The 54739-nt window shown below is 53.1% G+C and carries 52 protein-coding genes; 49 read left to right on the top strand and 3 right to left on the bottom strand.

Going from position 1 to position 54739, the window contains the following annotated elements; translation table 11 throughout:
- Positions 1 to 656 precede the first annotated feature (656 nt).
- The gene (locus J2Z18_RS10880) at positions 657 to 1382 is read right to left on the bottom strand and encodes a Crp/Fnr family transcriptional regulator (RefSeq protein ID WP_007129684.1); all 726 of its coding nucleotides are present in this window, start codon (positions 1380 to 1382) and stop codon (positions 657 to 659) included.
- Between the two features lie 383 nt (positions 1383 to 1765).
- Here J2Z18_RS10880 and adhE point away from each other — a divergent pair, with 383 nt between their 5' ends.
- The 20 genes from adhE to J2Z18_RS10780 all read left to right on the top strand — a co-directional run bounded on the left by adhE (position 1766) and on the right by J2Z18_RS10780 (position 29186).
- Entirely contained in the window at positions 1766 to 4399 is a 2634-nt protein-coding gene (adhE, locus tag J2Z18_RS10875) for a bifunctional acetaldehyde-CoA/alcohol dehydrogenase (RefSeq protein ID WP_007129685.1), read from the top strand.
- 387 nt (positions 4400 to 4786) lie between these two features.
- Positions 4787 to 7033 carry a formate C-acetyltransferase gene (gene pflB / locus J2Z18_RS10870; protein WP_007129686.1) on the top strand — a complete coding sequence of 749 codons (2247 nt, stop codon included), beginning with the start codon at positions 4787 to 4789 and terminating at the stop codon, positions 7031 to 7033.
- Positions 7034 to 7139: 106 nt separating this feature from the next.
- Positions 7140 to 7859, top strand: coding sequence for a pyruvate formate-lyase-activating protein (pflA, locus tag J2Z18_RS10865; RefSeq protein ID WP_007129687.1), 720 nt, complete (start codon positions 7140 to 7142; stop codon positions 7857 to 7859).
- 217 nt (positions 7860 to 8076) lie between these two features.
- Complete coding sequence (locus J2Z18_RS10860) at positions 8077 to 9429, top strand: ABC transporter substrate-binding protein (RefSeq protein ID WP_028403702.1); 1353 nt, start codon at positions 8077 to 8079, stop codon at positions 9427 to 9429.
- 82 nt (positions 9430 to 9511) lie between these two features.
- Complete coding sequence (locus J2Z18_RS10855) at positions 9512 to 10396, top strand: carbohydrate ABC transporter permease (protein ID WP_007129689.1); 885 nt, start codon at positions 9512 to 9514, stop codon at positions 10394 to 10396.
- The gene (locus tag J2Z18_RS10850) at positions 10397 to 11224 is read left to right on the top strand and encodes a carbohydrate ABC transporter permease (RefSeq protein ID WP_210094695.1); all 828 of its coding nucleotides are present in this window, start codon (positions 10397 to 10399) and stop codon (positions 11222 to 11224) included.
- 21 nt (positions 11225 to 11245) lie between these two features.
- A complete protein-coding gene (locus J2Z18_RS10845) occupies positions 11246 to 13105 on the top strand; it encodes a cache domain-containing sensor histidine kinase (protein ID WP_210094694.1) in 1860 nt (619 codons plus the stop codon).
- On the top strand, positions 13080 to 13865 hold the full coding sequence (locus tag J2Z18_RS10840) for a response regulator transcription factor (protein ID WP_007129692.1): 786 nt from the start codon (positions 13080 to 13082) through the stop codon (positions 13863 to 13865). The genes J2Z18_RS10845 and J2Z18_RS10840 overlap by 26 nt, the downstream gene beginning before the upstream one ends.
- A gap of 97 nt (positions 13866 to 13962) precedes the next feature.
- Positions 13963 to 15603 (top strand): glycoside hydrolase family 3 protein, encoded by a 1641-nt coding sequence (locus tag J2Z18_RS10835; protein ID WP_028403700.1) that lies wholly within the window; start codon positions 13963 to 13965, stop codon positions 15601 to 15603.
- 172 nt (positions 15604 to 15775) lie between these two features.
- Positions 15776 to 18595 (top strand): stalk domain-containing protein, encoded by a 2820-nt coding sequence (locus J2Z18_RS10830; protein WP_028403699.1) that lies wholly within the window; start codon positions 15776 to 15778, stop codon positions 18593 to 18595.
- Positions 18596 to 18866: 271 nt separating this feature from the next.
- Entirely contained in the window at positions 18867 to 19334 is a 468-nt protein-coding gene (locus J2Z18_RS10825; RefSeq protein ID WP_007129695.1) for a Fur family transcriptional regulator, read from the top strand.
- Positions 19331 to 19582, top strand: a complete 252-nt coding sequence (gene yidD / locus J2Z18_RS10820; RefSeq protein WP_007129696.1) for a membrane protein insertion efficiency factor YidD — start codon at positions 19331 to 19333, stop codon at positions 19580 to 19582. The genes J2Z18_RS10825 and yidD overlap by 4 nt, the downstream gene beginning before the upstream one ends.
- A gap of 634 nt (positions 19583 to 20216) precedes the next feature.
- Positions 20217 to 22205: a methionine--tRNA ligase gene (gene metG / locus J2Z18_RS10815; protein WP_210094693.1), complete on the top strand. Its 1989-nt coding sequence runs from the start codon at positions 20217 to 20219 to the stop codon at positions 22203 to 22205.
- Positions 22206 to 22401: 196 nt separating this feature from the next.
- On the top strand, positions 22402 to 23475 hold the full coding sequence (locus J2Z18_RS10810; protein WP_210094692.1) for a metal ABC transporter solute-binding protein, Zn/Mn family: 1074 nt from the start codon (positions 22402 to 22404) through the stop codon (positions 23473 to 23475).
- 104 nt (positions 23476 to 23579) lie between these two features.
- Positions 23580 to 24329, top strand: coding sequence for a metal ABC transporter ATP-binding protein (locus J2Z18_RS10805; protein WP_007129699.1), 750 nt, complete (start codon positions 23580 to 23582; stop codon positions 24327 to 24329).
- 20 nt (positions 24330 to 24349) lie between these two features.
- Positions 24350 to 25180: a metal ABC transporter permease gene (locus J2Z18_RS10800; protein ID WP_186311071.1), complete on the top strand. Its 831-nt coding sequence runs from the start codon at positions 24350 to 24352 to the stop codon at positions 25178 to 25180.
- Between the two features lie 16 nt (positions 25181 to 25196).
- Positions 25197 to 25910 carry a cytochrome c biogenesis CcdA family protein gene (locus J2Z18_RS10795; RefSeq protein ID WP_007129701.1) on the top strand — a complete coding sequence of 238 codons (714 nt, stop codon included), beginning with the start codon at positions 25197 to 25199 and terminating at the stop codon, positions 25908 to 25910.
- A gap of 166 nt (positions 25911 to 26076) precedes the next feature.
- A complete protein-coding gene (mntR, locus tag J2Z18_RS10790) occupies positions 26077 to 26502 on the top strand; it encodes a transcriptional regulator MntR (RefSeq protein ID WP_007129702.1) in 426 nt (141 codons plus the stop codon).
- Between the two features lie 116 nt (positions 26503 to 26618).
- The gene (locus J2Z18_RS10785; RefSeq protein ID WP_007129703.1) at positions 26619 to 28175 is read left to right on the top strand and encodes a family 10 glycosylhydrolase; all 1557 of its coding nucleotides are present in this window, start codon (positions 26619 to 26621) and stop codon (positions 28173 to 28175) included.
- An 84-nt stretch (positions 28176 to 28259) separates the two neighbouring features.
- Positions 28260 to 29186, top strand: a complete 927-nt coding sequence (locus J2Z18_RS10780) for a patatin-like phospholipase family protein (RefSeq protein ID WP_210094691.1) — start codon at positions 28260 to 28262, stop codon at positions 29184 to 29186.
- Positions 29187 to 29249: 63 nt separating this feature from the next.
- Here the strand turns inward: J2Z18_RS10780 and J2Z18_RS10775 are convergent, their stop codons facing one another.
- Both J2Z18_RS10775 and J2Z18_RS10770 read right to left on the bottom strand, forming a co-directional pair.
- On the bottom strand, positions 29250 to 29582 hold the full coding sequence (locus J2Z18_RS10775; protein WP_007129705.1) for a potassium/proton antiporter family protein: 333 nt from the start codon (positions 29580 to 29582) through the stop codon (positions 29250 to 29252).
- Positions 29583 to 29589: 7 nt separating this feature from the next.
- Entirely contained in the window at positions 29590 to 30582 is a 993-nt protein-coding gene (locus J2Z18_RS10770) for a DUF1385 domain-containing protein (protein ID WP_007129706.1), read from the bottom strand.
- A 155-nt stretch (positions 30583 to 30737) separates the two neighbouring features.
- Here J2Z18_RS10770 and J2Z18_RS10765 point away from each other — a divergent pair, with 155 nt between their 5' ends.
- From J2Z18_RS10765 to recN, 29 genes are all read left to right on the top strand, one after another.
- Positions 30738 to 31235, top strand: coding sequence for a YqhR family membrane protein (locus J2Z18_RS10765; RefSeq protein WP_007129707.1), 498 nt, complete (start codon positions 30738 to 30740; stop codon positions 31233 to 31235).
- A gap of 77 nt (positions 31236 to 31312) precedes the next feature.
- Complete coding sequence (aroQ, locus tag J2Z18_RS10760) at positions 31313 to 31759, top strand: type II 3-dehydroquinate dehydratase (RefSeq protein ID WP_007129708.1); 447 nt, start codon at positions 31313 to 31315, stop codon at positions 31757 to 31759.
- Between the two features lie 52 nt (positions 31760 to 31811).
- Positions 31812 to 32882, top strand: coding sequence for a M24 family metallopeptidase (locus J2Z18_RS10755; RefSeq protein ID WP_007129709.1), 1071 nt, complete (start codon positions 31812 to 31814; stop codon positions 32880 to 32882).
- Positions 32883 to 32942: 60 nt separating this feature from the next.
- On the top strand, positions 32943 to 33500 hold the full coding sequence (gene efp, locus J2Z18_RS10750) for an elongation factor P (protein WP_007129710.1): 558 nt from the start codon (positions 32943 to 32945) through the stop codon (positions 33498 to 33500).
- Between the two features lie 250 nt (positions 33501 to 33750).
- Entirely contained in the window at positions 33751 to 35004 is a 1254-nt protein-coding gene (locus tag J2Z18_RS10745) for an aspartate kinase (RefSeq protein ID WP_028403693.1), read from the top strand.
- Between the two features lie 175 nt (positions 35005 to 35179).
- Positions 35180 to 35446 carry a YqhV family protein gene (locus J2Z18_RS10740; RefSeq protein ID WP_007129712.1) on the top strand — a complete coding sequence of 89 codons (267 nt, stop codon included), beginning with the start codon at positions 35180 to 35182 and terminating at the stop codon, positions 35444 to 35446.
- A 103-nt stretch (positions 35447 to 35549) separates the two neighbouring features.
- Positions 35550 to 36548, top strand: coding sequence for a stage III sporulation protein AA (spoIIIAA, locus tag J2Z18_RS10735; protein WP_007129713.1), 999 nt, complete (start codon positions 35550 to 35552; stop codon positions 36546 to 36548).
- A complete protein-coding gene (gene spoIIIAB, locus J2Z18_RS10730) occupies positions 36541 to 37059 on the top strand; it encodes a stage III sporulation protein SpoIIIAB (RefSeq protein WP_007129714.1) in 519 nt (172 codons plus the stop codon). Before spoIIIAA ends, spoIIIAB begins: the two co-directional genes overlap by 8 nt.
- A 15-nt stretch (positions 37060 to 37074) precedes the next feature.
- Positions 37075 to 37278 (top strand): stage III sporulation protein AC, encoded by a 204-nt coding sequence (spoIIIAC, locus tag J2Z18_RS10725; RefSeq protein ID WP_007129715.1) that lies wholly within the window; start codon positions 37075 to 37077, stop codon positions 37276 to 37278.
- A gap of 10 nt (positions 37279 to 37288) precedes the next feature.
- Positions 37289 to 37678 carry a stage III sporulation protein AD gene (gene spoIIIAD, locus J2Z18_RS10720; protein WP_007129716.1) on the top strand — a complete coding sequence of 130 codons (390 nt, stop codon included), beginning with the start codon at positions 37289 to 37291 and terminating at the stop codon, positions 37676 to 37678.
- Positions 37679 to 37745: 67 nt separating this feature from the next.
- Positions 37746 to 38906 (top strand): stage III sporulation protein AE, encoded by a 1161-nt coding sequence (gene spoIIIAE / locus J2Z18_RS10715; protein WP_050954025.1) that lies wholly within the window; start codon positions 37746 to 37748, stop codon positions 38904 to 38906.
- A gap of 37 nt (positions 38907 to 38943) precedes the next feature.
- Positions 38944 to 39669: a stage III sporulation protein AF gene (spoIIIAF, locus tag J2Z18_RS10710; RefSeq protein WP_007129718.1), complete on the top strand. Its 726-nt coding sequence runs from the start codon at positions 38944 to 38946 to the stop codon at positions 39667 to 39669.
- Between the two features lie 14 nt (positions 39670 to 39683).
- Positions 39684 to 40322, top strand: a complete 639-nt coding sequence (gene spoIIIAG, locus J2Z18_RS10705) for a stage III sporulation protein AG (protein ID WP_007129719.1) — start codon at positions 39684 to 39686, stop codon at positions 40320 to 40322.
- A gap of 79 nt (positions 40323 to 40401) precedes the next feature.
- Positions 40402 to 41265: a SpoIIIAH-like family protein gene (locus tag J2Z18_RS10700; protein WP_007129720.1), complete on the top strand. Its 864-nt coding sequence runs from the start codon at positions 40402 to 40404 to the stop codon at positions 41263 to 41265.
- 170 nt (positions 41266 to 41435) lie between these two features.
- Positions 41436 to 41936, top strand: coding sequence for an acetyl-CoA carboxylase biotin carboxyl carrier protein (gene accB, locus J2Z18_RS10695; protein ID WP_007129721.1), 501 nt, complete (start codon positions 41436 to 41438; stop codon positions 41934 to 41936).
- 55 nt (positions 41937 to 41991) lie between these two features.
- Positions 41992 to 43335 carry an acetyl-CoA carboxylase biotin carboxylase subunit gene (gene accC / locus J2Z18_RS10690; RefSeq protein WP_007129722.1) on the top strand — a complete coding sequence of 448 codons (1344 nt, stop codon included), beginning with the start codon at positions 41992 to 41994 and terminating at the stop codon, positions 43333 to 43335.
- A 120-nt stretch (positions 43336 to 43455) separates the two neighbouring features.
- Positions 43456 to 43872, top strand: a complete 417-nt coding sequence (locus J2Z18_RS10685; protein WP_007129723.1) for an Asp23/Gls24 family envelope stress response protein — start codon at positions 43456 to 43458, stop codon at positions 43870 to 43872.
- Between the two features lie 70 nt (positions 43873 to 43942).
- Positions 43943 to 44482, top strand: coding sequence for an alkaline shock response membrane anchor protein AmaP (gene amaP, locus J2Z18_RS10680; protein ID WP_007129724.1), 540 nt, complete (start codon positions 43943 to 43945; stop codon positions 44480 to 44482).
- Positions 44483 to 44497: 15 nt separating this feature from the next.
- Entirely contained in the window at positions 44498 to 44731 is a 234-nt protein-coding gene (locus J2Z18_RS10675) for a DUF2273 domain-containing protein (RefSeq protein WP_210094690.1), read from the top strand.
- Positions 44732 to 45013: 282 nt separating this feature from the next.
- Entirely contained in the window at positions 45014 to 45472 is a 459-nt protein-coding gene (nusB, locus tag J2Z18_RS10670) for a transcription antitermination factor NusB (protein WP_007129726.1), read from the top strand.
- Positions 45473 to 45526: 54 nt separating this feature from the next.
- A complete protein-coding gene (folD, locus tag J2Z18_RS10665; RefSeq protein ID WP_007129727.1) occupies positions 45527 to 46387 on the top strand; it encodes a bifunctional methylenetetrahydrofolate dehydrogenase/methenyltetrahydrofolate cyclohydrolase FolD in 861 nt (286 codons plus the stop codon).
- Between the two features lies 1 nt (position 46388).
- Positions 46389 to 47756, top strand: coding sequence for an exodeoxyribonuclease VII large subunit (gene xseA, locus J2Z18_RS10660; RefSeq protein ID WP_007129728.1), 1368 nt, complete (start codon positions 46389 to 46391; stop codon positions 47754 to 47756).
- A complete protein-coding gene (gene xseB / locus J2Z18_RS10655) occupies positions 47740 to 48018 on the top strand; it encodes an exodeoxyribonuclease VII small subunit (protein WP_050954023.1) in 279 nt (92 codons plus the stop codon). Before xseA ends, xseB begins: the two co-directional genes overlap by 17 nt.
- A 22-nt stretch (positions 48019 to 48040) precedes the next feature.
- Positions 48041 to 48916, top strand: coding sequence for a polyprenyl synthetase family protein (locus J2Z18_RS10650; RefSeq protein WP_186311077.1), 876 nt, complete (start codon positions 48041 to 48043; stop codon positions 48914 to 48916).
- 124 nt (positions 48917 to 49040) lie between these two features.
- The gene (dxs, locus tag J2Z18_RS10645) at positions 49041 to 50948 is read left to right on the top strand and encodes a 1-deoxy-D-xylulose-5-phosphate synthase (RefSeq protein ID WP_007129731.1); all 1908 of its coding nucleotides are present in this window, start codon (positions 49041 to 49043) and stop codon (positions 50946 to 50948) included.
- 19 nt (positions 50949 to 50967) lie between these two features.
- Positions 50968 to 51834 carry a TlyA family RNA methyltransferase gene (locus tag J2Z18_RS10640; RefSeq protein WP_007129732.1) on the top strand — a complete coding sequence of 289 codons (867 nt, stop codon included), beginning with the start codon at positions 50968 to 50970 and terminating at the stop codon, positions 51832 to 51834.
- 69 nt (positions 51835 to 51903) lie between these two features.
- The gene (locus J2Z18_RS10635; RefSeq protein ID WP_007129733.1) at positions 51904 to 52395 is read left to right on the top strand and encodes a hypothetical protein; all 492 of its coding nucleotides are present in this window, start codon (positions 51904 to 51906) and stop codon (positions 52393 to 52395) included.
- Between the two features lie 22 nt (positions 52396 to 52417).
- Entirely contained in the window at positions 52418 to 52867 is a 450-nt protein-coding gene (gene ahrC / locus J2Z18_RS10630) for a transcriptional regulator AhrC/ArgR (protein ID WP_007129734.1), read from the top strand.
- A 53-nt stretch (positions 52868 to 52920) separates the two neighbouring features.
- Positions 52921 to 54660, top strand: coding sequence for a DNA repair protein RecN (gene recN / locus J2Z18_RS10625; protein ID WP_007129735.1), 1740 nt, complete (start codon positions 52921 to 52923; stop codon positions 54658 to 54660).
- Positions 54661 to 54739 lie beyond the last annotated feature (79 nt).

The raw sequence follows: 54739 nt of genomic DNA, 5'->3' as shown, positions 1-54739 counted from the left end.
GTGCCTGGATTAATGTTCAACTCATCGGCGATCTGCTCCAGCGTCTTCGACTGTTCTTGTACGTACTTTACGGTTTCACGCTTAAATGTCTCGTTGTAATGTTGTCTATTGCCACTCATTTTTTTTGACACCCTCTCGTCTGCTTTGTTTCATTATCGTTTTATCACTAAGGGGTGTCCACTTTTTATTCTAGCTGCAAAAAGGGACTTGTGAAGGCGCAATGCGCGCCACAGAAGCAAACAAGTCCCGAAAAGGGACTTGTAGTGGCGCAATGCGCGCCAGAGAAGCAAACAAGTCCCCAAAAGGGACTTGTAGCGGTGGAATGCGCGCCAGAGGAGCAAACAAGTCCCCAAAAGGGACTTGTAGTGGCGCAATGCGCGCCAGAGGAGCAAACAAGTCCCCAAAAGGGACTTGTAGTGGCGCAATGCGCCAGAGAAGCAAACAAGTCCCCAAAAGGGACTTGTAGTGGCGCAATGCGCGCCAGAGGAGCAAACAAGTCCCCAAAAGGGACTTGTAGTGGCGCAATGAGCGCCAGATGAGCAAACAAGTCCCCAAAAGGGACTTGTAGTGGCGCAATGCGCGCCAGAGGAGCAAACAAGTCCCTAAAAGGGACTTGTGAAGGCGCAGCGCATGCCACGCAGGGTGACCAAGTCACCCTAGATCCGGCAGATTTCCTTCGGACACAGCTCGCAGTGGCAGATTTCCTGCAGCATCGACAAGTCTTTAATGACGATCAGCCCGCCTGCATACTCGATCGCTTCTTTTTTGCGGAGATCGCTTAGCATGCGGTTGACACTCTCGCGCGTGGCTCCGATCATGTTCGATAGGTCCGTATGGGTAATTTTTTTGTTGATCAAGGTGCTTCCGTCAGCCTGCTCCTGCCCGTACGTATTGCCAAGACGGATCAGCGTCGAGCACAGCGCCCCTGGTTTGCCGTACATCATCAGATCCCGAAATTTGGTCTGGGTAATCCGGTGGTGGACGCCCATCCACTTCATGAAATCAATCGCGAAGTCGCAATGCTGGCAAACCAGCAGCTCCAGATCCTTGTTCTCGATGACGCCGACCACGCTGCTTTCCAGCACTTCAGCCGAGTAGCTGTGGTTGCTGCTGATGAATGGATCGGCATGCCCGATCAGATCACCCGGATGATACATATATAGAATAAGCTCTTTGCCTTCATCGGTCGTTTTCGTTAATTTGATCCGTCCCTGCTTTACATAGTAAAGCTTGTCGGCCAAGTCGCCTTCCCAGAACAAATGCGAGCCTTCAGGGAGGGCGCGTTCCTTCATGGTAACCAGCAGACGGTTTCGATTTTGTTCCGAGAAGCACTGGATATTCCCTAAGCTTTCTAGTTCTAAAACGTTGTCTACAGTATTCATGTCGGTATCTCCTAACATCTTTAAATTTGATCAGTTCAATCTTGAATGATTTGTTACCTCCATTATAACGTGAAAAAAATCACTTGAAAGGGTATTTGGGAGGAAAATAGTGGCGAATTTTCAAACTTTGTGATCTAGTTCACGTATAGGGAGGATCCTCTTAACCTTTTCTCGGCCTTGCGCCACTCCGGTCGCGACAGATATCGGATAGCCAATTCCGAAGAGGATGTCATGAATCATAAAAATATATAGCCGAACCAATATTATGTGAAATAATTCACATAATATTATGAGACGCTATGTTACGATCGAACCGTAGACAACAGAAACCAATAAACAACCGCGAAAGCAACCAAACAGAAAATCATGGGAGGATGAGAGAGATGGCTGTAAGCAAAGCATCTGGAGAAACCAAAGCATCCGCAGAAACCAAAGTCAAAGAACAAACGGCTGAACAATACGTACAGGGCTTAATCGACCGGGCGAACCGGGCTCAAGCGCAGTTTATGGAGCTGGACCAAGAACAGGTCGACCGAATCGTGCATGCGATGGCGATGGCCGGGCTCGAGAAGCATATGCAGCTGGCAAAAATGGCGGTCGAAGAAACCGGACGCGGCGTATACGAAGATAAGATCATCAAAAACCTGTTTGCAACAGAGTACATCCATAACAATATTAAATACGACAAAACGGTGGGCGTGATAGAGGATAACCCGTACGACCAGTTCCAAAAGATCGCCGAGCCGATCGGGATCATCATGGGGATCACCCCCGTAACGAACCCTACCTCAACCACCATCTTCAAAGCACTGATTTCGATCAAGACGCGCAACCCGATCATTTTCGGATTCCATCCGTCGGCACAGGCTTGCAGCCGGGAGGCTGCTGCCATTTTGCTGGAGGCCGCGCGTAAGCATGGAGCCCCGGCGGATTGCATTCAATGGATTGAGGAGCCGTCCATGGAGAAGACCAATGCTTTAATGCATCATCCGGACGTGGCGTGCATATTGGCAACCGGCGGTTCCGCCATGGTAAAAGCGGCTTACAGCTGCGGCAAGCCGGCACTCGGCGTCGGTCCGGGAAACGTGCCGTGCTTTATCGAGAAGTCGGCGGATCTCGACCAGGCCGTGAATGACCTGATTTTATCGAAGACGTTCGACAACGGGATGATTTGCGCGTCGGAGCAGGCTGTCATTATCGAGGAGCCCGTGTTTGAGCAAGTGAAGAAGAAAATGATGGCGGCCGGCTGCTATTTTATGAACAAGGAAGAAACCGTGAAGCTGTCGGCTAAGGCCATGATATCCGACAAATGCGCGGTCAATTCTGCGATCGTCGGTCAGCCGGCGGTTAAGATTGCCGAGCAATGCGGCCTTGATGTCCCGGCAGGCACCAAGATTCTGGTAGCCGAGCTGGACGGCGTCGGGCCGGGCTATCCCCTGTCCGCGGAGAAGCTGAGCCCTGTGCTGGCGTGCTACCGTGTCAAAAACGCGCAGGAAGGCATCAAACGTTCGGAGGAAATGGTCGCCTTCGGAGGGATGGGACATACGTCCGTCATTCATTCGCATAATGAGGATGTGATCCGGGCGTTCTCGAGCCGCATGAAAACCTGCCGCATTCTGGTGAACCAGCCGTCCTCGCAGGGCGGAATCGGGGATATCTACAATACGAATCTTCCATCCCTGACGCTGGGGTGCGGATCGTATGGCCGCAACGCAACCTCTTCCAACGTAACGGCCGTTAATCTGATCAACGTGAAAAGGGTGAACCGCAGAACCGTGAATATGCAGTGGTTTAAAGTCCCGGATAAAATATACTTCGAAAAAGGCTCCACCCAGTATCTTGCCAAAATGCCGGGCATATCGCGCATTGCCATTATCACCGACCCGATGATGGTGAAGCTCGGGTACGTGGAGCGGGTTGAGCATTACTTGCGGCAGCGAAGAGCGCCCGTAGCGATCGAGGTGTTCTCGGAGGTCGAACCGGATCCTTCAACGACTACGGTTGAACGGGGAACCGAAATGCTGAACAGGTTCCAGCCGGACTGCATCATTGCTCTCGGCGGCGGTTCGCCGATGGATGCGGCGAAAGCGATGTGGCTGTTCTATGAGCACCCGGATGCCGATTTCAAAGATCTGAAGCAGAAATTTATGGATATCCGCAAACGGGTGTATAAGTATCCGAAGCTTGGCCAGAAAGCGAAGTTCGTTGCCATTCCCACCACATCGGGCACAGGCTCGGAGGTCACGAGCTTCGCCGTAATCACGGATAAAGTTTCCGGGCACACCAAATACCCGCTAGCCGATTACGAGCTGACGCCGGATGTGGCGATCATTGATCCGGAATTTGTCTACACGCTGCCGAAGACCGCCGTCGCCGACACCGGCATGGACGTGCTGACGCATGCCATCGAAGCCTATGTCTCGATCATGGCGAACGATTATACGGATGGGCTTGCCATCAAGGCCATTCAGCTCGTATTCCAGTATCTGGAGCAATCGGCGCTTACCGGCGACAAGCTGGCCCGGGAAAAAATGCATAATGCCTCGACGCTGGCCGGCATGGCCTTCGCCAATGCGTTCCTGGGCATCAACCACAGCCTTGCGCATAAATGGGGCGGTCAGTACCATACCGCACATGGCCGGACGAATGCGATCCTTATGCCGCACGTCATCCGCTACAATGCGAAGAAGCCGACAAAATTCGCCGCTTGGCCGAAATATACCCATTTTGTGGCTGATCAGCGGTATGCCGAGATCGCTCGGATTCTCGGTCTGCCGGCTAGGACGACGGAGGAGGGCGTCAATAGTCTGATCCTTGCGATTCGGGAATTGAATGCCAAGCTCGGCATCGAAGAATCGTTCCAGCAGCTTGGCATTGATCCACAGGATTTCGAGAATCGCGTCGACGAGCTAGCCGACCGTGCGTTTGAGGACCAGTGTACGACGAGCAATCCGAAGCTGCCGCTCGTGTCGGAGCTTGCGGATGTATATCGCAACGCGTTCTATGGACGGTTTTAACCATACGAGACGAAGGGTAAGTAAACCCTAGAGGGATGGATGCAGCCTTCTGCCGGCCACGTCAGCCGATAGCAGAAGGCTGCATATTTGTTTCCAACCCCGGCCTGCAAATTCGGGTGATAAAAGTCACGAAAAGCTGCATCCTTGTGACTTATATCACAGATGTAAAGATCCACCAGGGTTACAATAAGGGTGTACAAAATAAGCGAGATGAATCTCGGATCTTTACAAATGCAGCTTGCGGGCAAAAGACGGAACCGGCGCGCCTCAATTAGTGAAATAAATCACATTTAAGGGTTTGAATCTGAAAGCCAGAGACTTCCCGCGGTGCGGAGGGTTCCCGCCGTATTGCCGCAGGCCGCAGCTTAAAACTAGGAGGGATTCGAAATGTCGGTGATGGAGCAGTATGCAGGCTGGAGAGGTTTTAAGTCAGGGAAATGGAATAGGAGAGTCGACGTCAACGATTTTATTGCCAGAAACATAACGCCTTATGAGGGGAACGAGGAGTTTCTTGCCGGGCCGACGGATAACACAAAGGCTCTCTGGGACATCGTATCCGATTTAACCCGCAGGGAACGTGAGGCCGGAGGGGTGCTGGACGTTGATGTGAATACGCCGTCGACGATCACCTCCCATCAGCCGGGATATTTGGACAAAGAGAAGGAGAAGATCGTCGGACTTCAGACCGATGAGCCGTTCAAGCGCTCGATTCAGCCGTTCGGCGGCATCCGGATGATGATTGACGCATGTAATGCGTACGGCTTTGAAATGCCGCAGGGCATCGTGGATATGTTTACCCATATCCGCAAAACCCATAACCAGGGTGTGTTCGATGCATACACTTCCGAAATGCGGGCAGCGCGCAAAGCCGGAATCATCACCGGCCTTCCGGATGCTTACGGACGCGGACGCATTATTGGGGACTACCGCCGAGTGGCCTTGTACGGAGTCGACGCGCTTGTGCAGGATAAGCTTAGGGAGCTGGCCGAGCTTGAAGTGGACGCGATGGATGAGCCGGTTATCCGTCTGCGCGAAGAGCTGTCGGAGCAGATCCGGGCGCTGAAAGAGCTGAAGGAAATGGCGGCCATGCACGGTTATGACATCTCCAAACCGGCCAATACGGCGAAGGAAGCGTTCCAGTGGCTGTATTTCGGCTATCTGGCGGCGATCAAGGAACAGAACGGGGCCGCGATGTCGCTTGGCAGGGTATCTTCCTTCCTTGATATTTACATCGAGCGCGATCTCGCCGAGGGCAAGCTGACGGAAGAGACGGCTCAGGAGCTGGTGGACCATTTTGTCATGAAGCTGCGTATCGTAAAATTCCTGCGTACGCCGGACTACAACGAACTGTTCAGCGGAGATCCGACTTGGGTGACGGAATCGATCGGCGGCATGTCCGTAAACGGCGTTACCCGCGTGACGAAGAACAGCTTCCGCTTCCTGCATACCCTGTATAATCTGGGACCTGCTCCGGAACCGAACCTGACTGTCCTATGGTCCGAGAAGCTGCCGGAAGCCTTCAAGAAATATTGCGCCAAGGTTTCGATCGAAACCAGCTCGATCCAATACGAGAACGATGATCTGATGCGCCCGATTTACGGGGATGACTACGGGATCGCCTGCTGCGTTTCGGCGATGCGAATCGGCAAGCAAATGCAATTCTTCGGCGCAAGGGCGAACTTGGCCAAAGCGCTGCTATATGCCATTAACGGCGGCAAGGACGAGAAGAGCGGCGCCCAGGTCGGCCCGGAATATCCGGCGATCACGGCCGAGGTTCTCAGCTACGACGAGGTCATGAAGCGGTTCAAGCCGATGATGGAATGGCTGGCGAAGCTTTATATGAATACGCTGAACGTCATCCACTATATGCATGACAAATACAGCTATGAACGGATCGAGATGGCGCTGCATGACCGGGATATTTTACGGACGATGGCATGCGGGATCGCCGGCCTGTCCGTAGCGGCGGATTCGCTGAGCGCCATCAAGCACGCGAAGGTTAAGCCGATTCGAAATGAGCAGGGGATTGCCGTGGATTTCGAGATCGAGGGGGACTTCCCTTGCTACGGCAACAACGATGACCGGGTGGACAGCATCGCGGTGGAGCTGGTGGAATCGTTTATGAGCATGATCCGCAAGCACAAAGCATACCGGGATGCCATGCCGACGCAGTCGGTGCTGACCATTACGTCGAACGTCGTCTACGGGAAGAAAACGGGAACGACGCCGGACGGTCGCAAAGCGGGCGAACCGTTCGCGCCAGGGGCGAATCCGATGCACGGCCGCGACAAGAAGGGAGCGCTCGCCTCGCTGACGTCGGTTGCAAAGCTCCCGTACGAGGACAGCCTCGACGGTATCTCGAATACGTTCTCGATCGTGCCGAAGGCGCTGGGCAAGGACGCCGATACCCGCATTCGCAATCTCGTAGCGATGCTGGACGGATACTTTGGCGATGACGCCCACCACTTGAACGTCAACGTATTCGACAGAGAGCAGCTGATCGACGCGATGGAGCATCCGGAGAACTACCCGCAGCTGACGGTGCGCGTATCCGGATATGCGGTCAACTTCGTCAAGCTTACCCGCGAGCAGCAGCTGGATGTCATCAACCGGACCTTCCACGGTTCGATGTGATGATAGGCGATAAAGGCATAATACGAAACTTGGCCGGTAGAGCCGGAATACGAGCAGCGGGAGAAAGTCCCGGATGACTAAGCGGATACAGAAAGGATGATGCCCCATGCTGAAAGGCCATGTACACTCCATAGAAACGTTCGGAACGGTGGACGGTCCGGGTATCCGCTTCGTGCTCTTCATGCAGGGCTGCCTGTTAAAATGCCAATACTGCCATAACCCGGACACGTGGGGGTTGCACGAAGGTCAGGAGATGACGGTGGAGGAGGTATGCCGGGAGATCGAGCCGTATTTAAGCTATTACCGCGGTTCAGGCGGAGGGCTGACGGTTTCCGGCGGGGAGCCGACGCTGCAATACCCGTTCGTGGCCGAATTGTTCAAGGAAGTGAAGAAACGCTGGAACTTGCATACGGCCTTGGACAGTAACGGGTACAACGAACCGGATAAAATTGCGGAGCTGCTGGATTATACAGACCTTGTGCTGCTGGACCTTAAGCATATTCGCGACGACAAGCATATCGCGCTTACAGGCAAATCCAATGAGCGCACGCTGAAGATGGCCAGATGGTTGTCGGACCACGGAAAAAAGATGTGGATCAGGCATGTATTCGTTCCGGGCATCCACGACGAAGAGGAAGATCTTGCCGATCTGGGGCAGTTTATACGCACGCTTAAGGGCGTGGATAAATTCGAAATCCTGCCGTATCACCAAATGGGCGTGTACAAGTGGAAGGAGCTTGGGATGGCCTATCCGCTGGAAGGCGTGCCTTCGCCGACAGAGGAGGAAGTGGCGCGCGCATACCGGTTGATTGGAGAAGTTATCTGAGGTACTGCTTAGTACGGTATCCCTTTATAGCAGAATTAATGCCACATAATGTGTTAAGATAAATGACAGTGACCTTTCCTGAATATGGAAGGGTCACTGTTTTTTGTGGAAGATTTTATCCCTAAGATAGAATAATGTCGACCTATCGGAGAATGGAATCGCTTTCTATAATGAAGATGTAACAAAAACAAACAAACCTTTTGGAGGGTCAAAGACAATGAAGAAAAAGGGTCTGGCATTACTCATGTCGCTTCTATTCGTCTCGTCTGCGCTGTTGTCCGCTTGCGGAGGCAAGGGAGCCGAGAAGCCGTCAGGCGGTACGGGCGGTGCAGCGGGCAACGAACCGTTTGAGATTACGATCCGCCACACGCAAGTGGGCGAATCCAAGAAATTCCGTCTTGCGCTGCTGAACGACGTCGTCAGCAAAACCGAGGCGGCGGTGCCTGGCCTGAAGATCAAGCTGGATGCCGTCGACTCGGAGGTGAACCGCAAAGAGAAGCTTAGAGGCGAGATGGCCGCCGGCAAGCCGCCGGAAGTGTTCGATGTGTTCGGAAGCCCGGACGCAGGCGTATATGCAAAGGAAGGGCTGATGCTCGATCTGACGCCAATCCTTGACGAGCTTGGCATTAAAGACAAATTTACGACGCTGGATCCTTTCACCCACGACGGCAAAATCTACGGATTGCCAATCGGCGGCTCCATCGAAGGTATTTTCTATAACAAAGAATATTTCGAGCAGAAAGGCCTCTCCGTTCCGAAATCGCTGGCCGAGCTGGAGCAAATCGCGGAAGCGATCAAGGCGGACGGCAAAATCCCGTTTGCGCAATCCTCGAAGGACGCATGGATTCCGCTGATGACTACCAACAACCTGTGGAGCTACTACGCAGGACCGGAAGTGACGTACGGCTTCAAGACCGGCGAAACGAAGTGGACCGATCCGAAAGTGGTCGAAGGCGTGAAGAAGCATCAGGAATGGGTGGAGAAAGGTTATTTCAAGAAGGGCGAGCTCGGATTCGAGTATGCGGACATGAGAAACCAGATTCTCTCCGGCGAAGCTATCATGATGATGGACGGCTCATGGGCCAACTCGGTATTCCGTGATCCGGAGCAGGCTGGCGATATGGTCGGCAAGATCGGTTATTTCAACCTGCCGCCTGTAAATGCGGGCGACCCTGTCGTCGTCATGCAGGATGCGAATAACGGTTACGGCTTCTCGGCCGAAGTGGCCAATGATCCGCGTAAGCTGCAGGCCGTCAAGGAATTTATCAAGAACATGTGGACCGATGAAATGCAGCTGCGCGGTCTGAAGGAAGACGGTGTGCTTCCGGCAATGAAGATGGATCTGGAAACGATGAACTCGACGTCCGACGATCCGCTTATGCAGGATATTTTCAAAGGGGTCAGCGAGATCGGCAAATCCTTCCCTGCCTTTGACGCGCTCGTGCAGGCTGACGTGAACACCGCGCTGAGCATGGGCATCCAGCAGGTAATCGGCGGCGAGCTTGACGCTCAGAAGATGCTGGAGAACGTTCAAGCGGCGCAAGAAGCAGCCAACGCTACGGAGGAATAATCAAGTGGGCGAGTCAAGGCACTACCCGCTGTCATGGGGGTGCCTTTTCGCCTAAACGACAGACATCAATACGGAGGTTACTATGAATAAAGCGCTGAGAAATCCTCTGATCTACATCTTGTTCGTCCTGCCGGCATTCATCCTGTTCCTGGCTTTTTTCATTTACCCGATCTATACGGCGATTGACAACAGCTTTACGAGCTGGAACGGCATTTCCAAGGACGTGAAGTATATTGGATTCGATAACTATGCTACGGCCATGTCGGACGTCGCGTTCTGGAAATCGGTTAAGAACAATGTCTATTTCATTCTTTTCTCATGTTTGGTCCAGGTTCCGCTGATCGTCATCTTCTCGCTCCTTATCGCCAATGTGAAGCGGTTGAAAGGACTGTACAAAACCGCCGTATTCGCTCCGTCGATCATGTCGACGGCCGTCATCGGCATTCTGTGGGGCTTCATTTATAATCCGGACTTCGGCTTGATGAATCAACTCCTCGGGCTGTTTGGCGTGGAGCCGATCTACTGGCTGTCCGACAAAAACTGGGCGATGCTCTCGATCTTGATCACTAACGCTTGGCAATGGACCGGCTTCTACATTGTGATGGTGCTGGCCGCAATCATCTCCATTCCCAAGGAGCTGGATGAGGCGGCGGCAATCGACGGGGCCACCGGCTGGCAGCGAGCCATGAAAATTACGCTCCCTTTGGTAATGCCGATCATCTCCGTTGTCATCATGCTGTCGATCGCCGGGGCGATGAAAGCAGCCGATATTATCCTGGTAATGACCAAGGGCGGGCCGGCCGGCTCGACGGACGTCATGGCAACCTATATGATCCGTTATGCCATTACGAGCTTTAAGCACGGCTTCGGCAATTCGATTGCCGTTCTGATCTTCGTCTTTACGATGATCATTACCGCGCTCTATCAGGTACTGATCGCACGCCGCAACGAAAGGATTGAATACTAAATGAGAGCGATGAAGAAACTGATCCCGCATATTTTCCTGATGGCTTACCTGCTCGTCATTTTGTATCCGTTCCTGTTCGTACTGTTCTCGTCGGTAAAGACGGATAACCAGTCGATCGCGGCCAATCCGTTCGGGCTGCCCGACACCTTCGTGCTCGACAATTATGTCAATGCTTGGGTGAACGCGAAGATCAGCACTTATTTCTGGAACAGCTTGTATATCGGCGTGCTGTCCGCATGCTTGTCGATCCTGTTCGCGGCGATGCTGGCCTTTGCCATTACGCGTATGCGTTACAACCGGATCAGCGCCATCCTCTTCCAGTGCATCCTGCTGGGCATGCTTATTCCGAACAACTCCTTGATGCTGCCGATCTATGGCATCATGCGTCAATTGGACATTCTGAATACGCATATGGCGCTCATTCTGCCTTACGTGGCGAATGCGATTCCCTTCTCCGTAATCATTCTTGCTGCCTTCATGCGCTCGCTGCCCGGAGAAATCGAGGAAGCCGCCGTCATCGATGGATTGAGGTCTGGGGGCTTGTTTGCTAGAATTATCTTGCCTCTGACCGTTCCGGCTATCGTAACCGTGTTTATCATTAATTTCTTGGGGAATTGGAACGAATTTTTGCTTGCTAACTATTTCTTGTCCAATGACGAGTTGCGAACACTTCCAGTCAGGATGGTCGGTTTCAGGGACGCTTACAATATGAACTACGCCCAAATGTCGGCGGGGATCGTGTTCAGTGTTCTGCCGGTTCTGATCATCTATGCGATTCTTCAAGAGAAGATCATTGAAGGGGTCACCGCGGGAAGCGTGAAGGGGTAATACGAAAGCGGGAGCATGCGTATGAATCTGCGGAACAAATTGTTTACGGCTTTTTTGGGACTCATTATCATTCCGTTGTTTTTGCTGGGCCTATTTACTTTTTTTATTACCTATAACTCGATTGAGGAAAAATACAGCCAGCAAGCCGAATATTCGCTTAAGGCGATCAGCTACAGCATTCTGAATGTATTCAAGGAGATGGAATACGTCACGGACAACGGGATTGCCACCTCCGTGTTCGCAATGGCGCTGAATGCGAAGGATCCGAACGATCAGAACCTGATTAAGGAGTCCAATGCGGAGCAGCTTAAATTGAATGACCGGCAGCGCAGCTTCCGAAATCTACTATATAACCACCCTGCGATCAGCTATGCCTTTTTGTATCATTTCAACCGGGAGTCGCCCCCGATTCCGATCTTCAGCAAAGAGAATTTCCGAACGCTTCCATATGACCAGTTTAAGAGCAGCCCGTTATATGATGAAGTGGTGGCGCTGAATGGAAGACCCATGTGGCTAGCCCCGCATGAATTTCAGGAGCTGACAGGCGAAGAGCCGGTATTTACCCAGATTCGGCTGATCAAAGATGTGACGACGCTGCGCAAGCTCGGCATATTGGTCGTCCAGATCAAGAAGTGGGAGTTCGAGGAAATCTTTCGCAATTTAACGATACCTAACAATCTGCAAAACACCTCGTTCATGCTCGTGAATAATGAAGGACTGGTTCTGTTTGATCCGGAGAACAGCATGGACGGACAAAATATCAAGCAATACATGAAGCATAAGGTCGAGTTCAAGCAAGGCTACCAGAGCTTTAAGGCCAAGTTCAACGGGAAGGAGCACATCGTTTCCATTTACCACCTGAATGATTACGGCTGGAATCTGGTCTCCTTCACCGATTGGAACTCGTTGTCCCAGGAAGTAACGTCGTTTGCCAAGTGGTTCTTCGTGATTATGGGCGTCTGCCTTGTCACCGCAATCGTCTTTAACCGGCTGTTCATGAACCGGATTACCGGGACAATTGCCGTCATTGTCCGGTTTATGCGCCGGGTCGAGGACGGAGACCTGAATGCGAGAGTCGAGGAGAAGGGCGAGGATGAGCTTCTGCTGCTCTCCAAAGGCTTTAACAATCTGATGAACCGGATCAACGATCTGTTCGTGCAGGTGAAGAAGGAGCAGCGGCAGAAGACGGAAGCGGAGATGCGGGTGCTGCAGGCGCAGATCAAGCCGCATTTCCTGTTCAACACCCTGGAGTCCATCAATGTGCTTGCCATCCAAAACGAAGGCCGCAAAGTGAGCGAGATGGTATACCGGCTGGCGAGCATCCTGCGCATCAGCATACAAGGCAAGGAAGAAATTACTTTGGAGGAAGAGATCAAGCATCTGCAGAGCTATCTGGAGATCCAGAAGTTCAGGTTCGAGGATGTGTTCGACTATGAAATCGACATTCCGAAGGAGCTGATGCACAGCCGCATCCTCAAGCTGACGCTGCAGCCGCTGGTGGAGAACAGCATCCAGCACGGATTTGAAGGAATCTCGTACAAGGGACTCATCCGGATATCGGCATGGAAGGAACTCGGCAATGTTATCATCCGGGTGGAGGACAACGGGCTTGGAATGACCCCGGAGCAGCTGTCGATGTTTGAATATATGGTGCATGACGATTCGATGTCGCAGCAGGCGAAGCTGCAGAATTTGAAGGTGAATCAGGAACGCCGCGGGCTTGGACTGCGAAGCGTAGCAGACCGCATACGCATTCAGTACGGCGATTATTACGGTCTGTTTATCTGCTCGAGCCGTCCCGGCGGCACCGTTATACAATGTGTCATACCCAATTATGATAGGGGGGAAGGGCAGCGTGTTGAAGGTATTATTGGTCGATGACGAGGCTCCGATCTTGAACAATCTGAACAGGGTGCTCCCGTGGGAGGAGATGGGCATGAAGGTGATCGGTTTGGCCCGCAGCGGGACGGAAGCATTGGAAATCGCCGAACAGTATACGCCGGATCTGATTTTGTCGGACATTCGGATGCCCGTGATGGACGGCCTGACATTCATTTCGAAAATTCGGGAAGAGGGGAGCCGCGCGGAAATCATACTGCTTACCGGCTATCAGGAATTCGAGTATGCCAGGGAAGCGATTAAGCTCGGCGTCAAGGATTATATCAGCAAACCGATCCATTATGGCGAGCTGGAGAATAAGGTGCGCGAGATCGGGGAGGAAATCCGTAAGAAGAGGGCGAAAGAGAAGTATTACAGCACCGTTTCGCTGATCGACGATGTTCCGGGGCCGGAGACCGCCAAGAAGACGCCCGAGCAGCTGGTCGCTTCCGCCCTGGAGTATATCAATACCAATATGGGGCAGGACCTGGGCATTGAAGAGCTCTCGGAGCATTTGGGCATCAGCTCGAGTTACTTTTGCCTGCTGTTCAAGAATCACGTGGGGCTGACCTTTGTCGAATATTTGACGAAGCAGCGGATGGAGGCGGCCAAGTTCCTCCTCGTGAACAGTGATAAGAACATTGCCCAGATCGGCTCCTTTGTCGGTTATCATGAGCGGCGCTATTTCACGAAGGTGTTTCAGAAAGCGACCGGCATGACCCCGTCCGAATTCCGGGAAATGTCCGGCAAAGCAACGGTATGAACTTATTCTGGACGCTGCAGGCAGCTCATGCATCATGCGCTCGATTTCATCTTAGCCTGCGAAGTCCCTAATATGAGAGAAAGTAGGTACGTAATCGATGAAGTGGACTGCAGCAGATTTAACCTTGGAGCAAAAAGTTGGACAAATGTTCATTTGCGGATTCAATGCGCTGACACCGAATGAGCATGCCAGAGTATTGATCGAACAGCATCAGATCGGCGGCATCTGTTATTTCCGCCGCAATGTGGAGACCCTGCCGCAGCTTGCGGAGCTGTCGGAAGCCCTCCAGCGCATGGCCGCGGAGAAGCAGAGCATCCCGCTCTTGATTTCAATCGACCAGGAGGGCGGCATGGTTGCCCGCATTGACCATGACGGGATCAGCCGCATTCCTGGAAATATGGCGCTCGGCGCTTCAGGCAGCGTGGAGGATTGCTATGAGGTGGCAAGGATCGGAGCCCGCGAGCTGCGCTCCCTCGGCGTAAACATGAACTTCGCCCCTTGCCTTGATGTTAACAATAATCCGCGCAATCCGGTCATCGGGGTGCGTTCCTTCGGCGAGGATCCTGAAGCGGTGGCAGCCCTTGGCGCGGCAAGTATCAGAGGATATCAGGAAGAAGGCGTATCCGCTACGGCCAAGCATTTTCCCGGGCACGGCGATACGAGCGTCGATTCCCATCTGGGCAGAGCGTCGGTTCCGCATGACAGAGAGCGCTTGAACCGGGTGGAGCTGTATCCGTTCATCCAAGCGATCAAGCATGGGGTAGACGCGATTATGACGGCCCATGTCAGCTTTCCGGCGATTGAGCCGAGCGATCTGCCAGCCACCTTGTCCCGCGCGGTGTTGACCGGACTGCTCCGGGAGGAGCTGGGCTTCGAAGGACTGATCGTAACCGATTGCCTGGAAATGCACGCCATTTCCAAAGAATACGGCATACCAGAAGGCGCCATCCGCGCGATCCAGGCCGGGGCGGACTGTGTGCTCGTCAGCCATACGCTCTCGGAGCAGACCGCGGCGATTACAGCTGTCATCGAGGCTGTCCGGAGCGGAAGAATTCCGATGGCGCAAATCGATGCTGCCGTGGGCCGGATCCTGGCTTTGAAGGAGCGTAATGCCAAGCTGGCAGCCGAGCTGCCGGTTCAGCCCGTAGCCCGGGTGAGCGAGGAGACGAAGCAGCTGCTGTTCGATATTGCAGGTAGAGGCATTACGCTTGTCAAGGACGAGGGACAGCTGCCGCTGCAGGCGGAGGAGCCAGTAGCGGTGATCTGGCCGGAGCTGCTTAAGGCAACCCAGGTTGATGAGGCATGGAGCAAGAGCTATACGCTGGGCAACGCGCTTAGAAGTAGAGGGGTCCAGGCGGATGATGTGCGCGTCGGCACCAATATGACCGATGAAGAGGTAGAGCAGGCGCTTCAAGCGGTGAGCGGTTATACGCAGATCGTAGTCGCTACGTATACCTCCGAGAGTCGTCTTCCGGAGGGGCAGAAGAAGCTGGTGGAGCGGCTGTCCGCGCTCGAAGGCGTAACGTTGATCGTCGTTGCGACCCGCAACCCGTACGATCTTATCGATCTCCCGCCGGTTCCTGCGTATTTGTGCACGTATGAAAATACACCGTACTACATGCAAGCCGCTGCGGATGTGCTTCTCGGTAAGCTAAAGCCGGGCGGCAGGCTCCCGGTCGGAATCAGCGAGACTTATCCGCTGGGCTGGAGCTATAACCAGAACGTTGCAAACCGTTAAATCACGATAATTAACGTTAAATCACGTGAAAAACCGGAGCTATCCTCCTGGAGGGGGCTCCGGTTTTACTATTATCCTGACCATTTATAGCAACTTTTCAGGATTTATGGCGTCTAATAGTATGTCTGATAGAGACAGTAGAGACTATAAAGCAGTTTTAAAGGAGTAGAGGATGAACTTCAGAAGAATCTCATTGATCACCGTCCTTGCTGCGGCACAGGTATTTGCAGCCGTTCCGGCAGCGGCAGCATCACCGGATTTGACGGCTCCGGCCCAATCCGCCGGTTCGACGCTGCAGTCCACTGCGGTGGAACAAGGTGAGCAAAGCCTGCAGCAGCAGACGGATCAGCAAGACGTACAGCCAGAACAGCAGTCAGTAGAAGAACAGTCGGTCGAAACGGATTCAATAGAAACGGATTCAGCACAGCAAGAAAGTGCGGATTCGATTCCGGATGAAGCCGAGGGAGTTTCATCATCCGTTGATACGGAGCAAGACAGTAAACAGTCAGCGAATCAGCAGCAAGCAGAGGAAGAGGGGAACGGTTCGGGAGAGACCGGGAATAGCTCCGGTAACACCGGGAACGATACGAACATATCGAGCACCTCCGAAACATCGCCGGCTTCCAAGAATGAGCTTGTGCTTTTGATGAACAGTGACGTGATGTACCATAACGGACAGCGCTATAAGGCCGGGGAGCCGATGGCCGTCAAGAAAGGCGTATCTTATATAGCGGTACGGGCAATGGTCGAGCGTGCAGGTCTTAAGCTCTCTTTTGACAATAAGACAAAGGAAACCATTATCATCAAGGATGGCAATGAGCTCCGCTTTAAGACAGGGAGCAGCAATTATAAAGTAAACGGACAGGTCCGCCCGATGAAGGGGCCGGCCTATATTTCCAACAATGTGTTTATGGTTCCATTAACTTCGATTACGCAAGCGCTTGATATTCCATATACGGTTAATCAATCCGAGAAGAAAGTGATTCTTGACCTGTCCCGTAGCGGCAGCGGAGACGGAGGCAGCAGCGACGGCGGAAGCACGCAGCCTGAGCCGGGAGACGGCAGCGGGGGCAGCCAGGTGCCTAACCTTCCGAATCTTGGTCCTAACGATCTGATCCTGATGATGAACAGCGACGTTATGTATCAAGGCGGCAAGATGTATAAGGCCGGACAGCCGATGGCCGTAAAGCGGGGGGTATCCTACGTCGCGATCCGATCGCTGGTCAATCGGGTAGGGCTTAAGCTTACCTATGACGCGAAGACGAAGGAGACGATTATTATCCGCGGCGGCGACGAGCTTCGGTTCAAAACGAACAGCAGCGTGTACACCGTCAACGGAGAACGCAGAACGATGAAGGGACCTGCGTATCAGAGCAACAATACGTTCATGGTACCGCTGACAAGCATTACGCAGGCACTGGATATTTCCTATAAGGTGGACCAGCCGAACAAACGCATTATACTCAGCCTGAGCACGAAGCCGATCGCGTCCTTCACCGTGTCGCCGGCCGAAATTTATGCCGGAGAGACCTATGTTACGTATCGGACGAATGCCTATTCCCCGACAGGACTTCCCATTGTGGATGAGCGCTGGGAGGGACGGGAGGAGATGTTTAGCCAGCCGGGCACCTACCCTGTCACCTACTCGGTTCAGGATTCAAGCGGCGAGTGGAGCGATCCATACACGCTGAATATTCAGGTCCTCGCACCGAATACGCCGCCGGTCGCCATGTTCACGACAGACAAAGAACAATACAAGATGGGTGAGAAAATCACCTATATCGACCAGAGCTACGACCAGGACCCGGGCGATGAGCTGACTTACAAATGGGAAAATAACGAAAAGGCGTTCTTTACCGCGGGTTCGCACAAAGTCCGGTTAATCGTAACGGATAAAAAAGGCGCGACCAGCACGTACGAGAAGGTCATTACCGTGACGAACGAGGTATTGTATACCCAAGACCAGTTCAACCAATTGTTTACGGATATCGGCGATAGCTATTCATTCAACGGCTCCGTGGTACCGACTTGGGACTTGCTGCCGATTACCCGAAGCTCCGAGCCGACGATGCTGATCCGCAGCAACTCGCCGGAGACGGTGTACCAGGAAGGGATCGTTTATCGGGAGACCGGCAACGGCAGCACCCGGTTCATGATCCATCATATGAACGCTACCGGGAAAAATATGAAGATGTACGTCGTGGCCACCAATATCAACAGCTTACCGACAAGGCTGACAACCGAATATTCCGGCATGGGCGGACCGATCAATATTCCGACCGCAACAGGCAAGGCGGCTGTGCTTCGTTACCTGGAATCCATGCAGTCATCGGCCGATTATCAATCCATCACGATGGCTCCGGGGGAGAGCAGAGTAATTCTGAAGGATCTAAGCGCCCAATCGCTGAAGAACGGGCAGGTTGTTTCCATGCTCGCTGACCTGTATTCGGATGCGCCGATCCGTTATGATGTCATCATGATCGATGAAACGAAAGACCCGATCCAGAAGCTGCCTCACCTGATTTTGCAGTCGCCGGACGGTGTGCATAATCGGGGATCCTATGCGGATTCGACGAGAATCATCGAATCCTACGAGCTTGTAGGCAACAAGCCGGGGCGTCTTGCGATCGGGGACAATACGAATGACCCGAACCTGGAAGGATACGACGGGATTAACGGCTCCTATACAACCAATGCCGGCAATTTCGGCGTCCTGTACAAAATCAAGCTGCACCGCGTAGCGCCGAATACGCTGATCACGCTGAATCCGCGCGGCGGCAAATACATGGGTGCCATGATGGTCAACGGCAAGATTATTCAAACGCCGAATACGAGCAATGGAGCGGTATCCGCTCCGAACGATGCAGCCGTGCTGTATCGAACAGGCAGCTACGAGGAAACGGTGGAATTTCTCTTCACGGCAGCGCCGGGAAGCAGCCTTCCGATCAATCTCCTTGTGCAGCCGCTGCCCGAGTTAAAGAACGAATCCTGATAAGATGATGAAATTGTAACGATGAATGTTGTTAGCACCGGGCACAGCGATCCTAACATGACCGCTCTTTGGTGCAGGGGAGGCTGTTTTCGAACCGTAAATAACGGTTTCGAAGACGGCCTCTTTCCGGCTTCATGGCGGATACAGCTGCGGGCTCAAGCGTAGTGCCATAAACTGACGTTCGGGCAGGAGGGATAACCGCTTTCATTGACGATGGCTGTTTTTTCAGGCATTATTAAGGGAGTTGACACGAACAGGAGGTCACTTGCGTATGCTTACGACGGAACAGATTATTGACGCCATGTCGGAACATGGGCTGCGCATTACCGATCAGCGAAAGACGCTTGCCAAATTGTTTGGAGAGCATGAGGGCTATCTGACAGCCAAGGACGTTTATGAATATATGGGCCGGAAGTACAGCGGGCTAAGCTTTGATACGGTATATCGTAATTTGCGGGTCCTGTATGAGCTCGGCTTGCTGGAGCAGGTTGTGTTTGAGGAAGGCATCAAATTCAGAGGGCGCTGCAGCGAGGATCATCACCATCATCACATGATCTGTCTGCAATGCCAGAAAACGTACCCGATTACGTTCTGTCCGATGCAGCTGACCGACGCGCCGGACGATTTTCAAGTCGTCCAGCACAAATTCGAGGTGTTCGGCTACTGCCGCGATTGCTGCAAGGCGGATGCCGGCGGACAGGCGGCCAAGGGCCAAGGAAAGCAGGAGCAACAGGTATGAGCACCGCACGCCGGGTGGTGAAGGTTCCGATCCACTTCTATCGGAAATTCATCTCTCCATTAAAGCCGGCGACCTGCCGTTTCTATCCGACTTGCTCAGCCTATGCCCTTGAAGCGATCGAAGTTCACGGTGCTCTGAAGGGCTCCTGGCTGGCTGCTAAACGGATTGCCAGATGCCACCCGTTTCATCCCGGGGGGATCGATCTTGTCCCGCCCCGGAAGGGCGAGGAGCCGGCACCGATGGAATAGGCGGTTGCAAGCTGCCAGATGATGAGCGAATAAATTCTATGAAATTGCCCATGCTGTGTTCATAAGAGCAAGATACACCTTGACACTCGTTGTTATGGTTGATTAAAATGGATACAACCTATTAATCGAGATCAAAAAGTGGGATTTTCAGCACCAAGAAGGCTGGATGAAGCTAGGGACTGAGGAGCGGAGCGTACGTTTTGGGTACGTGAGCACCGGAAGGCCCGGCTGAATTCAAGAATCGATGCCGAGTTACTTCTTGTCTCACTTCGTGATCAAAAGACGACTTTTTGATCAACCCTTTTATAATGATTTCCAATGAAGAGATAAGTACGAGAGCTGTCGCCTTGTCCAGAGAGCCGGGGAAGCTGCAAACCGGTCTTGGCGCATTTCGGAAAATGGTCTTGGAGGAACCGCTTTTGAGCGTGCAGCTGAACAAGGATGGCTGCCGTAAAGGAGCGGCGTGAGCCAGCGTTAATGGCGGTCCGCGAATGAAGCGGCAGATGAGCCTGTAACCTGTAAGGGTTGCGGGGAAATTGGGTGGTAACACGTGAGATCAGCTCTCGTCCCATTGGGACGGGAGCTTTTTATGTTGTTTCGAGCATCTCCATTTCATGGCAAAGGAAGGATTACAATGACAGACAAGAAGACATTTTACATTACAACCCCGATCTACTATCCGAGCGACAAGCTGCACATCGGACATGCGTACACGACGGTGGCCGGCGACGCGATGGCGCGCTACAAGCGGCTGCGCGGATATGATGTCCGTTATTTGACGGGCACGGATGAGCATGGTCAGAAGATCGAGCGGAAAGCGGCCGAAGCCGGCAAAACGCCGCAGCAATTCGTTGATGACATCGTGGCAGGCATTAAGGATCTCTGGAAGAAGCTTGACATTTCGAATGAGGATTTCATCCGGACAACCGAGAAACGCCATACGTCGGTTGTACAAGAGGTATTCGAGCGGCTGCTGAAGCAGGATGACATTTACAAAGGCGAGTACGAGGGCTGGTATTGTACTCCTTGCGAATCGTTCTTCCTGGAGCGTCAGCTGGTTAACGGCAACTGCCCGGATTGCGGCCGGCCGGTTGAGCTCGTGAAGGAGGAAAGCTACTTCTTCCGGATGGGCAAATACGTGGACCGTCTCCTGCAGTATTATGAGGAGCACCCGGATTTCATTCAGCCGGTATCCCGGAAGAACGAAATGATCAACAACTTCATCAAGCCGGGTCTTGAGGACCTCGCCGTCTCCCGTACAACCTATGAATGGGGCGTCAAGGTCAAGAGCGATCCGAAGCATGTGATCTACGTATGGATCGATGCGCTGCTGAATTATATCACGGCGCTTGGCTACGGCTCGGAGGACAGCTCGCTGTTTGACCGGTATTGGCCGGCGGATGTACATCTGATGAGCAAAGAGATCGTCCGGTTCCATACGATCTACTGGCCGATCATTCTCATGGCGCTGGATCTGCCGCTTCCGAAAAAAGTGTTCGCACACGGATGGCTGCTGATGAAGGACGGCAAAATGTCCAAATCCAAAGGCAATGTGGTCGACCCGGTTACGATGATCGACCGCTACGGTCTGGATTCGCTCCGTTATTATTTGCTGCGGGAGGTTCCTTTCGGAGCGGACGGCACATTCACACCGGAAAGCTTCGTCGAGCGGGTGAACTCGGATCTGGCCAATGACCTCGGCAATCTGCTGAATCGGACCGTGGCGATGGTATATAAATATTTCGACGGTGAGGTTCCCGCCTTCAAGGCAGGCGTGACCCCTTACGATTCATCCATCGAGGAAGCTGCTAAGGCGGTCTATGATAAGGTCGAGACCGCGATGGAGAATATGGAGTTCTCCGTAGCTCTAACGGCAATTAGCCAGTTCGTCAGCCGCAGCAATAAATATATCGATGAGACCCAGCCGTGGGCACTGGCCAAGGATGAGAGCAAACGCGAAGAGCTTGCATCCGTCATGAGCCATTTGGTGGAGACGCTGCGTGTTGCCTCGATCCTGCTGCAGCCGTTCCTGACCCGGACGCCGAAGAAAATCTGGGAGCAGCTCGGTCTCTCGGAAGGAGATCTGACAACGTGGGATAGCGGCCGCGACTTCGGTGCGATACCGGCGGGAACGAAGCTTCAGAAGGGCGACCCGATCTTCCCTCGCCTCGATCCGGAGCAGGAGGTCGCTTATATCGCCGAAGCGATGACGGGCGGTGCAAAGGCTGCTGAGGAAGCCAAGAACGATCCGCAGCCGGCGGCTTCGGCTGCGGATGCCGAGGAAGCACCGGAGCTGAAGGAGGAAATCGGCATTGAGGATTTCGCCAAAGTCGAGCTTCGTGTTGCCCAGGTTACAGCAGCCGAGCCGGTGAAGAAGGCCGACAAGCTGCTAAAGCTGCAGCTCGATCTGGGCTTTGAACAGCGTCAAGTCGTGTCCGGAATCGCGAAGTTTTACAAGCCGGAGGAGCTGGTGGGGCAGAAGGTCATCTGTGTGACGAATTTGAAGCCGGTGAAGCTCAGAGGCGAGCTGTCCCAGGGCATGATCCTGGCTGCCTCGAAAGGCGATCAGCTCACGCTCGCAACGGTGCCGGAGAGTATGCCGAATGGCGCAATCGTCAAATAATTAGCGCTTGAAATTGAATGAAGAAGGTTAGAAGGGTGTACCCTGTTAACGGGTACGCCTTTTTTCTATGGAAGGAACGATATGAGCAAAAAATTAATAGTAACGGTTACGATGTAGTTGACAATCTCGTTTTTCTTCTCTTATAATCTTGTTAGTAATGTTTACGATTAGATAGAACGGAGCGGGTGAGGGAATCATGAGCAGGAACAAGAAAGCGAAGTGGACATGGGGAATGGCAGCATTGCTGTCGGCACTGCTAATCGTGTCAGGCTGCGGCAGCAAATCCGGCGGCAGCATTGTGGAAGGGAAAATCAATGTCATAACGACCTTCTATCCCATATATGAATTTACGAAGGAAATTGGCGGTGAAGAGGTTAATGTCGTTAATCTGCTGCCGACCGGAGTCGAGCCGCATGATTGGACGCCGAAAAGCCAGGACATGGTCAATGCCTCCAAGGCCCAGTTGTTTCTATATAACGGTGCCGGATTTGAAGGCTGGGTTCCTTCATTTCTCAAGGGACTGAATAAAGATTCCGAGGTGAAGGCCGTCGAGGTAAGCCAAGGCATTCAACTGATTGATGCCGAGGGAGATGACGGCCATAATCATGGAGCCAGTGACGAGGCTGGACATGAACACAGCCATGAAGCGGCCGGAGAGGCCGCAGAAGAAGAGCGTGATCACAGTCACGATGAGGCCGCAGCGGAAGAGCATGCCGCAGGGTCGGGCACAGCCGAAGGAACCAGCCATCATACCGATCCTCATACATGGGTGAGCCCGAAGTCAGCCTTGATCATGGCCGAGAATATCAAGAACAGCCTGGTCGATGCGGATCCGGAACATAAAGCGCAGTACGAACAGCGTTATGAAGCGCTGAAGGATAAGCTTGCTAAGCTCGATCAGGATTTTACCGAACAATTGTCCGGCCTTCCGAAGAAAGACATCGTCGTCTCCCATCAAGCATTCGGATATCTATGCCGGGACTACGGGCTTACGCAGCACGCGATCATGGGATTGTCCCCTGATGCCGAGCCGCGCGCGCAGGATATCGTGAATTTGACGAAAACGGTAAATGAAAAGGGGCTCCGTTACGTATTCTTCGAGGAGCTTGTGTCGGATAAGCTGGCCAAGACCCTTGCAAATGAGGCCGGTGTAGAGACGCTTGTCCTAAACCCGGTAGAGGGATTGACGAAGGAGCAGGCGGAGAACGGAGAGAACTACTTCACGATTATGGAGAAAAATTTGCAAAATCTAAAGAAGGCCTTACAATAATAGAGAAGGGGGGAGCTAAGTCCCCTCTTCTTCCTGTCATTACAGGGTATAAAAGCTGCATAAATTTTGATAGCAAAATTTAAAGATAGAAAGGCGGCCAGGTTATGGAACCGGCAGCACAGGATTGCCACCAAACGATTATACAAATCGATAATGTATCCTTTAATTACCGGGATCAGAAGGTGATTAAGGACTTGAATTTCTCAATTAAAGAGCGGGACTTTGTAGGCATTGTCGGCTCGAACGGAGCGGGCAAGACCACCTTGCTGCGGATGATCGTCGGGCTTCTGCCGGCTGCGGAGGGCTCGATCGAGCTGTTCGGCCAGCCGATCCGCAAATTCCGGGATTGGGAGCGCATCGGCTATGTGCCGCAGAAAAATGCGTTCAATCCGCTCTTTCCCGCTACCGTCCGGGAAGTCGTTCTTTCGGGATTATATAACCGTAAGAAGATGTTCCGCCGCATCAGCCGCGAGGATCACCGCAAATGCGAGGATGCCCTGGAGGTTATGCGGATTCAGGATATTGCGGATAAGCGGATCGGCGCATTGTCCGGCGGCCAGCAGCAGCGCGTGTTTCTCGCGCGCGCGCTGATCAACCGTCCGGATCTCCTCATATTGGACGAGCCGACAATCGGAATCGACGCCGAGACGCAGGCCGGTTTTTTCGACTTGATCACCCATATGCATGCGCATCACCACATGACCTTTCTGATGGTCACGCATGATCTCGATATGGTGAAGGATTATTTGGGAGAATCGCCGGTATCGCATAACGGAAAAATCCAGTTTTTCGTTCGGCATTCCCATGAGATCGAAAACTGCGAGATCGAGGATCTTCAGCATTCTCTCGTTTAAATTAGGTATTAATTCATTGGATGCAAGAGAAGGAGACGTTGTCATTGCTTGATATATTGCAAAGCGATTTTTTTCAGCGGGCGCTTGTCGGGGGAATATTGATCGGCATCACCGCACCGCTCATCGGAATATTTCTTGTGCTGCGCCGGCTGTCCATGATCGGAGATACGCTGTCCCATGTGACGATTGCCGGCGTTGCGCTCGGATTTCTGATTGAAGTATACCCGCTGGCTGCCGGGCTTGTGTTCGCGGTTGCGGCATCCTTCGCGATTGAGAAGCTGCGAAAGGCGTACAAGAGCTATGCCGAGCTGTCCATTGCGATCATCATGTCAGGCGGCGTAGCGCTCGCGTCGCTGTTCTTCACGCTGGGAATGGGCTATAATACGGATGTCATGAGCTATCTGTTCGGCAGTATCTACACTTTGGATACGACGGATATATATATGGTTGGCGGCGTTACCGTTATCGTCATTGCCGTGGTCTTCCTGCTGCTTAAGGAATTTTTCCTGTTAAGCTTCGAGGAGGACGCTGCCAGCGTCAGCGGACTGCCGGTCAAAGTGATGAACATGGTGATCACGGTATTGACCGCGCTCGTCGTCAGCACGGCGATCAAAATCGTCGGCGCACTGCTCGTGTCCGCGCTTCTGACGATACCGGTTGCCATCAGCCTGCTTCTGGCACGCAGCTTCCGGAGCTCGATCATTCTGTCCGTGGTCATCTCGGAGATCGCCGTCATCGGAGGTTTGATGCTGGCCGGCGTATTTAACCTGGCGCCTGGAGCAACGATTGTACTGCTGCTGATCGGCCTGCTCATCGTCGCATTGGTCGGCAAAAAGGGTTTTACGACGTAAGGAGGTCTAACATTCAATGGCTGATATTAACGTCGGCATCGCATTTGCAGCCGGATTCGCATCCTTTATATCCCCATGCTGCTTGCCGTTATATCCGTCTTATTTATCCATCATCACCGGCATGTCGGTCAATGATTTGAAGAATGAGCAGAACCGCAAGGAGGTCCGCTTCCGGACGATGACGCATACCCTTGCGTTCATTCTTGGTTTTTCGGCGGTTTATTACACCCTTGGATGGGGAGCGGGGCTGTTCGGGGAGTTCTTCATGGAGTACCAGGACCTGATCCGCCAGCTGTCCGCGCTGTTAATCATTGTTATGGGGCTTATGCTGGTCGGCATTTTCCAGCCCCGATTTTTGATGAAAGACCGGAAATTCAACTTTAAATCCAAGCCGACCGGATACATAGGAACCTTTCTGTTCGGAATCGGATTTGCCGCAGGCTGGTCGCCTTGCGTCGGACCGATTCTGACCGCGATTATCGCGCTTGCCGCTTCGGATCCCGGCACATGGTTTCCGCTGATCACATCTTACTCGCTGGGCTTTGCCGTACCGTTTTTTATTCTGGCCTTTTTCATCGGATCGACGCGGTGGATTTTGAAGTATTCCAGCATCTTGATGAAGGTGGGCGGCATATTGATGATCCTGATGGGGATCCTGCTGTTTACGGACCAAATGTACAAAATCACAATTTGGCTGCAGGGCATTACGCCTGAATGGCTGAAATTTTGATGCTGCTTGGCTCCTTTTGGCTCCAGGCTCTTGGATATTGGTAAATGATGGGATATTCAGGGGGCCAGGACTTGCCAACAGGTCTAAAAAACATGTATCATTACAAGAGCAGGTAAATTGAGGTTTTGGTACAGGTTATGTAATTATAGAAGAGAGAGGGAAGAAGATGCCGACACCTAGCATGGAGGATTATTTGGAGCGCATCTACAAACTGATTGACGAGAAGGGATATGCGCGCGTTTCGGATATTGCCGAAGGCTTGGAGGTTCACCCCTCATCCGTCACGAAAATGATTCAGAAGCTGGACAAAGACGAATATTTGATATATGAAAAATATCGCGGCTTGGTACTGACCAGCAAAGGGAAGAAGATGGGCAAGCGGCTCATGGAGCGCCACCATCTGCTCGAGGAATTCCTCGAAATGATCGGTGTTCAGGATGAAAATATCTATAGGGATGTTGAAGGAATCGAGCATCATTTAAGCTGGGATTCCATTACGCGTATCGAAACGCTGGTTGAGTATTTCAAGCGGGACGAGAACCGGCTGCAGGAGCTGCGGGACATTCATAACGAACTGGTTAGCGAATCGTAATGGGGCATCTGTCCGCTTGTGACAGATGTCTTTTTAAACGGGTAGGCATATTGAAGATGTTGGGTTCATAGGTTAGCATTACCTGCAAATTTCATATTTTCGGAGGATTAATAGAAATGAAGCTTCGGCGATGGTTACTTGTATTGATCATGCTGCTATTATGTCTCCCGTCGGTAGTCTCCACAGCACAGGCGAAGTCGGCTGGTATCAGCATACAGCTGGACGGCGTGAAGCTGGAAAGTGACGTATCCCCATACATACTGCCAAAAGTGAACGTGACAATGGTTCCGACCCGGGTCATCAGCGAAGGACTTGGCGCTTCGGTCGTCTGGGAACAGTCCAAACGGACGGTAACGATCCGTAAAGACGGCAACACCCTGCAGTTGACCTCGGGCAAAACCTCCGCATTGGTGAACGGATCAGCGGTTGCGCTGGACGCTTCGGTTCAGATCAAGCAGAGCCGTGTTATGGTACCCCTCCGATTCATCAGCGAAAATCTTGGCTTGAAGGTAGAGTGGAACCAATCGGCGCAGCGGATTTCGCTCTTCTCGGGCTCCGAGGTTACCCCCCCGCCCGTCTCTACGGTCGAAGAGGTAAGAGGAGCTTGGATTTCGACGGTATTTAATCTCGACTGGCCGTCGCCTAAGAGCACGAGCGAACAGCAGAAAGCAGAATACATCGCGCTCCTGGATTCTCTCCAGGAAGTCGGCATCAACACCGTATACGTTCAGGTTCGTCCGGCCGGGGATGCCCTGTATCCATCGGAGCTCGTTCCTTGGTCAAAGGTGCTGACGGGGATACAAGGGGCGGACCCGGGCTATGATCCGGTTGCTTTCATGGTCGAAGAGACGCACAAACGGAATATGGACTTCCACGCGTGGTTTAACCCGTTCCGGGCCAACACCGACGTGCTGACCGCGTCGCTGGATCCGTCCCATGTCGCCCTTGCGCATCCGGACTGGATCGTAAACACCGGCAAGCAGCTGTACATCAATCCGGGAATTCCGGATGCGCGCCAACATATTATCGACACGATCATGGAGGTTGTAGATCAATATGATATCGATGGGGTGCATCTGGACGATTACTTCTATCCGTCCAATACGACCTTTAAAGACGACGCAGCTTACCGCTTGTATAATGATGGTTCGTATACGAACATCGGCGATTGGCGGCGGGCGAACATCAATGATTTTGTAGCTTCTTTAGGCCAATCGATACACGAGTCCAAGCCGGGCGTCGAGTTCGGCATCAGCCCGTTCGGTGTGTGGAGGAACGCCTCCGTGGACAAGACAGGGTCCGATACGAAAGCGGGCGTAACCGCCTACGACAGCATGTATGCCGATGTTAGAGCCTGGATCCAGAATGGCTGGATCGATTACGTTGCCCCGCAGATCTATTGGAGCATGAGCAATTCAACGGTTGATTACGATAAGCTGGTGGACTGGTGGGTGAACGAGGTAAAAGGCACGGGCGTCGATCTGTTGATCGGCCATGCCCCATACAAGCTCGGGACGTCCGAGGTCGGATGGCAGAGCGCATCGGAAATTATCAATCAGCTGAAGTACAATCGAGGATTTTCTGAGATCAAAGGCAGCATCTTCTTCCGTGCGGAGAACATTTTGAGCAATCCGTTAGGTCTTAAAGAGCAATTGCAATCATATTATAAATAAGATTTGGCGCACGTCCTACAGGTATGAATCATCCCCCGCCCTCATACATAGTCATTAGACCATGTGAGGCGGGGGATTTTCTGTATGCAGATCAATGCGGTTTTTGAAGGCGGCGGGGTCAAGGGCATCTCTCTCGCCGGCGCTGTTAAAGCAGCCGAATTGGCGGGGATCGAATTTAGCCGCGTTGCCGGAACGTCCTCCGGATCGATCGTCGCGTCCGTGCTTGCAGCAGGGTACCGAGCGGATGAAATCCGGAAGATCATTGAGGAGACTCCATTTCATACCTTCCTCCAGCGCGCACCGGTGTTCAATGCAAAGATCATCGGACCGGCTTTGAGGGTGTTGATCAAGAAGGGGCTATATTCTGGGGAAGCGCTGGAGAACTGGATCCGAAAAATTTTGCTGGACAAAGGCATATTCACCTTCTCCGATATTCCGGCCGGTAAGCTCTACATCGTTGCTTCGGATATTACGAACGGCAGACTGCTGGTGCTGCCGGACGATTTGCGCCAATACGGCATTAATCCGGCAACGTTTCCCGTCGCCAAAGCGGTGCGGATGAGCTGCAGCATTCCCTATTTTTTCGACCCGGTCATTCTTCGGCTCATAGGCAGAGCAGCTAAAGGGAAATCGTTCGCCGAACAATTTGTATATATCGTGGACGGGGGGCTGCTTAGCAATTTTCCGCTGTGGCTGTTTGACCGTGAATCGAAAGGAGGCCCGAAGCCTCTGCCGGTGCTCGGCTTTCAAATGGTGGGGAAGAACAGCAATTCACCGCATGAAATTGACGGTCCCTTCAGCATGCTGACGGCGATGTTCGAGACGATGCTGTCGGCGTATGATGAGCGGTATATCGAGCAGCAAAACCGCAGCCGCACCATCAAAATCCCGACCCTTGGCATCGGCACGACCCATTTTCACCTGACCAAGGAGGAGAGCATGAACCTGTACAATTCGGGCTTGACGGCAGGCACGCAGTTCTTCTCAAGATGGAAACCCGAACAGATGTGAATAAGTAAACAATAAAGCGCAGATTCCGAGGCTGCTGAAGCCTTGAAATCTGCGCTTTTGCTTCTAGTGATATTTCGGTAGATCATCGGAAGGGTCAGACTTGCCCTTCTGACCGTCGATGACCTGGAACGGATACTGTTTGCGTGTTGCGGATGGGCTTGTTTTTCTCGTCGGTTGGCTCTTGCGCGCCAGCTTGGCCGCGGTTCGCTTGGACGGCTTCACCTTCGGACGCTTGTTAAAGCGGCGGGGCGGAAACTTGTACAGCACATAGACGATTGCGACGATGATGGCCGGAATCAGCACCATCATCCTTGTGCTCGGGCTAATCAGCAGGCCCAAAACGCCTACTGCGGCTAACCCGATAGCCGTCCAAAAAATGATCGCATGCCTTCTCATGGATTCATCACCCTTTCGCGGGATCCAGCACACTTCCTGTCACAGTTTGCGACACGGGAACATTCTCGTATTGGGCATCTAATTCACGCATTCTGTTAAAGGATGCGATGGATACTTCGACTTGGTCATCCGTCGGCTCCTTCGTTGTGAGCAGCTGCAGCCACAACCCCGGGTAACCGAGGAAACGGAGAACGGGAATATCTCGCATGGCATTGGTAAGCTTCAGGAACTCAAAGGAAATGCCGAGCACGACCGGAAGAAGAGCGATTCGCTGGATGATCCGTTCTGTCATCGTATCCCATGGGACAACCGAATATACAACGACACCGAGCACGATGGTCAGCATCATGAAGCTGCTGCCGCAACGGTAATGCAGCCTTGTATACTTCTGCACGTTCTTGACGGTCAGCTCTTCACCGGCCTCATATGCGCTGATCACCTTATGCTCGGCGCCGTGATACTGGAACAGCCGCTTGATGACCGGCGTTTGGGAGATCGCCCATAGATAGACAAGAAGCAGGATCAATTTAATGATACCTTCAATCAGGTTATGCACGATATAGTTATCAAATGTATTCCCGAATAAGAAATCCTCAACAAAAACCGGCACGAGGGTAAAGAGCAGCTTGCCGACGATAAAGGACAGCACGCTGACCGCGGCAACGCCGATGATCATGCTTAGGCTCCAGCCGGATTCTTCCTTCTCCTTCTGCTTCTCACGCTCCTCCGGATCCAGGCTGTCGTCAGCGAATGCATCTGCGGAGTAGTTCAGATGCTTCGAGCCCTTGATGGTTGAATCTATCAGACTGACGATGCCGCGAAGAAGCGGAACCTTCCGCAGCTTCCGTACCCATTCCTTATCCTCGCGAGGCACCTCTAGAAACTTGATCTCATTATTCTTGCGACGAACGGCCGTTACGTTGACATGCTTGCCGCCGAACATAACGCCTTCGATTACAGCTTGGCCTCCATAGCTGATCGGGGTTGACTTTTGGGACAACCAGTTCACCCTCCCTGACATGTTTTTCGTTCTATTAACTATTGTATCGAATTTTGAAAGTAATTTCTAGTTGGATTGACCCGTGGGAAGCGGAGCATACTATCTGCTAAAGAAGGGAAGATGAGCATCGACTACCAAGCGAAGGAGGATTCAACATGACCGAAGGTCAATTTCGACAGGAGAACAAGGTGACGAATCCGTTTTTGTACGCCCTGGAGCTGGGGTATTACGCTGGGCTGATTTGGGGAGCAGTAAGATGGATTTTTTATACGCTGAAATTCACGAGGGTGGTGCCCGGCTTCTTGATGGAGCCCTTCTTCAAGCATGAGTTTCTCGTCACCGCGGCGGGGCAGATTGCGGGCTGGCTGTCGTTTATCGCGTTCTCCGTTATCGCTTCGCTGATTTACGTGTTTCTTTTCCGCAAGCTCAAAGGTCCCTGGCCCGGCATCATTTACGGCGTCATTTGGTGGATCGTGCTTTATATCGCCCTCAACCCTTGGCTCCGGTTTACGGCTCCGGTTAAAAAGCTGACGTGGGATACGAACATATCCGAGTTTTGCATTTTTATATTATGGGGACTCTTTATCGGTTACACGGCTGCCCAGGAATTTACCGACGAACGGATGCGCGAGCCGAAGCAGGTTACGGGTTAAAAACAATAAACTTCTCAATCCGATACCGCCTATGGTAAAATAGCACTTGGTTATTTGACGAAAAGGTGGGAAACCCTATGAAAACCATATGGGTGATAAACGGACCGAATTTAAACCTGCTCGGCTTCCGGGAACCGGGGATATACGGTTCGCTCAGCCTGCAGGCGATCGAGGATAATTTGCGCAAGCAAGCGGATGCTGCGGGGATCGGGATTACCTTCTTTCAGTCTAACCACGAGGGTGCGATCATTGACCGGATCCATGAAGCGATCGGGCAGGCGGATGGAATACTGCTGAATCCGGGCGCGCTGACGCATTACAGCTATGCTGTGCGCGATGCGGTCAGCTCGGCGCGGATTCCCACCGTGGAGGTTCATCTTTCGAACATTCATGCTAGGGAAGAATTCCGTCATACTTCCGTCATTGCGCCTGTTGCTGCCGGTCAAATCGCGGGCTTCGGCGCGGCCAGCTACACGCTGGGCTTGTCAGCCCTTTTACAAATTCTGGAGACCAGGGAGGCATAGCGGCGTTTGGATACCCGCTTTGATCCCGGCATGGGTGAGAGGAGATGGAACAATGAGCAGCAAACGAGTAGCAGGACTGCGCGAGAAGCTCGAGGCCAAAGGCTTGTCGGCCATGCTGATCGGTAGCCCGATCAACCGCAGATATTTGACAGGGTTTACGGGATCCGCAGGATATGTGCTGATCACGAAGGAACAGTCGTATCTGCTGACGGATTTCCGTTACATGACACAGGCTCCGCAGCAAGCGACCGGCTTTAAGGTCATTGAGCACGGAGCGAAGGTTATGGATACCGTAAAAGAACTGCTTCAATCCGAAGGCATTGCCTCGCTCGGTTTCGAGCAGGACCATGTTACATACGGGGTTTATTCCGGTTATACGGAGCAGCTTGCACCGATCAGCCTCGTTCCGGTATCGGGTCTGGTCGAGGAGCTCCGTATCATCAAGGATGCCGAGGAATTGAAGATCATGCAGCGCGCTGCCGATTTGGCCGATGAAACGTTCAGCCATGTGCTCACATTGCTTCAAGCGGGCAAAACCGAGCGCGAAATCGATCTGGAGATGGAAATGTTCATGCGCAGCCGCGGCGCGACTTCCTCCTCCTTCGACACCATCGTCGCTTCCGGAGAACGTTCTGCGCTACCGCACGGCGTTGCCAGCGACCGGGTGATTCAAGGCAATGAGTTCGTCACCTTTGATTTCGGCGCACTCCTGGATGGATACTGCTCGGATCTGACCCGGACGGTAGCCCTCGGCAGCCCGGATCCGAAGCTGAAGGAGATCTATGACATCGTGCTCGAAGCACAGCTGCATGCGCTTGCGCATATCAAGCCAGGCATGACTGGACGCGAGGCCGATGCGCTGGCACGCGACATCATCACCCGGTACGGATATGGCGAGTATTTCGGGCATAGCACGGGACATGGACTGGGCATGGAGGTTCATGAATCGCCGCGACTGTCCAAGGCGAGCGACGATATCCTGAAGCCGGGCATGGTCGTAACCGTGGAGCCGGGCATTTACTTGCCGGGTCTTGGCGGTGTCCGTATTGAAGATGATATTGTGATCACGGAAACGGGTATTCAAATATTGACAAGCTCGTCCAAAGATTACACCGTGCTCTAATGAAAGGCCGCAACAACGAACAAGAATTATTCAAACCGTATCCTTTAGGAGGGAAATTCAGTGATTTCAGTCAATGATTTTAAAACAGGATTAACCGTAGAAGTGGATGGCGATATTTTTACCGTTTTGGATTTTCAGCATGTTAAGCCAGGTAAAGGCGCCGCATTCGTACGCTCCAAATTGAAGAACTTGCGCAACGGCAACACGGTGGAGAAAACATTCCGTGCCGGTGAAACGATCGGACGCGCGCAAATTGACAACCGCGGCGTGCAGTACCTGTATGCAAGCGGACAGGAGCATGTGTTCATGGATAACGAAACCTATGACCAGTTCAGCTTGACCAGTGAGCAGCTGGAATGGGAACTGAATTTCCTGAAGGAAAACATGAATGTTAACATCATCAGCTATCAGGGAGAAATTCTCGGGATCAACCTGCCGAACAGCGTCGAGCTGAAGGTAGTGGAAACCGAGCCGGGAATTAAAGGCAACACAGCGACAGGCGCTACAAAAAATGCGAAGGTGGAAACAGGCCTCAATGTGCAAGTTCCGCTGTTCATCAATGAAGGCGATGTGCTTCTGATCGATACCCGTGAAGGAAAATACATCTCCCGCGCATAAGGCTGGCTTATTAGGCGAAACGATCTAATCGCCCCGCCTCTGCCAATATCTTCTGTTGCAACGCGACTCCTGTACGTCAAGTACGGGAGTTTTTTATATTTTCTAGATTGAAGGGCGCTCAGAGCGGCATTTCTTTCAGACGAAAGCCTTGACGGAGGGTGTTACTTTCGTATTATACTGTTTTAAAGTGAGAAACCATGAACCAATGCACTGGTACATACTGATTATCATGTGGGGAGTGAAAGAGGCATTGTCATTGTACGTTATGAAATTCGGAGGCAGCTCTGTAGGCGATACAGAACGCATGAAGCGCGTGGCCGGACGAATTGTAGAGAAACAGGATGAAGGCCATCAGTGCGTTGTTGTTGTATCCGCGATGGGGGATACCACCGACGATCTGATTGATCAAGCTAAACTATTAAACGAGAACCCGCCCGCACGGGAAATGGATATGCTGTTAACGACCGGAGAGCAGATCTCGATCTCGCTTCTCTCGATGGCGATTCATAGTCTAGGGCGCAAAGCTGTATCCTTTACGGGATGGCAGGCCGGATTCCGGACGGAAGCCGTCCACGGCAAAGCCCGTATTACCGATATATCCCCGGAGCGCGTGCACAAGGCGCTGAATGACGGAAATATTGTCATCGTTGCCGGCTTCCAGGGGATGTCGGAAGAAGGCGAAATCACGACCCTCGGCCGCGGAGGCTCGGATACGACCGCGGTGGCGCTGGCTGCAGCGATTTCGGCCGATGTGTGTGAAATCTATACGGATGTGGACGGGGTATACTCTACCGATCCGCGCGTAGTAAAATGCGCACGGAAGCTCCCTGAGATTTCATACGATGAAATGCTGGAGCTGGCGAACCTTGGGGCAGCGGTGCTTCATCCCCGAGCAGTTGAATACGCCAAACACAATCAAGTGAAGCTTGTTGTTAGATCAAGCTTTAATCATAACGAGGGAACGGTTGTTAAGGAGGAAACGAGCATGGAACAAGGTGTAGTGGTCAGCGGTATCGCATTCGACAAGAACGTTGCCAGAATCAGCATTATGGGTGTTGCCGATACCCCTGGCATTCTGGCGCAGGTGTTCGGCGAACTGGCCAAAGAAGGGATCGACGTGGATATCATCGTACAAAGCGGTGTCCAAAACGGGGAAGCAGACTTTTCCTTCACCGTATCCCTGCATGACCGGGAGCGTGCTTTGTCCGTCATCGAACGGATCCGTGGCGAGCTTCCGTACCGCGACGTAACCTCCGAGGACAATCTGGTGAAGGTATCGATCGTCGGCGCGGGCATGGTAAGCCACCCTGGCGTTGCCGCCCAAATGTTCGACGTGATCTCCCGTCAAGGGGTCAGCATTAAGATGGTCAGCACCTCCGAGATCAAAGTATCCTGCGTGATTGACGGAAGCAATCTCGAAGGCGTCGTTCAAGCACTTCATACGGCGTATGGACTGGACACCGACCAGCAGGCAAGCGTCGGAGGCCCGCAGGTTCGCCGCTAAGTTCATATCATTCTAGTTCGGTTCATAGAGCAAAGACTGTCTCAAGGGCAAATGCCCGGGGGCAGTCTTTTTTTTGTTGTGAGATTCGTGTCTATGAAATAAAAAAATAGAGATAAATTCGGGGATGAATGCATATTTTTAATCATCACGCAATGGAAGAAGGAGGGAGAACTTCATGTTGGACAAGTTCGTCGCCAGCATGGCAACGCTTCGGCTGTTCTCGGGCAGCCTCGAGATCGTTGCTGCGATTGTCATGCTGCGGCTGAATCAAGTAGATAAAGCGCTCGCCGTCAATTCCGCGCTAGCGTTTACCGGCCCGCTCATTCTGATCCTAACCACGACAATCGGGCTTGTAGGTATGGCGGATAAGCTGTCATGGGGGAAGATCGGCTGGATATTGTGCGGGGTTGCCTGCCTCTTATACGGAATCTTAAAAAAATGATAGATTCCCGTCATAAATGCAGGGTACAAGCATACACATGGGATAAGAAATCTTTTTAACAGAAGGCAGATTTTCAAAAAAGGACAACTTGGGGGAAATTGATATGACACTGAATTGGCTGGGGCTGTTTCCCGAATCCGTCAAACGAATGCTGCTGAACCTGCCGAGTGAGCTGCTGGAGCATGTGGAGGAGGTGCGAATCCGGGAAGAGCGTCCCCTCGAAATCAATTCGCAGGGCAGATACCACTTCCTGGATCGAAACGGCGGATTGACGCTGCGGCCGGAGGAGGCGTACAAGCCAACACGGGAGGATACACACAGGCTGCTGGATCTGATCAGTAATCATTCCCTTTACACGATGGAAGAGGAGCTGCGGAAAGGATTCATAACGATCCCCGGCGGGCACCGGGTCGGGCTGGCGGGGCGGACGGTTCTCAGCGGAGGGAAAGTGGAGCATATTCGGGATATCAGCGGCTTTAATGTTCGGATTGCCAAAGAGATCCGCGGGGCGGCCGACGAGATGCTTCCGCATTTGCTGGACCGCAAACGCAAGCGTGTCATGCATACTCTGATTCTTTCTCCTCCTCAGCATGGAAAGACGACGCTGCTTCGGGATCTGGCCCGGCAAATCAGCTATGGCCAGTGGGGGGCAGGGACCGTTCGATGGCCTGGCATGAAAGTGGGCATTGTGGACGAACGCTCCGAAATCGCCGGCTGCCAGCGGGGGGTTCCCGGGTTCGATGTCGGTCCCAGGACGGACGTGCTGGACGGTTGCCCCAAAGCAGAGGGCATGATGATGATGATCAGGTCCATGTCGCCGGACGTTCTCATTGTGGACGAGATCGGCCGGGCCGAGGATGCGGAGGCAGTTGTTGAGGCGCTCCATGCCGGCATAAGCGTCATCGCCACGGCTCACGGCTCTTCCGTCCAGGACATGCGGGGACGTCCTGCTCTGTCGGGACTGATCGAGAATCGAATGTTTGAAATGTACGCGGTTCTCAGCCGCACCGGGGATGCAAGGTCGTTCAAGCTTTATGACGGAGGGCAGCGAACGCTTCAGTCCGCTGCCAGCGGTCCGCCTGGCGGTGATGCCTATGCTTAAACTGGTAGGTGCTTTGCTCGTCATTGGTGCAGGAACGCTCGCAGGCTTCTATCAGGCCCAGCAGTTTGCGGTCAGACCAAGGCAGCTGCGGGAGCTGATACTGGCGCTCCAGCGGCTTGAAACCGAGATCAGCTATGGCTTTACGCCGCTTCCGGATGCACTGGAACGAATCAGCGCCTCTCTCCGGGATCCACTGAAATCCTTGTTCGCCCAAGCCGCGCAGTATATGAGGCCGGATTATGGCTTATCGGCAGAGGACAGCATACGCAAGGCTCTGGAGGATTACTGGAAGCGGACTTCCATGAAAAACGCCGAGAGGGAAGTGATGGAACAGCTCGGCGGCGTACTTGGCACCAGTGACAGGCAGGACCAGATGAAGCATATTGCGCTGGCCGCCCAGCAGCTGAAGCATGAAGAAGAGGCGGCAAGGGATGACCAGGCGAAATATGAAAAGATGAGCAAAAGTCTGGGGCTGTTAATTGGAGCATTGATCGTCATTTTGATCTTTTAGCGAGGTGCCAAGGAAATGAACATTGAAGTCAACGCCATCTTCCAGATCGCCGGGATCGGCATCATCATCGCCATGATTCATACGGTCCTGAAACAGATGGGCAAAGAGGATATGGCACACTGGGTGACTCTCATCGGTTTTGTGGTGGTGCTGTTTATGGTCGTAAGGCTGCTCGATGATCTGCTTAAGGAAATCAAAAGTATTTTTCTATTCCAGTAGGTGGACCTTTATGGAAATTATCCAGGTGGTAGGCCTCGGTCTTATCGCTACCGTACTGATTCTGGTCGTCAAGGACCAGAAGCCGTTATTTGCCTTCCTACTCGCCGTGGCGACCTCCGTCATGATCTTCCTGTTCCTGATCGGAAAGATCGGCGACGTGATCCGGATGCTGGAGGATTTGGCCGAGAACTCCGGCGTCCAGATGATCTATCTCAAAACGGTGCTGAAGATTATCGGGATAGCCTACATCGCTGAAATGGGGGCGCAAATCGTAAGGGATGCCGGTCAGGAATCGATCGCTTCCAAAATAGAACTGGCGGGAAAAGTGCTCATATTGGTACTCGCTGTACCGATTATCGGGATCATCATCGAGACGGTCCTGAAGCTCCTCCCGGCATGATTAAGGAGGGAGGGGCGTGGCACATGCAGGATCATCGAGGAGAACCGGTTTATACAGGCTGATCGTAATGCAGCTCATGCTGCTGGTGTCCGGCATGTTCATAAGCATCGCCCCTGCAGCCGCTGCCGAAAATCCTGCCGGGGACTTGGTAACGGAGCAAACGGAGCAGCTTCCGACCGAGCAGGTGGAGAAATATTGGGAGCAATTGATGAAGGATTACGGCGGATTCTTTCCCGAGGGCAGGACGCCGTCCCTGATGGAAATGCTTCTTCCGGGCGGCGATGGCTTCAGCTTTAAAGGCATCATGTCCGGCCTTGGAAAGTATCTCTGGCACGAGGTGCTGTATAACGGAAAGCTGCTAGTAACGATCATCATGCTGAGTATCATGAGCTTGATCCTGGAAAACTTGCAGACGGCCTTTGAGAAGGGCACCGTGAGCCGGGTAGCGTACACGATCTGCTACATGGTTGTGCTGGTCATTGCGGTCAACAGCTTCAGCGTCGCGATCGGCTACGCCAAAGACGCGATCACCGGCATGATCGACTTCATGATGGCGATGCTGCCGCTGCTCTTTGCCCTCATGGCATCGATGGGCAATGTGGTGACCGTCTCGGTCGCGCATCCCTTGGTGATCTTCATGGTACATACGGTGGGAACCTTGATTAGAACGATCGTATTTCCGCTGCTCTTCTTCTCGGCACTTCTGCACTTGGTCAGCTCGCTGTCCGTAAAGTACAAGCTGACCCAGCTTGGCAATCTGCTCCGGGGCATCGCGATGGGCTTCCTGGGCGTCATGCTGACCGTCTTCCTCGGCGTCATCTCGGTGCAGGGCATCACGAGCTCCGTGACGGACGGGGTCACGATCCGAACGGCCAAGTACGTAACCGGCAACTTCGTTCCGGTGGTGGGAAAAATGTTCGCGGATGCGACAGATACCGTAATCTCGGCATCGCTGCTCGTTAAAAATTCAATCGGTCTGGCAGGGGTCATCATCATCTTGTTTCTCTGCGCATTTCCGGCGATCAAGATTTTGACCCTTGCCCTGATCTACAATCTGGCGGCAGCCGTCATGCAGCCGCTGGGCGACACGCCGATCACAACCTGCCTGCAGGCGATCGGCAAGACGCTGCTGTACGTATTCGCCGCACTGGCTGCCGTGAGCATGATGTTTTTCCTGGCGATTACGATTCTGCTTACCGCAGGCAATATAACGGTCATGATGCGGTGACGACGGGCTTGCCGGCCAAGGTAAGGGGGGATGATCGATGGACTGGCTTTCGGATTGGCTCAAAAATGTCATCATGGTCGTGCTCTTCGCCGCTTTCGTAGACCTGATTCTTCCGGGGAAAGCACTCGAGAGATACGCGCGACTGGTTCTGAGCCTGATCATCCTACTTACGCTGCTCAGCCCGATCATCCGCTTGCTGACAGACCCGCCGGAACAACGGCTGGCCCAGGAACTGGAGCGGCAGGAAAAAGGGCTCCCGCAGGAGATGCAGCTGGAATCCATTCTGGCCCAAGCCGAGAAGCTGAAGGATGTGCAGCAGAGCCAGAGCCTGGAGTGGGCCGGCAGCGAGCTTGCCCGCGTCATGAAAGAGGAAATCGCAGCCGAGACGGGAGAAGCGGTACAAGAGGTTGAGGTCGTGCTGGCAGCAACCCGGGCGGAGGACGACTCGTATACGGGAGCGGATATCCGCTCCGTGGATGTGAAGCTAAGCGGACCATCGGATGCTGCCGTTTCCGAAGAGGGCTCCGGGGCGAAAGAGCCGATTGGGATAACCCCTGTCGAATCGATTGAAGTAAATTTAGAGTCCGGCACAACGGATAACAATGGCAGTCAAGCGCCGTCTCAAGGGCGCGAGGCTGCAAGCAAAGAATACAAAGCACGAGAGGAACAGATCGTCAAATACATCAGCCAGAGATGGGATCTTAGCCCGGATCTGATTACGATACATTTGCCGGAGCATGGGCAGGATGACAAAAAGTTATAACGGAGGTGAGGATGATGGGAAAATGGCTGAAGCGGCTTGAACAGTGGCTTGGCGGCGGCGCCGGCGGAGCCAAAAAAATGCAGACCTTCCGCTGGCTGATTATACTCGGTCTCATCGGCGTCGCAATCATGCTGTTCAACTCCTTCGTCAATGTAAAGAAGCTGGATCATGAAAATATCGGCCGCGAGCCGCCGGAATCCGCGGCCGTATCGACCGGACAGGGCAGCGAGCCCGCCGGCGGAAGCAGCGAGTTTGAGAGCATCGAGCAGGATTTCGAGATGCGGACGCGGACGATGCTGGAGCAAATCGTTGGGGTTGGTGCCGTGGATGTGATGGTCACCGTGGAATCCACGGAGGAGCTTGTCGTTCAGAAGGACATCAAGGACACCCAGGAGCTGACCGAGGAGACCGATGCCAACGGCGGCAGGCGCCATGTCACGAGCTATCAGCGCGACGGGCAGATCGTGACTTATGATTCATCCGGTAAAGAGACGCCGATCGTCACTAAGCGGATTAAACCGCAGGTTCGGGGCGTGCTCGTCGTAGCCAAGGGAGCAGAGAACGAGATCGTCAAGAACTTGATCGTGGATGCCATCCAGCGGGGGCTGAATGTACCGTCCCACCGCATATCGGTTGTCCCGCGAAAGCAGTAGCAGTGTTTTACCGCCCGAATGAGCAACTCATACGAGGCTCAAAACCAAGGCTTTTTATTCCAAAGGAGGATACGTTCAAATGAATAACAAAAGACAAACCATATGGTTGGTTTCGATGCTGAGTTTAATGGTGATCCTGTCAGCGTACTATCTGTTCACGGATGAATCCGGCACGAAAGCGCCGCCTGTCGCCGAAAGCACGCAGGTTGACGGCCAGAAGCCTGCAGCCGGCCAAGGCGCAAACGGCACAAGCGACGAGCTGGTTGTAAACGAAGTGATCGAGGAAGGAACCGACGGAGATTCCGGCGCGAACGAGCAGAATGCCGAGAGCACGGACACTGGAGCACAGACCGGCAGCGAAGATCCGGCTAAAGCGGCACAGGGAGATCAAGGCAAAGAAGGAGAGCAAGGCAAAGAAGGAGAGCAAGGCAAGCAAGGAGAGCAGGAGCAAGCCGGAACCAAGGACAGCGCGGAAGAGCCTAAGGTAACGGAGACCAAAGAGGGTGAACAGGCGCCTGCGGAAACAAGCAGCACGCAAGGGGGCAAAACCGAGCAGGAGGTGCTGGAGGAAGTAGCGGCCCAAGCCTCCTCGGCGCGAGCTCAGCTGGATGCCTATAAGCTGGACCGGGAACAGAAGAACATGAAATTATATGACGATTTGATTTCGAAGATCGACAACCATGAGAGCAAGCCGGAGGAGACGGCACAGGCTTCCGAGCAATTGAAAGAAGCGGAGGAAAAAGAGGAGATCATTCTCAACATCGAGGCGCAGCTGCAGCAGCAATTCGGCAATGCCGTCGTTAAAGAAGAGAGCGAGAAATACAATGTCGTCGTGCTCAGCGACAAGCTTGACGCCAAAGGCGCCGCCGATATCGTCGGTCTCGTCATGAAAGAGCTGAAAGTAACGCAGGATAAGGTTACGGTTCAATATGTTGCCCCGTAAAAGCATCCGCTGTTTTTCAACATAAATCACCTTTATACGATAAACATTGCGGAGTCCGGGATTTCCCTGGACTCTTTCTATTTCGCTCGATTGTGATATAATACTCTAAGCTATCGACTGACTGTCCGAATCAGGGCTTCTACAGAAAGTGAAGGAGTGAACGACTGATCATGTTTAAATTAAACGAGATTAAAGAGCTTATTAAGCTGGTGGATGAAACATCCGTACATGAATTGGAAATTGAAAATGAAGGCACGCGTTTGTCCATTAAGAAGCCGAACCCTGCCGAAGCCGTTATTCAGCAAGTAGCGCCGCAAGCCTACATTCCTGCGCCGCAAGCCATGGCACCGCAAGCTGTACAGCAGCAGGCCACGGTCAACCAGGCTCCTGCCGCGGCAGCGCCACAGGAAGCAGCGGAGGTTAACAGCTCATTACATAAGATCGTATCACCGATGGTAGGGACCTTCTATCGCGCCCCTTCCCCTGAAGCGCCTTCTTTCGTCAGCCCCGGGGACAAGGTAACGGAGAAGACAACGGTCTGCATCATTGAGGCGATGAAGCTGATGAACGAGCTGGAGGCCGAGGTTAAAGGGGAGATCGTCGAAGTCCTCGTCGAGAACGGCCAGCTGGTCGAGTTCGGGCAGCCACTGTTCCTGGTGAAGCCGGAGTAGTGCACGCTGTACTCGCCATGAGCGGGAGTCTTATGAGTCCGAAGGAGGTTACTTCATGACATTTCAAAAAGTCTTAATCGCGAACCGCGGCGAAATTGCAGTCCGCATCATCCGCGCATGCCGGGAGCTTGGCATCTCGACGGTGGCGGTATATTCCGAGCCTGATCGGGACTCTCTGCATGTTCGCCTTGCCGATGAAGCTTACTGCATCGGTCCGACGTTATCGAAGGACAGCTATCTGAACTTTACGAATATTATGAGCGTGGCGACATTGACCGAATGCGATGCCATCCATCCGGGATACGGCTTCCTTGCCGAGAATGCCGACTTCGCCGAAATCTGCGAATCCTGCAACATCACCTTTATCGGTCCGTCTGCCGATGCCATTAACCGCATGGGTGACAAGGCGGTTGCCAAGCAGACGATGAAGGATGCCGGCGTACCGGTTATCCCTGGCTCAGACGGGCTGATCGAGGATTTGAACGAAGCGATTATGCTGGCCCGTGATATCGGCTATCCTGTTATTATCAAAGCCACCGCAGGCGGCGGAGGCAAGGGCATCCGGATCGCCGAGGACGAGGAAGCGCTGATTAAGCAGATTACGACGGCCCAGCAGGAAGCGCAGAAAGCCTTCGGCAATGCCGGCGTTTACCTGGAGAAATATTTGACGGGCATGAAGCACGTCGAAATCCAAATTATTGCGGACAAGCACGGGAACGCGGTCCATCTCGGAGAGCGCGATTGTTCCGTTCAGCGCCGGAGACAGAAGCTTGTTGAGGAAGCGCCTTGTCCGGTGATTACGGAAGAAGTACGTACCCGGATGGGAGAAGCCGCCGTGCGCGCAGCCAAGGCGGTCCAATACTCCGGAGCGGGTACGCTGGAGTTCTTGCTCGGTCCGGACGGGCAGTTCTATTTCATGGAAATGAATACGCGGATCCAGGTGGAGCATCCGGTAACCGAGATGGTAACCGGAGTTGACTTGATTCAGGAGATGATCTCGGTTGCTGAAGGGAATCCGCTCAGCTTCACCCAAGAGGATATCGTCATCAACGGATGGTCGATCGAATGCCGGATCAATGCCGAGAATCCTGACAAAGGCTTTATGCCGGCACCGGGTACGATTCAATTCTACCTTCCGCCGGGAGGACCTGGCGTGCGCGTGGACAGCGGGGCTTATCCGGGCTATACCATTTCGCCGTATTACGATTCCATGATCGCGAAGCTGATCGTATGGGCGCCGACTCGGAACGAAGCGATTGCGAAGATGAAGCGCGCGCTTTCCGAATTCGAGATTGAAGGCATTTATTCCACCATTCCGTTCCACCAAAAACTGATGAACCATCCAACCTTTATCAAAGGCGATTTCGATATTAAGTTTTTGGAAGAAAATGAGGTATAAATCGTTTGGCCAAGTTTGTCATAAACTTGGCCGAATGGTATAGTATGAGTAATAAGAGCGCATGCCTCAAGCAGTCCCTCGAGCATCCGCAAACTTATTCCCGAAAGGTGTGTTGAGACTATGGCTGAGACATTGCCAACTACAGAATTTGAACGTACGGATATCGGTGAGATTCAGATTGCGCCGGAAGTCATTGAAGTTATCGCAGGGCTTGCAACGGTGGAAGTCCGCGGGGTTGCAGGAATGAGCGGCGGCTTTGCCGGCGGCATCGCTGAGCTGCTTGGCCGGAAAAATCTGTCCAAAGGCGTCAAGGTAGAAGTCGGACAACGCGAAGCGGCTGTTGATGTATCCGTTATCGTTGAGTACGGACATCGTCTTCCGGAAGTAGCGGGTGAAATCCAGCGCAACGTGAAGCGGTCCATTGAGAATATGACAGGTCTTACCGTCGTTGAGGTCAATGTACATATTCATGATGTTCATTTCATGAAGACAAGCGAGAAGAACGACGATCTGGATCTGGTGCAGCGCGTGAAATAAAATGGATCATTTCATAGCCCCCGGCAGCAATGTCGAGGGTTTAATCTAATTTAAGGAGGCTGTGCGGGTCGTGGCCAAAATCATGGACAGACTTCTGCTGTTTATATACAGCTTGAGTATCGGTGTTATATCTGTAGTTGCCATCCTCCTGTTAAGCGGTGCTGTTCCGTACCATTTGACGTTTGCCCAGGAGCAGCAGCTCGTTCTGGCGGGGATTATCATTGCTGCCGTATTGTTTCTCCTCAGCATCCGGTTCTTTTACATTTCGGTACGTCGCGACCGTTCCACGCTGAATTCGATTGATCAGCGAACGGAGTTTGGAGACATTCAGATTTCGGTGGAAACGATTGAAAATCTGTGCCTGAAGGCAGCTTCCAAGGTGCGAAGTGTAAAGGATCTGAAGTCCCGAATCAAGGTGTCCCAATCGGGGCTTGAGATTGCGATCCGTGCCGTGGTGGACGGCGAGGAATCCATTCCTGCGCTGACGACCGAGGTGCAGAAGCAGGTGCATGATTTCGTTGAAGAGACGACGGGAATACCAGTCTCGTCCGTATCCGTATATATCGCTAACGTGGTTCAGGCGCCTAGCTTTAAGAGCCGCGTGGAATAGAGGTGAATTTCCCAAATGCCTTGGAAAGAAATATGGGAGAGTCACAGAGGGCGGATCTTCGGTGTCGCCGGCGGTCTTGTGTGCGGACTGATTTATCTATTATCCGGTTTTTGGGATATGCTGTTCTTTGCATTAGTGGTATTTATCGGCTATACGTTTGGCAAACGCAAGGATTTGAACCAAGGCTCCATCTTCCACTTTCAGGAATGGGGGCGCTGGTTGTCCGAGCGTTGTCGGCCGTTTAAATGAACCCTGTGATATGCTTCTTTCGGCAAAAAAGCTAAAGGACAGGTTAATGATGCCTTTTTTGCAGAAAGCAGCGGTTCACAGGTTTTTTTATTGTGAGGATTTTGGTGAAGATCTAAAGTACAATCAGCAATATATAAAGAGTTTAACGGTTTAGCTCGTCTATATATTGCTTTCATAAGCTGCTGAAAATCGAGTTTTGCAAAAGACTGGTCAAAACTTTATGGAAAATTGATAATACTAATCAGAAAAATGGATTCAGGCAGGGTCCACAGGAGGAACAAAATGAAAAGACGTGTAGCTAGGGAGATCGCCGTTCAAAGCCTGTATCAGATGGAAATGAACGAAGTCGACAGCCTGGAGGCTGTATCGATGCTGCTCTCGGAGGCGGCCGAAGAGAATGAGACGGAGCGAGTGATCGGCGACGAGGTTCAGATGAAGGAGTATGTGCTGCAGCTGGTCAACGGGACATGGAATTCCAGGGAAACGATTGACCAGCTGCTCGCTCATTACTTAAAAGGCTGGCAGGTTAGCCGCCTTTCCCGCGTGGATCGCCAGATTCTCCGTCTGGCTGTGTACGAGCTCGGATACCGCGATGACGTGCCCGGTAAGGTGGCCGTCAATGAAGCGATCGAGCTATCGAAGCATTTCGGTACCGAGGAATCGGGTAAATTCGTAAACGGCGTATTGGGCCGGATTATCCAGGAGCTGGATCAAGTCAAAGCGAAGTTGCAACAATCATAATTCTACGCCCAGGATGGCAGGCGGATCATTCAATCATAGTGAGGAGAGATTAGGATGACAGCAGCAACGATCATTAATGGTAAACAGATATCCGAAGAAATTCGCGAAGGGATCGCGCTGGAGGTGCAGCAGCTGTCGAAACAGGGCGTGCGCCCGGGCTTGGCGGTTGTGCTGGTGGGTGACGATCCGGCTTCCCATGTTTATGTCCGAAATAAGGAAAAGGCGTGCCACGATCTCGGCTTTTATTCCGAGGTGCACCGGCTTCCTGCCGATTCCAGCCAGGAAGAGGTGCTAGCTCTGGTGGACAAGCTGAATAAGCAGTCGTCCATTCACGGGATTCTTGTTCAGCTTCCGCTCCCCGGTCATATTCAAGAGAAGGCGGTAATTGATGCGATTGCCGTTGAAAAAGATGTGGACGGGTTCCATCCGGTCAATGTGGGCAACCTGGTCATCGGGGACGACAGTCTGCTGCCATGTACCCCGGCGGGCGTCATTGAGCTGATCAAACGGACAGGCGTCGAAATTTCGGGCAAGCATGCCGTCGTTATCGGCAGATCCAATATTGTGGGCAAGCCGGTATCGCTGCTGCTGCAGCGGGAAAACGCCACCGTGACGATGTGCCATTCGAGAACGAGCAACATGCCGGAAATCGCGAAGCAGGCCGATATTTTGGTCGTTGCCATCGGCCGGGCGAATATGATTGACGCCAGCTATGTCAAGCCGGGCGCCGTCATTATCGACGTCGGCATGAACCGTCTGGAGAACGGCAAGCTGGCGGGAGACGTTGATTTTGCGAGCGTGAAGGAGATCTCGGGTCCGATTACGCCAGTTCCCGGAGGCGTCGGTCCGATGACCATCACGATGCTGATGAAGAATACGCTGCTGGCCGCCAAACGGCTGAGCGGAATTGAATAATATGAAATCCGTGGATCCGGGACGCGTCCTGTCCGTTAAGGATTTGAACCGATATATTCGAATGAAAATGGAAGGCGACTCCAGGCTGTCCGACGTCTGGATTCGCGGGGAGATATCGAATTTTACGCATCATTCCAGCGGACATATGTATTTTACGTTGAAGGATGAAGGCAGCCGAATCCGGGCGATCATGTTTGCGAGCCATAATCAGCGCTTGCCGTTTATCCCGAGAGAAGGCTCGAGGGTGATAGCCAGAGGCAATGTCTCCGTCTATGAGCGGGACGGTCAATATCAGTTCTATGCCATTCAGATGCAGCCGGACGGAATCGGCAGCCTGTATCTCGCTTACGAGCAGCTCAAGTCAAAGCTGGAGGAAGAGGGCTTGTTTTCGCAGGAGCTTAAACGCCCGCTTCCGAGCTATCCCAAGACGATCGGTGTGATAACCTCACCGACCGGGGCAGCTGTTCGCGATATTATAACAACGATTCAGAGACGGTATCCGCAGGCGACTGTACAGCTGTACCCGGTCCTGGTTCAGGGAAAGTCGGCAGCACCCTCCATTGTTAAGGGAATCCGTGCGATGAACGAGCTTGGCGAAGCGGATGTGCTCATTGTCGGCCGGGGCGGAGGCTCGCTGGAGGAGCTATGGGCATTCAACGAGGAGATCGTCGCCAGAGCGATCCATCAATCGAATATTCCGGTGATCTCGGCTGTCGGCCATGAGACGGATTTTACGATCGCCGATTTTGTAGCCGATGTGCGTGCAGCGACGCCGACAGCGGCTGCGGAGCTTGCAGTTCCGAGCCGCGCGGAGCTGAAGGGACAGATTGTGCAGCGCCAGCGGCAGCTGAATCAAGGGCTTCAGCAGCGGCTTCAGCGAAGCCGGGAGCGCCTTGCGAGACTTCAGCGCTCGCCGGTGCTGAACCATCCTCGCCGCTACATGCTGCAGCATGCCGAGCGCTTGGACATGCTCTCCTACCGATTGCAAGGAACGCTCAAATCGCAGCTGTCGCTCTACCGTCAGCGCCAGCGGTCGCTGCATCAGGGATTGATCAGATCCAATCCGCGCGCCCAGGTCGAGCAGGCATCGCTGCGGAAGGAGCAGGCGAAACGCCGCCTGATGCTTGCCATGCAATCGATCCGCAAAGCCAAGCTGTCCCAGCTGCAGACGGAGATCCGCCATCTGGATGCGCTTAGTCCGCTTAAGATCATGTCCCGAGGGTACAGCCTGGTTTATGATGAGCAGGAACAGAAGCTGATCAAATCAGTGGAAGATGTGCAGCTCGGCGATTTGGTTCAAGTGAGGGTCAATGATGGCCGGCTGCAGTGTCAAGTGTGGGGAATAAAGGAGGATGAAGAACGTGTCTAGTGAGGCAAAAGACTTGATGGAGATCAGCTTTGAAGAGGCGATGGCACAGCTGGAGCAGATCGTCGAGCAGCTGGAGGACGGGGACGTCCCTTTGGAGAAGGCGATCGACTTGTTCCAGCAAGGGATGAAGCTGTCTCAAATGTGCAGTCAAAAGCTGGAGCAGGTTGAACAGAAAATCGAGATGATTGTCGAAGAAGGCGGGGAGCTCAAGCGCAAGCCCTTCGGCGGCGCACTTGATGAGACAGGTGAATTGAGTGAATAATAGACTTCCTTTTCAGCAATATATGAATGACATCTGTGACAGGCTGGACAGCGAGCTTACGGCCCTTTTTCCGGAGGGATGGAAAGTTCCTGAAACCCTTCATCGATCGATGACGTATTCCTTAATGGCAGGCGGAAAGCGTCTGCGTCCGCTGCTGGTCATCGCGGCTTGCGAAGCAGCCGGCGGAAGCAGAGAAGCGGCTCTGCCGGTGGCGTGCGCCGTTGAGATGGTGCATACATATTCGCTCATCCATGACGATTTGCCTGCGATGGACGATGATGATTTCCGGCGGGGGAAGCCTACGAATCATAAAGTGTTCGGTGAAGCAGCGGCGATTCTGGCGGGCGATGCGCTGCTGACGCATGCTTTTTACAGCATTGTGCAGTCCTCGCGCAAGCACGGGATTCCTGCCGATCGGGTGCTGTCGATTGTGGAGGACCTTGCGGAATATGCCGGGCCCCGGGGAATGGTTGGCGGCCAAGTGGCCGATATGGAAGGAGAGCAGGGATTAACCAGCCTTGAGCAGCTGGAGTATATTCATCTGCATAAGACAAGCGATCTGATCATGTTCTCCCTCATGGCTGGAGGACGGGTAGCAGGCTGTTCAGAAGCCCAGATCGATTCGCTTCGCTCCTTCGGCAAGCATATCGGGCTGGCCTTCCAAATCCAGGACGATATCCTCGACTTGATCGGCGATGAGGCCAAGCTTGGCAAGCCGACGCAAAGCGATGTGAAGCAGGAGAAGGTGACCTATCCGTTTTTTATCGGCTTGGAAGCCTCCAAGCGGGAGGTTGAGCGTCTGACCGCCGAAGCGAAGAGCGCCATTTCCGAAGGGAATTTTCCGGACCCGTCCAGACTGCATGAAATTGCAGACTTTCTCTTGGCTCGGGACCACTAGAGCGGGGTTACTTGCACACCGATTATTTGTGATATAATGTCTTTAAATGGCTGATGATAGCGCAGCCTTTCATGGTTTATGAATTGCTAACTTTACTTTATCAAGGAAAGCGGGGAGATTCTTCGTGCTGCTTCCAAATATCAAACATCCCAACCAACTGAAAAAACTGTCGGTGGACGAACTTGAGGACCTGGCGGTGCAAATCCGTCAGTTTCTGATTGAAAAGCTGTCCGTGACCGGCGGTCATCTTGCACCGAATCTGGGAGTGGTTGAACTCACGCTGGCCTTGCACTATTGCTTTGACAGCCCTCGTGACAAGATGATTTTTGACGTGGGCCATCAAGCCTATGTCCATAAGATATTGACGGGACGGATGGATAAATTCGACACCTTGCGTAAATACAAGGGCTTGTGCGGTTTTGTGAAACGTGCGGAAAGCGAGCATGACGTCTGGGAAGCCGGCCACAGCAGCACTTCCCTCTCGGCAGCGATGGGCATGGCGATGGCGCGGGATTTGAAAGGCGACAACAACCGGGTAATCGCGCTCATCGGCGATGGCGCCCTTACGGGCGGGATGGCGTTTGAGGCCCTGAATCATATCGGCCATGAGCGGAAGAAGCTGATGGTCATCCTGAACGATAATGAAATGTCGATTGCTCCGAACGTCGGGGCGATGCATAACTATTTGAGCAAAATCCGCTCGGACCGCTATTATTTGCGGGCGAAGGACGAGGTCGAGATGCTGCTCAAGAAAATTCCGGCGATCGGCGGCAAGCTGGCGAAGACCGCGGAGAAAATGAAGGACAGCCTCAAATATATGATGGTTCCCGGCGTTTTGTTCGAGGAGCTTGGATTTACGTATTTGGGACCTGTGGACGGTCATGATTTAAGCAAGCTGATCGATACGCTGCAGCAGGCCGACAATGTCGACGGGCCGGTGCTGATTCATGCGGTAACCACCAAGGGCAAAGGCTACCGTCCTGCCGAATCGGATTCCCATAAGTGGCACGGCATCACGCCGTACAAGATCGAATCCGGCCAAGTGCTGAAAGCGGTAGGCAATCCGATGTATACGGAAGTGTTCGGACAAACGCTCGTTGAGCTCGGCGAACAGGATGAGCGCATCGTTGCGGTCACGCCGGCAATGCCGGGCGGCTCGGGCTTGATTCCGTTCGGCAAGAAGTTCCCGGACCGGATGATCGATGTCGGCATTGCCGAGCAGCATGCGGCGACGCTTTGTGCCGCACTGGCCATGGAAGGCTTGAAGCCGGTATTTGCGGTATATTCCACCTTCATGCAGCGGGCATACGACCAGATCGTCCACGATATCTGCCGCCACAATGCCAACGTGATGTTCGCCATCGACCGTGCGGGCTTTGTCGGCGCTGACGGCGAGACCCATCAAGGGGTGTACGATGTGGCCTTTATGCGCCATATTCCGAACATCGTCATCATGATGCCGAAGGACGAGAATGAGCTTCGCCATATGATGAAGACGGCGCTTGACTATAACGACGGGCCGATCGCCTATCGCTATCCGCGGAACAATGTCCGCGGCGTTCCGTTGGATCCGGAGCTCAAGCCGATCCCGATCGGTACATGGGAAACAGTCCGCCGCGGCGAGGGCTACGCGATTTTGGCGGCCGGTCCAATGGTGCAGCTGGCCGAAGAAGCGGCCGATCTGCTTAAGCGGGAGGGCATTTCCGTTGAGGTTGTGAATGCGCGTTTCTTGAAGCCGCTTGACGGCGATATGCTGAAGAAGCTGGCGGCGTCCGGAACGAGCATGATCGTTCTGGAGGAGGTTTCGCAGGCCGGCAGCCTTGGCAGCAGCGTGCTGGAGTACTTTGCCGAGCAAGGTATTCATGACGCGGTTGTCTCGTTAATGGGGATTGAGGACAGGTTCATTGAGCACGGCAGCATCCAAGAGCAGCGGGAAGAGGTCGGATTGACGCTGGAGGCGGTATGCAACGAAATCCGCAGTCTCAAAACTGCTCGTACGGCTACGCTCGGGAAGAGAAGTTTTACGTCTTAGAAACCATCAGGAGTGTTTTATGGAATCATCTCACAAGGAACGTGTTGATGTCCTGCTTGTGGAGCAGGGATATTATGATAGCAGGGAGAAAGCCAAGTCTGCCATTATGGCGGGTCTGGTCTATGCCGGAACCGAGCGAATCGAGAAAGCCGGCATGAAAATCCCGCGTACGACGGAGCTGAAAGTAAAGGGCTCTGTGCATCCTTATGTAAGCCGGGGAGGTCTTAAGCTTGAGAAGGCGATCTCTCATTTCGGTCTCGATATGAAGGGCAGAACGATGCTGGATATCGGCTCATCCACCGGCGGTTTTACCGATTGTGCGCTTCAGCATGGAGCCAGCTACGTCTATGCGATCGATGTCGGATACAATCAGCTCGATTGGTCGCTCCGGAACGATGAACGTGTATGCGTCATGGAGCGGACGAATTTCCGCTACATGACACCCGAGGATCTGAAAGGCCCCCGGCCGGATATCGCCAGCATCGATGTATCTTTTATTTCGCTGCGTATCATTTTGCCGACGCTCAAGACGCTTCTGGACAGACCCGGAGATGTGGCAGCTTTAATCAAGCCGCAATTCGAGGCAGGACGGGAGAAGGTCGGTAAATCCGGTGTTGTCCGAGACCCCAAAGTACACAAGGAAGTTTTAACGCAGGTGCTTCATTTTGCTGAAGATATCGGATTCAGGCTGAACAATCTGACCTTCTCGCCCATCACGGGCGGCGAAGGCAATATTGAATTCCTGGCCCACTGGCGGCTTGAGCCGGAGGACGCGGCTGAAACGGAAGAACCGGTTCAGCACATGGATCATGCCGAGCTGGATCAATGGATCGACAGCATTGTTAAGCAAGCAGCTCATACATTCACGGGAAACTCATCGAAATGATGGGTTTCTTTTGCTGAAAAAGAGGAATTTATGTTCCCATCCGCGAATATCAAAATTCGAGGTGAGAGGATGAATGAGCGTTATGATGGATTGTTGATGGTGCTGCTTGGCATCGTGATCGTGCTCTTGATCGGCTACAGGGTCAACCGCTGGCTGATGTCACCGCAGCCCGACCTGCTCCCGGGAATCCCGATCAATGACCGCATTCCGGATCACCCAGTCATTGGGTTGCTTGAACAGGAAGGATATGAGGTTGTCGGGGGTAAAGTAAAGGTAAATCTGTCGTTTGACACGGGACACAAGCCGATTCGCAGCAGACTATTCATTGATTACGTCGCATCCGGCAGCAACGGGGAGCTGTATATGGTTAAACTGGCACGTGAACGGATGCCGGTGGACTGGACAGGGGCGGGTATCCGGGATCGGCTGATGCCTTACCTGCTGCTGTACCCGGAGTGTGCCGGGCTCCTGTATGTAGATATGAACGAGCAGGAAGTGCACCGACTCACCATGGATTGGTCCGATGAGGAATGGAATGGAAATGACGAATACAACACCTAAATTTCGGGAGGCTCTTACGAATATGAAGGGACAACGCCATATTAAAATCAGGGATATCATTACCCACCAGGACATCGAAACGCAGGACGAGCTGGTTGATGCTCTCCGTGCCGAGGGTTTTCAGGTGACGCAGGCTACGATATCCAGAGATATTAAGGAATTGCTGCTGATCAAGGTACCGACCGATGACGGAAGGTATAAATATTCGATGCCTACGGATCAGCGTTATAATCCGGTGCAGAAGCTGAAGCGGGCGCTGGTGGATAATTTCGTATATATTGACCGGGCCGGCAATCTGGTTGTGATGAAATGCTTGCCGGGCACCGCAAACTCGGTAGCCGTGCTCCTTGACAATATGGAGTGGAGCCAGATCATGGGCACGATATGCGGGGATGACACCATTTTGCTGATTTGCCGCACGGAGGAGGACGGAGAACACGTTGTATCTCAGATCAAAAGCTATATCTCTTAAGATTGGTTTTCGCGAGGCATACATCCGATTTACGGGTTTAGGGGGTTAAAGGGATGTTAAATACGTTATCCATTCGGAATTTGGCTGTTGTTGAGAGCGTGGACGTACAATTCTACCCGGGCTTTCATGTTCTTACAGGGGAGACAGGCGCGGGAAAATCCATCATCATCGATGCGCTTGGGCTGATTGCCGGCGGGCGCGGATCGGCGGATCTGATCCGGTACGGCTGCGATAAGGCGGAGATTGAGGCGCTGTTTGATCTTCCCCCGGCACATCCCGTGTGGCAAACACTAACGCATTTAGGCATTGAGGCGGATACCGAGGAGCATTTGCTGATCCGCAGAGAGCTGACATCGCAAGGAAAAAGCACCTCCCGCATTAACGGTCAGCTTGTGAACTTGAGTATGCTCCGTGAGGTAGGGGAGAAGCTCATCAACATTCACGGCCAGCATGAGCATCAGAGCCTGCTGCGTTCGGAACAGCACATGAGCCTGCTCGATACGTACGGGGAGAAGATCATCGGCCCGGCCAAGCGTAAATACCAGGAGCTGTATTCGGAATTCAGCAAGGTGGAGCAGGAGCTCAAGGAACTGCAAGAGACGAGCCAAAAGGCATATCAGATGCTCGACATGTATCGGTTCCAGCTGGAGGAAATTGCGGCGGCCCAGCTAAAGCCGGGAGAGGACGAGGAGCTGTCCGAGGAGCGTGTCAAGCTGTCCCACAGCGAGAAGATGATGGACTCCGTCGCAGGCGCCTACGAGCTGCTGTACGGGTCATCAGGCTTGGAGGCGGTCAGCCGGGCGCTCAGTCGGCTAGAAGATGTCTCGGCCTATGACGAGAAAGGGCTGAAGCCGCTCGTGGAGCAGCTGCAATCCGCTTATTATCAGCTGGAGGATGCCGTGTTCCAGCTGCGGGATTACCGGGACGGCATTGAATTTAATCCGGAGCGGCTGAATGAAATCGAGCTTCGTTTAGATATGATCTCCGGTTTGCGGCGGAAATATGGGGATAATGTGGAGCAAATTCTGGAATACTACGGGAGAATTCAGCAGGAAACCGACATGCTGGAGAACAAGGACGAATTTATCCAGGGATTGGAGAAACGGCGGGACGAGCTGCTCGCTGTGGCTCTGGAAGCTGCCAAGAAGTTGAGCGATGCGCGTAAGCGGTGTGCGCGGGATTTGGCGACCCAAGTGGAGCGTGAGTTGAAGGATCTTCAAATGGAACGAACCCGGTTTGAGGTTCGTCTGGAGCTTCAGGATGCGCCGGATGGTTACGAATATGAAGGACAACGAATCCGATTGACGAAACAAGGGATCGATGCAGCAGAGTTTCTTATATCGGCGAATCCAGGAGAACCGCTGCGCCCGCTCGCTAAAATTGCGTCCGGCGGCGAAATGTCCAGGATCATGCTCGCCATGAAGAGCATCTTCGCCCGGCATGACCAAATTCCGGTCCTGATCTTTGACGAGGTGGATACCGGCGTTAGCGGCAGGGCCGCTCAATCGATCGCGGAGAAGCTGTTCCTGCTCGCCAAGACATGCCAGGTATTCTCCATCACGCACTTGCCGCAAGTGGCATGCATGGCCGATCATCAGTACTTGATCGAGAAGAAGGTCGTATCTTCAAGAACGATGACCCAGGTGCAGAATTTAAGCGAAGAGGGGCGGATCAAGGAGCTCGCACGGATGCTCGGCGGAGTCGAAATTACCGAAAAGACACTTCATCATGCCCAGGAAATGCTCAATCTGGCGGCGGCGCAAAAGGCTTCCAGAACGGCTTCGGGTCAATGATTGACAGTTATAAAAGCCAGGGGGCAGGGTAACTTAAAGGTACGCAATTGGCGACCACCTTTTCGTCAAGCGAAAGAAG

Source organism: Paenibacillus lactis (assembly GCF_017873605.1).
GTDB classification, from domain to species: Bacteria; Bacillota; Bacilli; order Paenibacillales; family Paenibacillaceae; genus Paenibacillus_AQ; species Paenibacillus_AQ lactis.
The sequence above is the reverse complement of the archived record's forward strand: the minus strand, read 5'-3'. Positions and strand labels throughout refer to the sequence as shown.

What these genes read in the sequence shown, in the direction of transcription:
- J2Z18_RS10880 (WP_007129684.1), bottom strand. Translation starts at nt 1,382, where the DNA reads ATGAATACTGTAGACAACGTTTTAGAACTAGAAAGCTTAGGGAATATC.
- adhE (WP_007129685.1), top strand. Translation starts at nt 1,766, where the DNA reads ATGGCTGTAAGCAAAGCATCTGGAGAAACCAAAGCATCCGCAGAAACC.
- pflB (WP_007129686.1), top strand. Translation starts at nt 4,787, where the DNA reads ATGTCGGTGATGGAGCAGTATGCAGGCTGGAGAGGTTTTAAGTCAGGG.
- pflA (WP_007129687.1), top strand. Translation starts at nt 7,140, where the DNA reads ATGCTGAAAGGCCATGTACACTCCATAGAAACGTTCGGAACGGTGGAC.
- J2Z18_RS10860 (WP_028403702.1), top strand. Translation starts at nt 8,077, where the DNA reads ATGAAGAAAAAGGGTCTGGCATTACTCATGTCGCTTCTATTCGTCTCG.
- J2Z18_RS10855 (WP_007129689.1), top strand. Translation starts at nt 9,512, where the DNA reads ATGAATAAAGCGCTGAGAAATCCTCTGATCTACATCTTGTTCGTCCTG.
- J2Z18_RS10850 (WP_210094695.1), top strand. Translation starts at nt 10,397, where the DNA reads ATGAGAGCGATGAAGAAACTGATCCCGCATATTTTCCTGATGGCTTAC.
- J2Z18_RS10845 (WP_210094694.1), top strand. Translation starts at nt 11,246, where the DNA reads ATGAATCTGCGGAACAAATTGTTTACGGCTTTTTTGGGACTCATTATC.
- J2Z18_RS10835 (WP_028403700.1), top strand. Translation starts at nt 13,963, where the DNA reads ATGAAGTGGACTGCAGCAGATTTAACCTTGGAGCAAAAAGTTGGACAA.
- J2Z18_RS10830 (WP_028403699.1), top strand. Translation starts at nt 15,776, where the DNA reads ATGAACTTCAGAAGAATCTCATTGATCACCGTCCTTGCTGCGGCACAG.
- J2Z18_RS10825 (WP_007129695.1), top strand. Translation starts at nt 18,867, where the DNA reads ATGCTTACGACGGAACAGATTATTGACGCCATGTCGGAACATGGGCTG.
- yidD (WP_007129696.1), top strand. Translation starts at nt 19,331, where the DNA reads ATGAGCACCGCACGCCGGGTGGTGAAGGTTCCGATCCACTTCTATCGG.
- metG (WP_210094693.1), top strand. Translation starts at nt 20,217, where the DNA reads ATGACAGACAAGAAGACATTTTACATTACAACCCCGATCTACTATCCG.
- J2Z18_RS10810 (WP_210094692.1), top strand. Translation starts at nt 22,402, where the DNA reads ATGAGCAGGAACAAGAAAGCGAAGTGGACATGGGGAATGGCAGCATTG.
- J2Z18_RS10805 (WP_007129699.1), top strand. Translation starts at nt 23,580, where the DNA reads ATGGAACCGGCAGCACAGGATTGCCACCAAACGATTATACAAATCGAT.
- J2Z18_RS10800 (WP_186311071.1), top strand. Translation starts at nt 24,350, where the DNA reads ATGCAAGAGAAGGAGACGTTGTCATTGCTTGATATATTGCAAAGCGAT.
- J2Z18_RS10795 (WP_007129701.1), top strand. Translation starts at nt 25,197, where the DNA reads ATGGCTGATATTAACGTCGGCATCGCATTTGCAGCCGGATTCGCATCC.
- mntR (WP_007129702.1), top strand. Translation starts at nt 26,077, where the DNA reads ATGCCGACACCTAGCATGGAGGATTATTTGGAGCGCATCTACAAACTG.
- J2Z18_RS10785 (WP_007129703.1), top strand. Translation starts at nt 26,619, where the DNA reads ATGAAGCTTCGGCGATGGTTACTTGTATTGATCATGCTGCTATTATGT.
- J2Z18_RS10780 (WP_210094691.1), top strand. Translation starts at nt 28,260, where the DNA reads ATGCAGATCAATGCGGTTTTTGAAGGCGGCGGGGTCAAGGGCATCTCT.
- J2Z18_RS10775 (WP_007129705.1), bottom strand. Translation starts at nt 29,582, where the DNA reads ATGAGAAGGCATGCGATCATTTTTTGGACGGCTATCGGGTTAGCCGCA.
- J2Z18_RS10765 (WP_007129707.1), top strand. Translation starts at nt 30,738, where the DNA reads ATGACCGAAGGTCAATTTCGACAGGAGAACAAGGTGACGAATCCGTTT.
- aroQ (WP_007129708.1), top strand. Translation starts at nt 31,313, where the DNA reads ATGAAAACCATATGGGTGATAAACGGACCGAATTTAAACCTGCTCGGC.
- J2Z18_RS10755 (WP_007129709.1), top strand. Translation starts at nt 31,812, where the DNA reads ATGAGCAGCAAACGAGTAGCAGGACTGCGCGAGAAGCTCGAGGCCAAA.
- J2Z18_RS10740 (WP_007129712.1), top strand. Translation starts at nt 35,180, where the DNA reads ATGTTGGACAAGTTCGTCGCCAGCATGGCAACGCTTCGGCTGTTCTCG.
- spoIIIAA (WP_007129713.1), top strand. Translation starts at nt 35,550, where the DNA reads ATGACACTGAATTGGCTGGGGCTGTTTCCCGAATCCGTCAAACGAATG.
- spoIIIAB (WP_007129714.1), top strand. Translation starts at nt 36,541, where the DNA reads ATGCTTAAACTGGTAGGTGCTTTGCTCGTCATTGGTGCAGGAACGCTC.
- spoIIIAC (WP_007129715.1), top strand. Translation starts at nt 37,075, where the DNA reads ATGAACATTGAAGTCAACGCCATCTTCCAGATCGCCGGGATCGGCATC.
- spoIIIAD (WP_007129716.1), top strand. Translation starts at nt 37,289, where the DNA reads ATGGAAATTATCCAGGTGGTAGGCCTCGGTCTTATCGCTACCGTACTG.
- spoIIIAE (WP_050954025.1), top strand. Translation starts at nt 37,746, where the DNA reads ATGCAGCTCATGCTGCTGGTGTCCGGCATGTTCATAAGCATCGCCCCT.
- spoIIIAF (WP_007129718.1), top strand. Translation starts at nt 38,944, where the DNA reads ATGGACTGGCTTTCGGATTGGCTCAAAAATGTCATCATGGTCGTGCTC.
- spoIIIAG (WP_007129719.1), top strand. Translation starts at nt 39,684, where the DNA reads ATGGGAAAATGGCTGAAGCGGCTTGAACAGTGGCTTGGCGGCGGCGCC.
- J2Z18_RS10700 (WP_007129720.1), top strand. Translation starts at nt 40,402, where the DNA reads ATGAATAACAAAAGACAAACCATATGGTTGGTTTCGATGCTGAGTTTA.
- accB (WP_007129721.1), top strand. Translation starts at nt 41,436, where the DNA reads ATGTTTAAATTAAACGAGATTAAAGAGCTTATTAAGCTGGTGGATGAA.
- accC (WP_007129722.1), top strand. Translation starts at nt 41,992, where the DNA reads ATGACATTTCAAAAAGTCTTAATCGCGAACCGCGGCGAAATTGCAGTC.
- J2Z18_RS10685 (WP_007129723.1), top strand. Translation starts at nt 43,456, where the DNA reads ATGGCTGAGACATTGCCAACTACAGAATTTGAACGTACGGATATCGGT.
- J2Z18_RS10675 (WP_210094690.1), top strand. Translation starts at nt 44,498, where the DNA reads ATGCCTTGGAAAGAAATATGGGAGAGTCACAGAGGGCGGATCTTCGGT.
- nusB (WP_007129726.1), top strand. Translation starts at nt 45,014, where the DNA reads ATGAAAAGACGTGTAGCTAGGGAGATCGCCGTTCAAAGCCTGTATCAG.
- folD (WP_007129727.1), top strand. Translation starts at nt 45,527, where the DNA reads ATGACAGCAGCAACGATCATTAATGGTAAACAGATATCCGAAGAAATT.
- xseA (WP_007129728.1), top strand. Translation starts at nt 46,389, where the DNA reads ATGAAATCCGTGGATCCGGGACGCGTCCTGTCCGTTAAGGATTTGAAC.
- xseB (WP_050954023.1), top strand. Translation starts at nt 47,740, where the DNA reads ATGAAGAACGTGTCTAGTGAGGCAAAAGACTTGATGGAGATCAGCTTT.
- J2Z18_RS10650 (WP_186311077.1), top strand. Translation starts at nt 48,041, where the DNA reads ATGAATGACATCTGTGACAGGCTGGACAGCGAGCTTACGGCCCTTTTT.
- J2Z18_RS10640 (WP_007129732.1), top strand. Translation starts at nt 50,968, where the DNA reads ATGGAATCATCTCACAAGGAACGTGTTGATGTCCTGCTTGTGGAGCAG.
- J2Z18_RS10635 (WP_007129733.1), top strand. Translation starts at nt 51,904, where the DNA reads ATGAATGAGCGTTATGATGGATTGTTGATGGTGCTGCTTGGCATCGTG.
- ahrC (WP_007129734.1), top strand. Translation starts at nt 52,418, where the DNA reads ATGAAGGGACAACGCCATATTAAAATCAGGGATATCATTACCCACCAG.
- recN (WP_007129735.1), top strand. Translation starts at nt 52,921, where the DNA reads ATGTTAAATACGTTATCCATTCGGAATTTGGCTGTTGTTGAGAGCGTG.